The organism is Limimaricola sp., assembly GCF_016125575.1.
GTDB lineage: Bacteria > Pseudomonadota > Alphaproteobacteria > Rhodobacterales > Rhodobacteraceae > WGLM01.
Window position 1 is genome coordinate 561,334 of record NZ_WGLM01000002.1, and the last position, 55,694, is coordinate 617,027.

At 67.8% G+C, this 55,694-nt stretch carries 54 protein-coding genes (2 of these 54 only partly in view); 32 read left to right on the forward strand and 22 right to left on the reverse strand.

Annotated features, from left to right (window positions below; all coding sequences use genetic code 11):
* The 9 genes from GC146_RS04220 to GC146_RS04260 form a co-directional block, all read right to left on the reverse strand.
* Window positions 1–77, reverse strand: the beginning of a protein-coding gene (locus GC146_RS04220) for a transglutaminase family protein (protein ID WP_291834747.1). The gene continues 799 nt to the left of window position 1, outside the view; the window shows 77 of its 876 coding nt (coding positions 1–77); the start codon lies at window positions 75–77; its stop codon lies off the left edge, out of view.
* Window positions 78–107: 30 nt separating this feature from the next.
* Window positions 108–2,498, reverse strand: a complete 2,391-nt coding sequence (locus GC146_RS04225) for a circularly permuted type 2 ATP-grasp protein (RefSeq protein WP_291834750.1) — start codon at window positions 2,496–2,498, stop codon at window positions 108–110.
* Window positions 2,499–2,502: 4 nt separating this feature from the next.
* On the reverse strand, window positions 2,503–5,829 hold the full coding sequence (locus GC146_RS04230) for a transglutaminase family protein (protein WP_291834753.1): 3,327 nt from the start codon (window positions 5,827–5,829) through the stop codon (window positions 2,503–2,505).
* Window positions 5,830–5,966: 137 nt separating this feature from the next.
* The gene (locus GC146_RS04235; RefSeq protein WP_291834755.1) at window positions 5,967–6,692 is read right to left on the reverse strand and encodes an MBL fold metallo-hydrolase; all 726 of its coding nucleotides are present in this window, start codon (window positions 6,690–6,692) and stop codon (window positions 5,967–5,969) included.
* A complete protein-coding gene (locus tag GC146_RS04240) occupies window positions 6,689–7,717 on the reverse strand; it encodes an ABC transporter ATP-binding protein (protein ID WP_291834758.1) in 1,029 nt (342 codons plus the stop codon). Before GC146_RS04240 ends, GC146_RS04235 begins: the two co-directional genes overlap by 4 nt.
* Window positions 7,714–8,484: an ABC transporter permease gene (locus tag GC146_RS04245; protein WP_291834761.1), complete on the reverse strand. Its 771-nt coding sequence runs from the start codon at window positions 8,482–8,484 to the stop codon at window positions 7,714–7,716. Before GC146_RS04245 ends, GC146_RS04240 begins: the two co-directional genes overlap by 4 nt.
* Window positions 8,481–9,341 carry an ABC transporter permease gene (locus GC146_RS04250; protein WP_291834763.1) on the reverse strand — a complete coding sequence of 287 codons (861 nt, stop codon included), beginning with the start codon at window positions 9,339–9,341 and terminating at the stop codon, window positions 8,481–8,483. Before GC146_RS04250 ends, GC146_RS04245 begins: the two co-directional genes overlap by 4 nt.
* A 109-nt stretch (window positions 9,342–9,450) precedes the next feature.
* Window positions 9,451–10,506: a spermidine/putrescine ABC transporter substrate-binding protein gene (locus tag GC146_RS04255; protein ID WP_291834766.1), complete on the reverse strand. Its 1,056-nt coding sequence runs from the start codon at window positions 10,504–10,506 to the stop codon at window positions 9,451–9,453.
* 30 nt (window positions 10,507–10,536) lie between these two features.
* The gene (locus GC146_RS04260) at window positions 10,537–11,412 is read right to left on the reverse strand and encodes an arginine deiminase family protein (RefSeq protein ID WP_291834769.1); all 876 of its coding nucleotides are present in this window, start codon (window positions 11,410–11,412) and stop codon (window positions 10,537–10,539) included.
* 77 nt (window positions 11,413–11,489) lie between these two features.
* Here GC146_RS04260 and GC146_RS04265 point away from each other — a divergent pair, with 77 nt between their 5' ends.
* Entirely contained in the window at window positions 11,490–12,398 is a 909-nt protein-coding gene (locus tag GC146_RS04265; RefSeq protein WP_291834772.1) for a LysR family transcriptional regulator, read from the forward strand.
* A 96-nt stretch (window positions 12,399–12,494) separates the two neighbouring features.
* Here the strand turns inward: GC146_RS04265 and GC146_RS04270 are convergent, their stop codons facing one another.
* From GC146_RS04270 to GC146_RS04285, 4 genes are all read right to left on the reverse strand, one after another.
* On the reverse strand, window positions 12,495–13,343 hold the full coding sequence (locus GC146_RS04270) for a fumarylacetoacetate hydrolase family protein (protein ID WP_291834775.1): 849 nt from the start codon (window positions 13,341–13,343) through the stop codon (window positions 12,495–12,497).
* An 11-nt stretch (window positions 13,344–13,354) separates the two neighbouring features.
* Window positions 13,355–14,101 carry an SDR family oxidoreductase gene (locus GC146_RS04275; RefSeq protein ID WP_291834777.1) on the reverse strand — a complete coding sequence of 249 codons (747 nt, stop codon included), beginning with the start codon at window positions 14,099–14,101 and terminating at the stop codon, window positions 13,355–13,357.
* 12 nt (window positions 14,102–14,113) lie between these two features.
* Window positions 14,114–15,628: an altronate dehydratase family protein gene (locus GC146_RS04280; protein WP_291834780.1), complete on the reverse strand. Its 1,515-nt coding sequence runs from the start codon at window positions 15,626–15,628 to the stop codon at window positions 14,114–14,116.
* A 65-nt stretch (window positions 15,629–15,693) separates the two neighbouring features.
* Window positions 15,694–16,716, reverse strand: coding sequence for an aldo/keto reductase (locus GC146_RS04285; RefSeq protein ID WP_291834783.1), 1,023 nt, complete (start codon window positions 16,714–16,716; stop codon window positions 15,694–15,696).
* Window positions 16,717–16,846: 130 nt separating this feature from the next.
* On the opposite strand from GC146_RS04285, the gene GC146_RS04290 reads away from it, so the two are divergent.
* Entirely contained in the window at window positions 16,847–17,782 is a 936-nt protein-coding gene (locus GC146_RS04290) for a ribokinase (RefSeq protein WP_291834785.1), read from the forward strand.
* 3 nt (window positions 17,783–17,785) lie between these two features.
* Here the strand turns inward: GC146_RS04290 and GC146_RS04295 are convergent, their stop codons facing one another.
* Window positions 17,786–18,637 (reverse strand): IclR family transcriptional regulator, encoded by an 852-nt coding sequence (locus tag GC146_RS04295; protein WP_291834788.1) that lies wholly within the window; start codon window positions 18,635–18,637, stop codon window positions 17,786–17,788.
* Between the two features lie 193 nt (window positions 18,638–18,830).
* Between GC146_RS04295 and bhcA the strand changes: the two genes are divergently transcribed.
* From bhcA to bhcD, 4 genes are read left to right on the forward strand one after another with little or no spacing between them, the layout of a single operon-like run.
* Entirely contained in the window at window positions 18,831–20,021 is a 1,191-nt protein-coding gene (bhcA, locus tag GC146_RS04300) for an L-aspartate--glyoxylate aminotransferase BhcA (RefSeq protein ID WP_291834790.1), read from the forward strand.
* Window positions 20,018–20,980 (forward strand): beta-hydroxyaspartate dehydratase BhcB, encoded by a 963-nt coding sequence (bhcB, locus tag GC146_RS04305; RefSeq protein ID WP_291834793.1) that lies wholly within the window; start codon window positions 20,018–20,020, stop codon window positions 20,978–20,980. The genes bhcA and bhcB overlap by 4 nt, the downstream gene beginning before the upstream one ends.
* Before the next feature lie 12 nt (window positions 20,981–20,992).
* Complete coding sequence (gene bhcC, locus GC146_RS04310; RefSeq protein WP_291834796.1) at window positions 20,993–22,156, forward strand: 3-hydroxy-D-aspartate aldolase BhcC; 1,164 nt, start codon at window positions 20,993–20,995, stop codon at window positions 22,154–22,156.
* A 1-nt stretch (window position 22,157) separates the two neighbouring features.
* Window positions 22,158–23,132: an iminosuccinate reductase BhcD gene (gene bhcD / locus GC146_RS04315; RefSeq protein ID WP_291834799.1), complete on the forward strand. Its 975-nt coding sequence runs from the start codon at window positions 22,158–22,160 to the stop codon at window positions 23,130–23,132.
* Window positions 23,133–23,135: 3 nt separating this feature from the next.
* On the opposite strand, the gene GC146_RS04320 is transcribed toward bhcD, so the two are convergent.
* Together GC146_RS04320 and GC146_RS04325 are read right to left on the reverse strand one after the other, a co-directional pair.
* Window positions 23,136–23,825: a GntR family transcriptional regulator gene (locus GC146_RS04320; protein WP_291834802.1), complete on the reverse strand. Its 690-nt coding sequence runs from the start codon at window positions 23,823–23,825 to the stop codon at window positions 23,136–23,138.
* Window positions 23,822–25,186, reverse strand: a complete 1,365-nt coding sequence (locus GC146_RS04325; protein WP_291834804.1) for a formimidoylglutamate deiminase — start codon at window positions 25,184–25,186, stop codon at window positions 23,822–23,824. Before GC146_RS04325 ends, GC146_RS04320 begins: the two co-directional genes overlap by 4 nt.
* A 76-nt stretch (window positions 25,187–25,262) precedes the next feature.
* Between GC146_RS04325 and hutI the strand changes: the two genes are divergently transcribed.
* The 5 genes from hutI to ade all read left to right on the forward strand — a co-directional run bounded on the left by hutI (window position 25,263) and on the right by ade (window position 32,297).
* A complete protein-coding gene (gene hutI / locus GC146_RS04330) occupies window positions 25,263–26,450 on the forward strand; it encodes an imidazolonepropionase (protein WP_291834807.1) in 1,188 nt (395 codons plus the stop codon).
* Window positions 26,447–27,958 (forward strand): histidine ammonia-lyase, encoded by a 1,512-nt coding sequence (gene hutH, locus GC146_RS04335; protein ID WP_291834810.1) that lies wholly within the window; start codon window positions 26,447–26,449, stop codon window positions 27,956–27,958. The genes hutI and hutH overlap by 4 nt, the downstream gene beginning before the upstream one ends.
* Window positions 27,955–28,752, forward strand: a complete 798-nt coding sequence (gene hutG / locus GC146_RS04340) for an N-formylglutamate deformylase (RefSeq protein ID WP_291834813.1) — start codon at window positions 27,955–27,957, stop codon at window positions 28,750–28,752. Before hutH ends, hutG begins: the two co-directional genes overlap by 4 nt.
* Before the next feature lie 2 nt (window positions 28,753–28,754).
* Window positions 28,755–30,434, forward strand: coding sequence for a urocanate hydratase (gene hutU / locus GC146_RS04345; protein WP_291834818.1), 1,680 nt, complete (start codon window positions 28,755–28,757; stop codon window positions 30,432–30,434).
* Between the two features lie 165 nt (window positions 30,435–30,599).
* Window positions 30,600–32,297, forward strand: coding sequence for an adenine deaminase (ade, locus tag GC146_RS04350; RefSeq protein ID WP_291834821.1), 1,698 nt, complete (start codon window positions 30,600–30,602; stop codon window positions 32,295–32,297).
* Window positions 32,298–32,312: 15 nt separating this feature from the next.
* Here the strand turns inward: ade and sulP are convergent, their stop codons facing one another.
* A complete protein-coding gene (sulP, locus tag GC146_RS04355) occupies window positions 32,313–34,064 on the reverse strand; it encodes a sulfate permease (protein ID WP_291834824.1) in 1,752 nt (583 codons plus the stop codon).
* A gap of 138 nt (window positions 34,065–34,202) precedes the next feature.
* Between sulP and GC146_RS04360 the strand changes: the two genes are divergently transcribed.
* Window positions 34,203–34,901, forward strand: a complete 699-nt coding sequence (locus GC146_RS04360; RefSeq protein ID WP_291834827.1) for a fumarylacetoacetate hydrolase family protein — start codon at window positions 34,203–34,205, stop codon at window positions 34,899–34,901.
* Window positions 34,902–34,904: 3 nt separating this feature from the next.
* On the opposite strand, the gene GC146_RS04365 is transcribed toward GC146_RS04360, so the two are convergent.
* Window positions 34,905–35,993, reverse strand: a complete 1,089-nt coding sequence (locus GC146_RS04365; RefSeq protein ID WP_291834830.1) for a fatty acid desaturase family protein — start codon at window positions 35,991–35,993, stop codon at window positions 34,905–34,907.
* Between the two features lie 140 nt (window positions 35,994–36,133).
* On the opposite strand from GC146_RS04365, the gene GC146_RS04370 reads away from it, so the two are divergent.
* The 12 genes from GC146_RS04370 to iolB all read left to right on the forward strand — a co-directional run bounded on the left by GC146_RS04370 (window position 36,134) and on the right by iolB (window position 48,207).
* A complete protein-coding gene (locus GC146_RS04370; protein ID WP_291834832.1) occupies window positions 36,134–37,165 on the forward strand; it encodes a LacI family DNA-binding transcriptional regulator in 1,032 nt (343 codons plus the stop codon).
* Window positions 37,166–37,330: 165 nt separating this feature from the next.
* Window positions 37,331–38,149: a TIM barrel protein gene (locus GC146_RS04375; protein ID WP_291834835.1), complete on the forward strand. Its 819-nt coding sequence runs from the start codon at window positions 37,331–37,333 to the stop codon at window positions 38,147–38,149.
* Window positions 38,150–38,239: 90 nt separating this feature from the next.
* On the forward strand, window positions 38,240–39,181 hold the full coding sequence (locus GC146_RS04380; protein ID WP_291834839.1) for a sugar ABC transporter substrate-binding protein: 942 nt from the start codon (window positions 38,240–38,242) through the stop codon (window positions 39,179–39,181).
* Window positions 39,182–39,295: 114 nt separating this feature from the next.
* The gene (locus tag GC146_RS04385; protein WP_291834841.1) at window positions 39,296–40,423 is read left to right on the forward strand and encodes an ABC transporter permease; all 1,128 of its coding nucleotides are present in this window, start codon (window positions 39,296–39,298) and stop codon (window positions 40,421–40,423) included.
* A gap of 11 nt (window positions 40,424–40,434) precedes the next feature.
* Window positions 40,435–41,205: an ATP-binding cassette domain-containing protein gene (locus GC146_RS04390; protein WP_291834844.1), complete on the forward strand. Its 771-nt coding sequence runs from the start codon at window positions 40,435–40,437 to the stop codon at window positions 41,203–41,205.
* The gene (locus GC146_RS04395; RefSeq protein ID WP_291834847.1) at window positions 41,205–41,387 is read left to right on the forward strand and encodes a hypothetical protein; all 183 of its coding nucleotides are present in this window, start codon (window positions 41,205–41,207) and stop codon (window positions 41,385–41,387) included. Before GC146_RS04390 ends, GC146_RS04395 begins: the two co-directional genes overlap by 1 nt.
* A gap of 40 nt (window positions 41,388–41,427) precedes the next feature.
* Window positions 41,428–42,432, forward strand: a complete 1,005-nt coding sequence (gene iolG / locus GC146_RS04400; protein ID WP_291834886.1) for an inositol 2-dehydrogenase — start codon at window positions 41,428–41,430, stop codon at window positions 42,430–42,432.
* Entirely contained in the window at window positions 42,432–44,333 is a 1,902-nt protein-coding gene (gene iolC, locus GC146_RS04405; RefSeq protein WP_291834888.1) for a 5-dehydro-2-deoxygluconokinase, read from the forward strand. Before iolG ends, iolC begins: the two co-directional genes overlap by 1 nt.
* A 109-nt stretch (window positions 44,334–44,442) precedes the next feature.
* On the forward strand, window positions 44,443–46,272 hold the full coding sequence (gene iolD, locus GC146_RS04410; protein ID WP_291834891.1) for a 3D-(3,5/4)-trihydroxycyclohexane-1,2-dione acylhydrolase (decyclizing): 1,830 nt from the start codon (window positions 44,443–44,445) through the stop codon (window positions 46,270–46,272).
* A gap of 11 nt (window positions 46,273–46,283) precedes the next feature.
* Window positions 46,284–47,183, forward strand: coding sequence for a myo-inosose-2 dehydratase (gene iolE / locus GC146_RS04415; protein WP_291834894.1), 900 nt, complete (start codon window positions 46,284–46,286; stop codon window positions 47,181–47,183).
* Window positions 47,180–47,401: a hypothetical protein gene (locus GC146_RS04420; protein ID WP_291834898.1), complete on the forward strand. Its 222-nt coding sequence runs from the start codon at window positions 47,180–47,182 to the stop codon at window positions 47,399–47,401. The genes iolE and GC146_RS04420 overlap by 4 nt, the downstream gene beginning before the upstream one ends.
* Window positions 47,398–48,207 carry a 5-deoxy-glucuronate isomerase gene (iolB, locus tag GC146_RS04425; protein ID WP_291834900.1) on the forward strand — a complete coding sequence of 270 codons (810 nt, stop codon included), beginning with the start codon at window positions 47,398–47,400 and terminating at the stop codon, window positions 48,205–48,207. Before GC146_RS04420 ends, iolB begins: the two co-directional genes overlap by 4 nt.
* A gap of 6 nt (window positions 48,208–48,213) precedes the next feature.
* Here the strand turns inward: iolB and GC146_RS04430 are convergent, their stop codons facing one another.
* Both GC146_RS04430 and phnF read right to left on the reverse strand, forming a co-directional pair.
* On the reverse strand, window positions 48,214–48,420 hold the full coding sequence (locus GC146_RS04430) for a hypothetical protein (RefSeq protein ID WP_291834902.1): 207 nt from the start codon (window positions 48,418–48,420) through the stop codon (window positions 48,214–48,216).
* A gap of 81 nt (window positions 48,421–48,501) precedes the next feature.
* On the reverse strand, window positions 48,502–49,236 hold the full coding sequence (gene phnF / locus GC146_RS04435) for a phosphonate metabolism transcriptional regulator PhnF (protein ID WP_291834905.1): 735 nt from the start codon (window positions 49,234–49,236) through the stop codon (window positions 48,502–48,504).
* Window positions 49,237–49,316: 80 nt separating this feature from the next.
* On the opposite strand from phnF, the gene phnG reads away from it, so the two are divergent.
* The 3 genes from phnG to GC146_RS04450 are packed head-to-tail and all read left to right on the forward strand — an operon-like array spanning window position 49,317 to window position 51,444.
* On the forward strand, window positions 49,317–49,781 hold the full coding sequence (phnG, locus tag GC146_RS04440) for a phosphonate C-P lyase system protein PhnG (RefSeq protein ID WP_291834908.1): 465 nt from the start codon (window positions 49,317–49,319) through the stop codon (window positions 49,779–49,781).
* The gene (phnH, locus tag GC146_RS04445) at window positions 49,781–50,344 is read left to right on the forward strand and encodes a phosphonate C-P lyase system protein PhnH (protein WP_291834911.1); all 564 of its coding nucleotides are present in this window, start codon (window positions 49,781–49,783) and stop codon (window positions 50,342–50,344) included. Before phnG ends, phnH begins: the two co-directional genes overlap by 1 nt.
* Window positions 50,344–51,444 carry a carbon-phosphorus lyase complex subunit PhnI gene (locus GC146_RS04450; protein WP_291834913.1) on the forward strand — a complete coding sequence of 367 codons (1,101 nt, stop codon included), beginning with the start codon at window positions 50,344–50,346 and terminating at the stop codon, window positions 51,442–51,444. Before phnH ends, GC146_RS04450 begins: the two co-directional genes overlap by 1 nt.
* 2 nt (window positions 51,445–51,446) lie before the next feature.
* Here the strand turns inward: GC146_RS04450 and GC146_RS04455 are convergent, their stop codons facing one another.
* Window positions 51,447–51,665 (reverse strand): hypothetical protein, encoded by a 219-nt coding sequence (locus GC146_RS04455; RefSeq protein WP_291834915.1) that lies wholly within the window; start codon window positions 51,663–51,665, stop codon window positions 51,447–51,449.
* Window positions 51,666–51,697: 32 nt separating this feature from the next.
* Here GC146_RS04455 and GC146_RS04460 point away from each other — a divergent pair, with 32 nt between their 5' ends.
* The 5 genes from GC146_RS04460 to phnN are packed head-to-tail and all read left to right on the forward strand — an operon-like array spanning window position 51,698 to window position 55,495.
* The gene (locus tag GC146_RS04460; RefSeq protein WP_291834917.1) at window positions 51,698–52,549 is read left to right on the forward strand and encodes an alpha-D-ribose 1-methylphosphonate 5-phosphate C-P-lyase PhnJ; all 852 of its coding nucleotides are present in this window, start codon (window positions 51,698–51,700) and stop codon (window positions 52,547–52,549) included.
* Window positions 52,546–53,316, forward strand: a complete 771-nt coding sequence (gene phnK / locus GC146_RS04465; RefSeq protein WP_291834919.1) for a phosphonate C-P lyase system protein PhnK — start codon at window positions 52,546–52,548, stop codon at window positions 53,314–53,316. Before GC146_RS04460 ends, phnK begins: the two co-directional genes overlap by 4 nt.
* A 3-nt stretch (window positions 53,317–53,319) precedes the next feature.
* Entirely contained in the window at window positions 53,320–54,276 is a 957-nt protein-coding gene (locus tag GC146_RS04470) for a magnesium transporter CorA family protein (protein WP_291834921.1), read from the forward strand.
* Window positions 54,273–54,953 carry a phosphonate C-P lyase system protein PhnL gene (gene phnL, locus GC146_RS04475; RefSeq protein ID WP_291835751.1) on the forward strand — a complete coding sequence of 227 codons (681 nt, stop codon included), beginning with the start codon at window positions 54,273–54,275 and terminating at the stop codon, window positions 54,951–54,953. The genes GC146_RS04470 and phnL overlap by 4 nt, the downstream gene beginning before the upstream one ends.
* The gene (gene phnN / locus GC146_RS04480; RefSeq protein WP_291834924.1) at window positions 54,950–55,495 is read left to right on the forward strand and encodes a phosphonate metabolism protein/1,5-bisphosphokinase (PRPP-forming) PhnN; all 546 of its coding nucleotides are present in this window, start codon (window positions 54,950–54,952) and stop codon (window positions 55,493–55,495) included. Before phnL ends, phnN begins: the two co-directional genes overlap by 4 nt.
* Here the strand turns inward: phnN and GC146_RS04485 are convergent.
* A protein-coding gene (locus GC146_RS04485; RefSeq protein WP_291834926.1) for a DUF1045 domain-containing protein crosses the window boundary here: on the reverse strand, window positions 55,477–55,694 show its end. The gene runs 472 nt beyond the window's last position; only the last 218 of its 690 coding nucleotides appear in the window; its start codon lies off the right edge, out of view; it ends in the stop codon at window positions 55,477–55,479. The genes phnN and GC146_RS04485 overlap by 19 nt on opposite strands.

The window sequence follows — 55,694 nt, forward strand, 5'->3', positions numbered from 1 at the left end:
AGCCGCACAACGTGGCGCCCGCCGGTTGCCGGGCTGGCATAGCGATAGGTCAGGCGAAGCGCGATGTCATAAATCATCGGCGAGTCGATCTGCGGGGCTGGGCGCGGTCATTGCAGGTAGGCATCGCCGAGCAGTTCCGAAAGGGCAAGAATATCGTCGCGCACATCGCGCAGCGCGGCGGTGGTCATGGCAGAGGGCGTGGCGACGGCCAGCCGGGTTTCGGTGGTCCGCGCCTGCCGCACCAGCCCCGACATTTGCGCCTTGTGCCGACCGCCCGCGATGGCGGTAGCATGCTCGCGGATCTCGGCCAGCTGGAAATGGACCGAGCGCGGGTTCTCGGGATCAAGCGCCAGCAAGTCGACAACACTGCCGCGGCTGGGCATGACCGCGTAACGTTGGCGGTGGGTCATCACGCTGTCGGCCAGCTCGATGGCGAGGTCGAGCGCGCCGGTGGGCGCATCGGGATCGGCGAAGGCCGCCAGAAGGTCGGCCGACATCGCACCGCGTTCCAGTGCACGGCCGATCGACAGGAATTGCCAGCCGTGACCGCGATACATGTTCTCGTGCACAAGACCCGAGAAGCCCGCGATCTTGCGCAGGAAAACGCCCATCGCGGCAGCGGCATCGTCGCCGGGCCGCAGCGTGGCCGACAGCCGCTTCATGGTGCGGTCAAGGTCGCTGAGCGCGGCCCAACCATCGACCGAGAACCGGTCGCGGATCTGGCTGGCGGCCGCGACGGCACTGGCCAGCGTGGCAAATAATCCCTCCGGCATCGGCTCGGCGGCAGTCAGGCCGTAACGATCGAGCATCTCGGCAAGCGCGGCAAGCAGCGGGCCGGTGCCATCCTCGCTCAGCCGGCCGTGATAGGCGCGGGCGAGGCGGAGCACACCTTGCGTCCGCTCGACATAGCGGCCCAGCCAGAACAGGTTTTCGGCGGCGCGCGACGGCAGGGCGGGCGCTTCGGCCCGAACGAAAGGCGCGCTTTGCGGGGCAAGCAGGGTTTCGGTCGGCACGGCGGCCTCGCTCAGCACCCAGACATCGGCTGCCGAACTGCCTTGCTGCATGGCAAGTGCCGTGGCATCGGCCCGCTCGGCAATCCGGGCAAAACCGCCCGGCATCACCTGCCAGCCGTTCGGCGTGCGCGCCAGAAAGACCCGGATCGTGACCGGGCGCGGCACCAGCGCGCCGCCTGAAAGGGTTGGCGTGGTCGACAACGTCACCCGTTCCTGCGCGATCAGCTTTGGCCCCTGCGCCACGATCCATGCGTCACGCGCCGCGGCGTCCGACGGGGCTTGCATGCCTTCGGCACCGCCCAGAAACGCCACCTGCGTGGCTTGCGCCGGTCCAAAGGCCAGACGCGCCGCCTGCCGGCGCACCTCTGCCAGCGCTCTGGACTGGCCACACCACCATGTGGCGATATTGGGCAGCCGCAGGTCGCGGCCCAACGTCGCGCGTGCGATGCCGGGCAGGAATGCCAGCAATGCCTGGGTTTCCAGCACGCCCGCGCCCAGTGCGTTGACCAGTGTGACCTGCCCCGCGCGAACCGCGGCCATCAGGCCCGGCGTCCCGATATGGCTGCTCTCGTCGAATTCAAGCGGGTCGGCCCAGCCGGCATCAAGCCGACGCCACAGCACGTTGATGGGCCGCGGCCCGGCAACGGTGCGCACCATCAACGCCTCGTCCTCGACCGTCAGATCACCGCCTTCGAGCAGGCTGAGCCCCATGTAGCGCGCGATATAGGCATGCTCGTAATAAGTGTCGGTCATCGGTCCGGGCGTCAGGATGCCCGCGGCGCTGCCTGCCGCATGGGCCGCCGGGCCCTGCAGCGCAGCAAGCCCGTCGCGGAAGGCCCGAAAGAACCCGGCAAGGCGGTGAACGCGGGCGCGGGCGTAGTAATCGGCAAAAACCCGCGTGGTGGCGACGCGGTTTTCCAAGGCAAAGCCCGCGCCCGAGGGGGCCTGCGTGCGGTCGCCCAGCACCCACCAGCGCCCGTCCGGGCCCCGCCCGATCTCGAAGGCAAGGAAATGCAGGAAATGTCCGCCGCGCGGCGCCACGCCAACCATCGGACGCATCCATTCGGGACTTTCGGCGATAAGGCTGGCAGGCAGATGCCCCTCGGCCACCAGCCGGCCGGGCCCGTAAAGGTCGGCCATCACCATTTCCAGCAAGTCGGCGCGTTCGGTCAGGCCTTTCGCGATCTCCTGCCAATCGTCCTCGTGCAGGATCACCGGAACCGGGCTGAACGGCCAGTCGCGCGCGGCCTGTTCGTTCCGGCCATAGGCACGAAAGAACACGCCCGCATCGCGCAGGTATTGCTCGCCGCGCGCCACATCGGCCGCCAGGGCCTCGGGCTCGCGTCCGGTGAGATGCGCCATCAGCCCGGCCCAGTGAGGACGCATCTCGCCGTCAGGGCCGATCATCTCGTCCATGACCCCCGGAAAGGGGCGATAATTCGACACGGGCGTCGTGCTGGCCTGCGGGGTGGCGGGTGCGCTCATGGCGTTACAGCCCCGGCGCGCGGCGCAGATCGAGCGTCATCGGGAATTCGGGATGTGGCTGTTCGGGTGGCGGCACGTAGGCGCCGGGTGTGTGTCCATGCGCTTCGAACCGGGCAAGGCGGCGCGCCTCGGCCTCGTTGCCGTTGACGGGGAAGGTATCGTAGTTGCGCCCACCGGGATGGGCGACGTGATAGACGCAGCCGCCCAGCGCACGGCCCGACCACGTGTCGTAGATATCCAGTGTCAGCGGGGCATCGACGGGCAAGACGGGGTGCAGCGCCAGCGCGGGCTGCCACGCCTTGTAGCGCAGGCCGGCGACGCTGACACCGTTGGCGCCGGTGGGGGCCAGAGGCAGACGGCGACCGTTGCAGGTGACGGTGTAGCGCGCCGGGTCGGGCGCAGTCAGTTTCACCTGCAGCCGTTCGGTGGAGCTGTCGGTATAGCGCACGGTGCCGCCGATCGCGCCGGTTTCGCCCAGCACGTGCCAAGGCTCCAGCGCCTGCCGCAGCTCCAGCGTGGCGCCTTCGTAACTGGCCTCGCCGCAGAACGGAAAACGGAACTCCGCCTGCGCGGCGAACCATTCCTCGCGCATCGGGAAGCCTGCCTGTTGCAGGTCGCCCAGCACCTCGCGGAAATCCTCCCAGACGTAGTGCGGCAGCATGAAGCGGTCGTGCAGCGCGGTGCCCCAGCGGGTGAGGTTGCCGGTCATCGGCCGTGCCCAGAGCCGCGCGATGATGGCGCGCAGCAGCAGTTGCTGGGCGAGGCTCATCCGCGCGTTGGGCGGCATCTCGAATCCGCGGAACTCGACCAGCCCCAACCGGCCGGTGGGCCCGTCGGGGGAGTAGAGCTTGTCGATGCAGATCTCGGCGCGGTGGGTGTTGCCGGTGACATCGACCAGCAGGTTGCGCAGCAGCCGGTCTGTCAGCCAGGGCAGGGGCGGCGGCCCGGCCTCGGGGTGGGGGATCTGCGCCAGCGCGATCTCCAGCTCGTAAAGGCCGTCATGGCGCGCCTCGTCCACGCGGGGGGCCTGGCTGGTGGGGCCGATGAAGAGGCCCGAGAAGAGGTAGCTGAGCGAGGGGTGCCGCTGCCAGTAGAGGATCAGGCTTGCCAGCAGGTCGGGACGACGCAGGAAGGGGCTGTCCTCGGGCGTGGCACCGCCCACGACGACATGGTTGCCGCCCCCCGTTCCGGTGTGCTTGCCGTCGATCATGAACTTGTCGGCGCCAAGGCGGCACAGGCGCGCCTCTTCATACACCGCCTCGGTGGTGGCGACGCAATCGTCCCAGCTGGCGGCGGGGTGGATGTTCACCTCGATCACGCCGGGGTCGGGCGCGACGCGGATGACGTTGAGGCGCGGATCATGCGGCGGCGCGTAGCCTTCGATATGCACGGGCAGGCCTTGGGCCTTGGCCGCAGCTTCGGCCGCGGCGACGAGTTCGAGGTAATCCTCGACCCGCTCGACCGCCGGCATGAAGACGCATAGCCGCCCATCGCGCGCTTCGACTGAAATGGCGGTGCGTACGATGCCGTTGACGTCCGAAATGGTCTGTTCGACCCGGTCCTGCGTCGCCTCGGCCGCGGTAAAGCTGGAAACGGCATTGGCGCGGTCGGGATTGCCTGCGTCGTCGCCATCAAAATCCGGCAGCGGGCCGCGCGGTTCGAACGTGTCCATCGGATTGATGAACGGATAGGACGAGGCCGGCACGAAAGGCAGCGCGCCCAACGGCAGACGGTAGCCCACCGGGCTGTCGCCGGGCACAAGGAACAGATGCTTGCGCCGCAGCGCCCATTTTTCCGAGATCCAGCCCTTGCGTGCCTTGGCCTGCCAGCGCTGCACCGGCAGGACATAGCCCGACGGCTCGGTCAGCCCGCGCGAAAAGACGCGGGCGATGCGGGCGCGTTCCTCGGCATCCTTGAGTTTCGAATTCTCGGGCGTGACGTTTTCGGGCAGGTTGCCTTCCTTGATGATCCATTCGGCGGGGTCCTCGAAGGCCGGCACGACATTGTCGTCGGGCACGCCAAGTTCGGTGGCGATGGTCTTCAGCAGGGTTTCGGCCTGTTCCTTGGTGGCCTTGGCATCCTTGCCCTCGGCGGCGATGAGGTTGGCATCGGACCAGACCGGTTTCCCGTCGCCGCGCCAGTAGAGGCTGAACGTCCAGCGCGGCAGGGTCTCGCCCGGATACCATTTGCCCTGCCCGTAATGCAGGAAACCGCCCGGCGCGAAGCGGTCGCGCAGGCGGCGGATCAGCTTGTCGGCGAAGGTGCGCTTGGTCGGGCCAACGGCGTCGGCATTCCATTCGCCGGCCTCGAAATCGTCGATGCTGACGAAGGTCGGCTCGCCCCCCATCGTCAGGCGCACGTCGCCGGCCTTGAGGGCCGCGTCCACCTTGTGGCCAAGCGCGTTCAGCGCCTCCCAGCTTTCGTCGGAAAAGGGCTTGGTGATGCGCGGGTGTTCGGCCACGCGGCGCACCTGCATGTCGAAGGCGAAATCGACCTCGGCAAAGCTGGCGACGCCGCTGATCGGCGCGGCGTTGCGGTAATGCGGGGTGGCGGCCAAGGGAATGTGGCTTTCGCCGGTCAAGAGGCCGCTGGTGGGGTCAAGGCCGATCCAGCCCGCGCCGGGCAAGTAGACCTCGCACCATGCGTGCAGGTCGGTGAAATCAACCTCGGTTCCCGAGGGTCCATCTAGCGCCTTGAGGTCCGGTTTCAACTGGATCAGGTAGCCCGAGACGAAACGCGCGGCAAAGCCGAGATGTCGCAGAGCCTGCACCAGCAGCCACGAGGAATCGCGGCAGGAGCCCTTGCCGGTCTCGAAGGTTTCCTCGGGCGTCTGCACGCCGGGTTCCATGCGGATGACATAGCCCACTTCCGCCGCGATGCGCGCATTCAGGCCGACGACGAAATCGACGGTGCGCATCTTCTCGCGCGGGATGGTGTCAAGGAACGCCTGCAGGCGGGGGCCCGCGGGTTCGGGCGTGCGGTAGATGACCAGATCGGGGGCGATATCCTCGGGATAGTCGAAGGGCCATTCCTCGGCGCTGGCCTCGACGAAGAAATCGAAGGGGTTGTAGACGGTCATGTCGGCGACAAGGTCGACCTCGATCTTCAGCTCGCGGACCGGTTCGGGAAAGACGTAGCGCGCCTGCCAGTTGCCGTAGGGGTCCTGCTGGTAATTCACGAAATGCGGCTGCGGACCCACCTTGAGGCTGTGGCTGATCACCCGCGTGCGGCTGTGCGGCGCGGGACGCAGGCGGATCACCTGCGGGCCAAGCGTGACCGGGCGGTCATACCTGTAGTGGGTCAGGTGGTGGATGCTGGCAAGGATCGACATGGGGTTCCCGTGCGTGCTTTGGACCCGATTGGTTTCATATTTGCCGACGCGGCACCACAGATTAATCCCCCAGCGGCCGGGCGGGGCCGGATCGGGGGGCGATTGCACGCGTTTTGGGCAGCGGCGGCGGCCGGGTGTCAGTCGTGCGCGCGTAGCCAGTCGGTGATGATCCGGCGCAGCGCCTCGCCCGAAAAGCTGGGGAAATGGCCGCCGTGGACCACCCGCACCGGCAGCGTCAGCAGCCGCTCCATCGAGCGGCGGTAATCGGCGACGTCGGCATGGTAGGTATCCTCGATCAGCGGGCCGTCATAGACGATGTCGCCCGAGATCAGCACGCCCGTCGCCGCCTCCCACAGCGCGATGCCGCCCGGCGAATGGCCCGGGGTATGGACCACCTCGAACCGCCTGTCGCCGGTCGACAGGATATCACCATCTTCCAGAAGCTGCGTGGCGGGCGCGGGCGTCACCTCGTAGCCGGCGGATGTGTAGGGGGCAGGCGGAAGCGTGTCGAAGATGTCGTCGGTCACGTAGGGGTCGGCCAGCACGGCAGCGCGGGTCGGCGCGGCCAGTAGCGCCGCCTCGGCCCGGTGGACGGCACGCTCGGCGAATTCGTGGTGGCAGCCGATATGGTCGAAATGGGTGTGGCTGGCCACGGCCAGCGTGGCCTTCTCGCTGACCAGCGGCACCCAGGCGCGCAGCGGCACCACGCCCATGCCGCTGTCGATCAGCAGGTCACGCTCGGACCCGCGGATGTGCCAGCAATTGCAGCGATAGAAAGGCTTGATATGCGGCTCGTTGATCAGGGTGATGCCGTCACCCGCCTGCGTCACCCGCCACCAGTCCTCGGCCTTGGCGCGGTTCATTCCGGTTCCCCTGGCAGCAGCGTGACATGGGCGGTGTCGATCGCAAGGTCCACCGTGTCGCCCGGGCCGGCATCCATGCCAACGGGTAGAAGCGCCAGCAACTCCCGTTCACCCACGCGGGCACGGACGCGGCGATGGACGCCCTGAAACACGGTTTCGGTCACCGTGGACCGGCCGACGAAAAGGCCCGGACCGGGGCGCAGGTGTTCCGGGCGCACGCAAAGCGTGATCTCGCCGTCAAGGTTGGTCGGCCCGATCTCGCCGAAGGCGCAGCGCGCGGTGCCGTCGCGCGCGGTGGCGGCGATGAAGTTCATTTCGCCGAGAAAGGCCGCGGCGAAGCGGCTGGCGGGCTGGCGATAGACCCGCTCGGGCGGTCCCTGATCCTCGATCCGGCCCGCGCTCATCACCACGATGCGGTCGGCGATGGCCATCGCCTCCTCCTGGTCGTGGGTGACATGGACGAAGGTGGCGCCGACCTGCGTCTGGATCGCCTTCAGCTCTTCCTGCATGGCGCGGCGCAGGTTGAGATCCAGAGCGCCCAGCGGTTCATCCAGCAGCAGCACGTCGGGTTCCACAGCCAGCGCGCGGGCCAGCGCCACGCGCTGGCGCTGGCCGCCCGAGAGTTCCGCAGGGCGTTTAGCTTCGGCGTCGGGCAGGCCGACCAGCGCCAGCATCTCGCGCGCGCGAGCATGGCGGACGGCACGGGCCGTGCCACGCATCCGCAGGCCGAAGGCCACGTTGTCCAGAAGGCTCATGTGCGGGAATAGCGCGTAATCCTGAAAGACCGTGGTGGTGGGGCGCCGGGCGGCCGGCACGCCGACCATGTCGTGCCCGCCGATGCGCACCGTGCCCTCGCTGGGGTCGGCAAAGCCGCCGATGATGTTGAGCAGCGTGGTCTTGCCGCAGCCCGAGGGCCCCAGCAGCACGCAGTATTCGCCGGCGGCGATGCTAAGGTCCACACCTGCCAGCGCCAGCGTGTTGCCATAGCGGCGGGTCAGGCCGGCGACGTCGATCGGGGCGGTCATGCGCGTCTCCGCAAGGCAAGTTCGGCCGCCAGCACCGCGAAGGCCGAAACGAGAAAGACAAGGCTGCCGATGGCGTTGGTCTTGGGGTTGAGACCCGAGCGCAGGAGGCTCCACAACTCGACCGGCAGGGTGACATCGAAGCGCGACAGCAGGAAGGCGATGATGAACTCGTCCCAGCTGAAGGTCATCGACAGAAGGAAGGCCGCGACCAGCGCGGGCAGGATCATCGGCGCGGTGACCAGCGCCATCACCCGGATCTCGCCCGCGCCAAGGTCGCGCGCGGCGCGTTCGGCGGCCAGTTGCGGCGCGCCCATCGCGCTGGCGCAGATCGCGAAGCAAAGCGGCGCGTTGATGACGACATGGCCCAGCGTGACCGTCATCAGCGAGAGCGGCACATTGGCAAGGTTGAAGCTGGCCAGCAGGCCTAGCCCGATGACGAGGTAGCTGACCGAAAGCGGCGCGGTGATCAGCCCGCGCGCCACGCCCGCCCCGCGCAGGCGGGCATGGGCCAGCCCGCGCGCCGCGAGAAAGCCCAAGAGCAGCGAGACCGCCGAAGACAGCACCGCCACTACGAAGGAATGGCCCAGTGCCGCCATCAGATGGCCGTCGGACAGCACCGCCTGGTGCCAGCGCAGCGAAAAGCCCTTGAAGGGCGGGATGGGAAAGCGCCCGTCCTGGAACGAGAACAGGACCAGCACGTAGACCGGCAGGAAGATGAAGGCGTAGATCAGCGCCATGTAGGTGGCCGAGACGGCGAAGCGGATCATTTCCCCGGCTCCTTCATCCAGCGCGCCATGGCAAGGTAGGCCAGCGTCACCAGCGCCATCAGGACGATCGACAGTGCCGAGGCCATCGGCAGATCGGCCCGGCGGCCCACCTGCAGCATCACCAGTTGCGGCAGGGCCAGGTCCTTGCCGCCGCCAAGGATCTGCGGCGTGACATAATCGCCGATGCAAAGCGCGAAGGTCAGGAAGGCGCCCACCATCACGCCTGGCAGCGTCAGTGGCAGCACGACATGGCGGAAGATGGCGACGGGCCCTGCGCCAAGGTCTGCCGCGGCGCGGCGCAGGTTGGGCGGCAACTGCACGAGGCTGGCATAGATCGTCAGCACCAGCAGCATGGTGAAGAAATGGGTAAAGCCAATGACCACCGCGGCGCGCGAATTGGCCAGGTCCAGCAGCGGCAGGCCCCAGCCGGCCAGCCAGTCGTTGACCACGCCCTTGCGCGACAGCACCAGTGACCATGCGTAAGAGCGCACGATGTAGGAGGTCCAGAACGGGATCACCGCCAGCGTCAGCGCCAGCCGCTGGTAGCGGCGCGGCACCTCCTCGGCGATGATCCAGGCCATCGGGTAGGCCAGCAGCACCGACAAGACCGTGACCGTCACGGTGATCTCGATCGAGTTCAGCGCCGCGCCAAGATAGGCGGGGCGGGTAAAGAAGGCTGTGTAGTTGTCGAGGCTCCAAGTGCGGATCATGCCCGTCGCGGTGGCCTGCCAGAGGCTGATCGCGGCCATCAGCGCGAAGGGCAGCACGAAGAACACCAGCGTCCAGACCAGCGCGGGCGCGGTCAACAGCATGGCGCGACGGCGGTCGCGCGCCTCGATGCCGAGGGCGCGGCTCATCCGTGTCGCGCCACGGAGCGGGCGGCAGCCACTTCGCCCTCCTCGGGAGATCGCGTGGCGATCCTCCCGCGAAGCGGCCGCCGTCCTTCTTGCCTGACGGTCATCGCACTCAATGCGCCAGGAATCGCGTCCACATGTCCTGCATCGCCTGGTCCAGCGCCGCGTCGGGCGCGGGGTAAAGCTGGGCACGGGCGAGGTAGGAGGGCTGGTCATCCCAGCGCAGCGCCACCTTCTGGTCGGCCGTCAGCACGTCGCCGGCCGCCTTGTTGGTGGGCATCCCCCAGTAGCACGAGGAGGTGGCAAGCCGTGCCTGCCCCTCGGGCGACAGGATGTATTTCACGAATTCCAGCGCCATATCGGGGTGTTTGGCCCCGGCGACCACGCCGATGGACTGCGACCAGCGCACCGCGCCCTGTTCGGGCATGATCCAGTCGAGGTTGGGGTTCTCGGCGTGCAGGCCTGCCGTCACCCATTCGCCGCCGCCGAAGAGGATGTCGACCGCGCCGGTCGCCAGCGCCGTCTGCGAGGACACGACCTCGCCCACCGACGCTGCCGAATCCTTCAGCTTCATCAGCGCGTCCTCGATCTTGGGCAGGTCGGCCAGTGTCAGGTCGGCGGTCTTCATGCCAAGGCCCATTGCGACCATGCCGATCACCGGCAGGTAGTAGTCGTAGACGGCGATCCGGCCCTTGAAGTCGCCCGACCACAGTTTGGTCATGTCGGCCATGTCGGTGGCCTTGACCGTGTCGGAGTTGAACGAGACCGTGTTGTAGCCGAACTTTTCCGAAATCGCGTAGGTCTTGCCGTCGATCACCTGCTGGTCGGCCATCACCATTTCGGGGAACATCGTGTCATAGGGCAACTGGTCGGTCGGCAGGGGGGCAAGGATGTTGGCCTCGACCGCGCGGCGCACGTCGATGCCGTCGATCACCAGCACGTCCCAGTCGCCCGGCTTCGATTGCGCGAGGATCGACAGCGCCTGACCGGTGCCTTCGTATTCCTTGAGGTTGACCTTGACGTTGTGCGCCTCCTCGAAGGGCTTGATCAGCGCGTCGTCGGTATGGTCGCACCAGACCAGCGCGTTCAACTCGTCCTGCGCCAGTGCGGCGGTGGTCCAGAAGGTGGTGCCGGCAAGGGCCGCCAGCAGGGTAAGGGTCTTTTTCATCGTGACGTCTCCCTGTTGATTATCGAGGTGTCAGAGCGGCAGGCGAGCCAGCGGCATCGTCATGCAATGCGCGCTGCCGCCACCGTGGGCGAAAAGCCGAAGGTCGGGGTCGTAAACGGTGATGCCCTCGGCACGCAGGGCCGCGTTGACCTTGGCCGAGTGGTGGGGCGACAGCACCCTGTCGTCGCCGAGGCTAAGAAGGTTGCAGGCCATGTCGGCCATCGCGTCGCGGTAGCCTACATTGATATGGGCGATGCCGTGGGCCGCCAGCCAGTCTAGGAACTCGGGCGGCAGGGCATCTTCGCAGGCCAGCGCGAGGCGGTCGGTGACCATGCAGAAGATCACGTCGAGATGCAGGAAATGGTCATCGAAGGGGACCAGCAGCACCTCCCACCCGGCCTCGCGCAGCCAGCCGGCATATTGTTCGGCGCCCGCCTCGCTGGTGCGGCCGCCGGAATGGCCGATGGCGCACAGGCCGGGGCGGATGACGTGGATGTCGCCGCCCTCGATCGTGCCGGCGGTGGCCATGTGCCAGAAGCGCGGCCCGTAGAAATCGAGGATCGCGGCATATTCGCCGCGCCGCTGCGGCATCGCCAGCATGGTCAGCACCGGCCCGCCGGGCGACACCTGGCTGCTGTCGCGGGTATAGACCTGGTAGGGCAGGCCGGGCGCGGGGGTGACATGGTGCAGCCGCACGCCCGCCTCGGACAGCGCGGCCTCGAACTCGGCATATTCGGCCATCAGCGCGGCGCGGTCCATCGGCCGGCCCTCGGCCAGCGTGGCGCGCGCGATCGCGTTGGTGGGGATCCACGCGTAATGGTCGGGACGGCAGAGCAGCACGTCGGTCAGACGGCCGGTTTCCGAGGTCAGGGTCCAGAGCGGGGAATCGGGGTGCGCGGTATCCATGCACGAGATTGTGAGGGCAAAGCTACTGCGGTAAAATAGGAATGATCCGAAGTTCACTTTGACAAGGTCAAACCGAAATGGTCCAGAAAAGCATCGACAGCGTCGATTTCCGCCTCTTGCAGGTCTTTGTCGCGGTGGTCGAGGCGGGCGGCTTTGCCGCGGCCGAGGTTACGCTGAACCTTGGCCTGTCGACGATCTCGGCGCATATGAAGGCGCTGGAGACGCGGCTGGGCCTGACGCTGTGCCAGCGTGGGCGGGCGGGGTTTGCCCTGACCGAGCCGGGGGCTGCCGTCTATGCCGAGGCGCGGCAGCTGATCTCGGCGGGCGAGGGGTTTGCCGCGCGGGTGGCGGGCCTGCGGTCGCGCCTTGCGGGGCCGGTGCGGCTGGGGCTGCTCGACGCCATCATCGGCGATCCGGCGGCGCGCATCACCGAGGGGCTGGCCGTCTTTGCCCGCGCCGCGCCCGAGGCCGAGATCAGGCTGATCCGCCGCCCGCCCGACGAATTGCTGCGCGACGTGGCGGGCCGCGCGCTCGACATCGCGGTGGGCAGTTTCCCGCGGGTGGCGGTGGGGCTGGATTACATCGATCTCTACCAGGAGCGGCATGCCTTCTACTGCGGCAAGGGCCATCCGCTTCACGACCTGCCCGATGCCGAGATCACCCCCGACACGATCCGCCGGCACCGGCTGATCGGGCGCAGCTACTGGGCCGCGCGCGACCTGTCGGCCTTCGCGGGCGAGCGGGTGGGGGCGGTGGTGGCCGACATGGAAAGCGCCGCGTTGCTGATCCTGACCGGCGCCTTCCTTGGCTACCTGCCCGAGCATTACGCGGCCCCCTACGTGGCGGCGGGGCGGATGCGGGCGCTGGCGCCCGACCGCTTCGGCTATGTCGCGCAGTTCCAGCTGGCCTACCTGCAGGACCGGCTGGAGGTGCCCCGCATCGCCGCGCTGGTCGAGGCGCTGCGCCGGGCGCATGGGCGGGGTTAGGTGACAAGGGCAGGGGCGAGGGATCTCGGTGCGCCCGGCGGAAACGCCGGGCAGCCCCCGACCGCCCCCCCGGGCGGGGGCTGCCCTCGGCGTCCCTCAGCCCTCCCAGCCGCGGACCTTCTGGCTCTGTTCGCCCAGGCCCTCGACACCGAGGCGCATTTCCTGCCCCGGGCGCAGGTAGACCTGCGGCTTCTGCCCCATGCCCACGCCCGGCGGCGTGCCGGTCGAGATGATGTCGCCGGGCTGCAGCGACATGAACTGGCTGACATAGCTGACCAGATGCGCCACGCCGAAGATCATCGTCGCGGTCGAGCCGTCCTGCCGCCGCTTGCCGTCAAGGTCCAGCCAGAGGTGCAGCGCCTGCGGGTCCGGCACCTCGTCGCGCGTTACCAGCCAAGGGCCGATGGGGCCGAAGGTATCGGCCGACTTGCCCTTCACCCATTGCCCACCGCGCTCCATCTGGAAGGCGCGTTCGGACAGGTCGTTGACCACGCAATAGCCCGCGACATGGTTCAGCGCCTCGGCCTCGGAGACATAGCGCGCCTCGGTCCCGATCACGACGCCAAGCTCCACCTCCCAGTCGGTCTTTTCCGAACCCTTGGGGATGATCACGTCGTCGTTCGGCCCGATGATGGCGCTGGTCGCCTTGAAGAAGATGATCGGCTCGGAAGGCGGGGTCGCGCCCGTCTCGGCGGCATGGTCGGAATAGTTCAGGCCGATGCAGACGAACTTGCCCACGTTGCCCACGCAGGGGCCGATGCGCGGGTCACCTTCGACCACCGGCAGATCCTCGAGGTCGAGCGCGCGCAGCCGGTCGAGATGCACGTCGTTCAAGGTGCCGCCGGTGATGTCGCCCAGGTGTTCGGACAGGTCGCGGATGCGGCCCTCGGCATCGAGAAGGCCGGGTTTCTCGGCGCCGCTGGGGCCGAAGCGAAGCAGTTTCATGGTCTTTCTCCTCAGGTGTTGGTCCAGCCACCATCGATGGCGATGGCCTGGCCGGTGACGAAGGCGCTTTCATCGCTGGCAAGATAGACGGCCAGCGCGGCAATCTCGGAGGGTTGCCCGATCCGGCCCATCGGCTGGCGGGCAATGAAGGCGGCGCGCGCGGCCTCGACATCGCCCGAGGCGCGGCCCGCGGCCTCGACCCGCGCGTGCCAGCTGGGGCTTTCCACCGTGCCGGGGCAGATCGCGTTGGCGCGGATGCCGCGTGTGACGAAATCGGCGGCGACGGATTTGACCATGCCGATGATCGCGGCCTTGGTCGCGCCGTAGATAAAGCGGTTGGGCGCGGCGATCATCGACGACACCGCGGAGGCAATGGTGACGATCGAACCGCCCCCGGCGTCGAGCATGCCGGGCAGAAAAGCGCGGGTGACCTGGTAGGTGCCGCGAAAGTTGATCGCCACGGAGCGTTCGAACTGCGCGGCATCGCAATCGAAGATGGTGCCGTGCGCAACAAAACCAGCGCAATTGAACAGTACATCGACGGTGCCGACCGCCCCGGCCATCGCCTGCACCGCGTCATTGTCGGTGACGTCAAGGACATGGGTTTCCATCCCGTCGGCCTTCAGGTCATCCAGTAATTCGGCGTTGATATCGGTCGCGATCACCCGCGCGCCCTCGGCCAGAAAGGCCCGCGCCGTTGCCTGCCCGATGCCCGCGCCCGCCGCCGTCACGAACGCCGTCTTTCCTGCCAGCCGCATGGCCGCCCCTCCCTACATCACCGCGCCGATTTGCCATGGCACGAACTCGGCCCCGCCAAAGCCCAATGCCTCGCTCTTGGTGGCCTCTCCCGAGGCGACGCGCAACATCAGATCGAGGATTTCGGCGCCCTTGGTGGCGATCGGCACACCCGCGTCAAGGATGTCGCCGCAGCCGATATCCATGTCTTCGGCCATCCGGTTGTGCATCTGGGTATTGGTCGAAAGCTTGATGCAGGGCACCGGCTTGAACCCGGAGACGGAACCGCGGCCGGTGGTAAAGGCGATCAGGTTGGCGCCACTGGCGATTTGGCCGGTGACCGAGCATGGATCGTAGCCCGGACTGTCCATGTAGACGAACCCCGGCGTGGTCGCGGGCTCTGCGTATTTGTAGACGGCGCGCAGCGGTGCCGTGCCGCCCTTGGCGACCGCGCCCAGCGACTTTTCAAGGATCGTGGTCAGGCCGCCCTTCTTGTTGCCGGGGCTGGGGTTGTTGTCCATCTGGCCACCGTTGCGGGCGGTGTAGTCCTCCCACCAGCGGATACGGTCGATCAGCGCCTCGCCCACCTCGGGGCTGACGGCGCGACGTGTCAGCAGGTGTTCGGCCCCGTAGATCTCGGGCGTTTCCGACAGGATCGTCGTGCCGCCCATCGCCACCAGCAGGTCCGAGGCGGCGCCGAGTGCGGGGTTGGCGGTGATGCCGGAATAGCCGTCCGACCCGCCGCATTGCAGTCCGATCGTCAGGGCAGAGGCCGGCGCGGGCGCGCGGGTGGCTCGGCCTGCGTCCTGCGCCATTTCGCGCAGCATGGCCACGCCGCGTTCAACGGTGGCGCGGGTGCCGCCGGTTTGCTGGATGGTCATGTAGCGGAAGGCGCCATCGGCGCGCAGGCGGCCCTGACCCACAAGGTCTGGCACCTGCATCACCTCGCAGCCAAGGCCCACAAGCAGGATCGCGCCGAAATTGGGGTTGCGTGCCCAGCCCTGCAGCGTGCGGTAGAGCGTGGCATAGCCCTCGTCATCAGCGGCAAGGCCGCAGCCCGTGCCATGGACGATGGGCACTACGCCGTCGATGCCGGGCATCGCGCGCAGCCAGTCGGACTGCTCGGCCGCCTCGGCGATGAACCGGGCGACCGAACCGGCGCAGTTCACCGAGGTCAGGATGCCAAGGTAGTTGCGCGTACCGACCCGCCCGTCGGCGCGGTGATAGCCCATGAACTCGCGCAAAGGGCCCGGATCTGGCAAGGTGCGCAGGTCGGTGCCGAATGCGAAATCTGCGGCATGATCGCCCATGCCAAGGTTGTGGGTATGCACATGGGCCCCGGGCACGATGGCCTCGGTCGCCTGCCCGATGGTCTGGCCGTAGCGCAGAACCCGTTCGCCCGGCGCGATGGCCCGCGCGGCCAGCTTGTGCGCGCGCGGCACCGGGCCGGGCAGGGTGAGGCCGTCGATCCGGGTGCCCGTGGGCAGGTCGGCCAGTGCGATCAGCACGTTGTCGTCTGGATGCAGGCGAAGCGTTTGGCGGGACACCATGAAGGCTCTTTCGGTCAAGGGGGCAGCGGACATGCTAGGGGGCGGGCGCCCCGGCGCGCAAGGGGTCAGGGTGCATCGGGATGCATGAGCCCGGCGGCCTTCAGATCGGCCCAGAGGGCGGCGGGAATGGTGGCGGTAGCGGCGCGCAGGTTCCCTTCCATCTCGGCCAGTCCCTGCCCGCCGGGCACGACGGACACAACCGCCGGGTGGCGCAGTGGAAACTGCAGGGCCGCGCCGACCAGCGGCACGCCGTGATCGCGGCAGATCGCGTCGATCCGCGCGACGCGGGCAAGGATCTCGGGCGGGGCCGGGTCGTAATTGTAGAAGGCGCCGGGGCGCGGCCCGGTGGCGAGGATGCCCGAATTGTAGGGCCCGCCGATGATCACGCCGATGCCGCGCGCGGTGCAAAGCGGCAGGAAGGTATCGAGCGCCTCCTGTTCCAGCAGCGTGTATCGGCCGGCCAGCAGGAAGATGTCGAAATCGCCCCGTTCGGCCAGCCATTGCGCGCCGCGCCAGTCGTTGATGCCCGCGCCGAAGGCCCGGATCACGCCCTGCTCGCGCAGTGAAATCAACGCCTTGTAGCCGCTCGCCATCAAGTCGGCGCGCTTTTCCTCCACCCGCGCCTCGGAGCCAAGATCGAAGGCATCGAGGCTGTGGACGTAAAGGATATCAACCCTGTCGACGCCCAGACGCTCCAGCGAAAACTCAAGGCTGCGCAGGATGCCGTCGTAGGTATAGTCCAGCACCTCGGTCCGCGCAGGTACGTCGAACCACTTGTCCTGCCCGTCGCGGCCTTCGGGCGTGGTGGGGCCCAGCAGCCGGCCGACCTTGGTGGACAGCACGTAATCCGCGCGCGGCTTGCCCCGCAGGAACCGGTTGAGCCGTGTTTCGGCCAGGCCCAGCCCGTAAAGCGGCGCGGTGTCGAAATGGCGCACGCCGCCCGCCCAGGCCCGTTCCATTACCGCCTGTGCGTCGTCGTCCGAGACCGCACGGTAAAGGTTGCCCAGCGGCGCCGTGCCAAGTCCCAGTTCGGTGAACCGCAGCGCGCCCCGGCCGCCCCTGTCCCAGACCCGTGTCGCCAGTGCCATTGCCGCCCTCCATTGCCTGCCGCCAGACTAGGGGCAAAGCGCGGCCGCGTCAGCCGTCCTGCGCATGGCCGCTGGCGGGCCCGTGCGGGCGCGGCTAGTCTTGGCCTGCGTTGCAGACAGGAGAGTGCCGATGACCACCCATGCCCCGATCGTGATCCTTGGCATCTTCGTGGCCGATACCGCGTTTCGCGCCACGCGCATGCCGCGCATGGGCGAGACGCTACTGGGTCAGTCCTTTGCCCTCGGGCCGGGCGGCAAGGGATCAAACCAGGCGGTGGCGGCGGCGCGCGCGGGAGGTCAGGCACATGTGCTGACCCGGCTGGGCCGCGACGCCTTTGCCCAGATGGCGCGTGACATCTGGGCCGAGGCCGGGGTGACGCCCGAGGTCATCGAAGATGCACAAAGCTACACCGGCGCGGCCTTCATCTTTGTCGATGCGGCAACCGGCGACAACGCGATCATCGTCAGCCCCGGTGCGGCGGCGCGCATCTCGGCCGCCGATGTCGAGGCGCATGCGGCGCTGATCGGGGGTGCCAAGGTGTTTGTCACCCAACTGGAACAGCCGATGGAGGCGGCGCTGCGTGCGTTGCAGATCGCGCGCGCCGGAGGTGCCCTGACCATCCTGAACCCGGCCCCGGCCGCCGCCCTGCCCGAGGGGATGCTGGCGCTGGCCGACATCGTTACCCCGAACGAGACCGAGGCCGAGGGGCTGACAGGCCTGCCCGTCACCACGATGCCCGAGGCCGAAACGGCGGCGCGTGCCCTGCGGGCCAAGGGCGCCGGCGCGGTAGTGATCACGCTGGGCGAGAAGGGCGCACTTTACCACGACGCGGAGCACATGGTGCATGTGCCGGCCTTTCACGCCGGCCCGGTCGTCGAAACAACGGGGGCGGGCGATGCCTTCAACGGCGCGATGGCCGTGGCGCTGGCCGAAGGGGCGGAGCCGGTGCGCGCGGTGCGGTTTGGCTGTGCCGCGGCAGCAATTTCTGTCACCCGGGGCGGGGCGGCCGCGTCGATGGCGACGCGCACCGAGATCGACACGCTGATCGCGCGTCACGCGATGTAGGTCTCAGTCGGCGGAAATCATGCTGCCGCCGATCCCTTCGGTGATCGTCCGGGCCGCATCGCGCACGGCCTCGCCGAATCCCGCAATTCGGGTCGGGTCGAACCGGCTGGTCGGCCCGGAGATCGAGATGCCGGCCACAGCCTCGCCCCGCGCATCGAAGATGGCCGCGCCGATGCAGCACATGCCGAGATAGCGCTCTTCGCGGTCAAACGACCAGCCGCGCGCGCGGGTCTCTGCCATGTCGGCGAAGAAGGCCGCAGGCTCGGTCAGGGTGGCGGGGGTGAAGCGGGGCAGGCCCGCGCGTTCCAGCATCCGGCGGACGCGGGCCTCGTCGAGGGTGGCCAGAATCGCCTTGCCGGTGCCGGAGGCATGCATCGCTGTGCGGGTGCCGGGGGCAAAAAAGGCGCGGATCGGGTTCGGCGTCTCGACCTGCCCCACGAACACCACCTCGGCCCCGGTGCCCGAAGTATCCGGTACGGCGAGGTTGGCGGTCTCACCCGTCGCCTCCATCAGGCGGCGCATCACCGGGCGGCCCACCTCCTGCAGGCTGGTGCGCGCAAGGTAGGCCGTGCCGGTCCGATAGGCCTCAAGCCCGACCATCCAGTGCTGCGTGGCCTCGTCGAAGGCAGCATAGCCTTGTTTCTGCAGGGTGGTCAGGATGCGGTGCGTGGTGGGTGCGGGCACGCCCACGGCCAGCGACAGGTCCGTCAGGCTGGCATGGCCCGCGCGGGCCAGCGCGCTGAGCACAATCAAGGCCCGGTCCAGCGCCTGCATCGTCCCGGCTGAGGATTCGGAGAAGGTCAGGCGCGGACGGCCGCGCGGCTTTTTCGGAGTTTGGGCCATGACGAGCAGCATAGCAGCCGCGAGGCAGAGGAGAACATGGTTTTGAAAATATTTTTTGATTTGGTGAGACTGAGGCGCAGGTGAAATTAGGATAATTTATGTATTTCAGTGTGTTGTATACGTCTATCAGCTTTTGGAAAAGCGTTTCGAAAAAATTGCGCCCCGTTCCTTCGCCTGCGATGATGCGGGACAAGGAGGAACCCCCATGTCCGATCAGAACCCGGTCTTCATTCCCGGCCCCACCAACATTCCCGACCGGCTGCGCCTTGCCATGCAGATGCAGACCCGCGACCACCGCGCGCCCGATTTCGTCGATACGCTGCTGCCGGTACTGGAAGGTGCCAAGCGCGTGTTCGGCACCAGCGACGGCAAGGTGATCCTGTTTCCGGCATCTGGCACGGGCGGTTGGGAGGCCGCGGTCAGCAACACGCTGTCGCCCGGCGACACGGTTCTGGTGGCGCGTTACGGCATGTTCTCGCACAAGTGGATCGACCTTTGCCAGCGGCACGGGCTGGACGTGCAGGTGATCGACTGCGCCTGGGGCAGCGGCGCGCCGGCCGACCGGTTCGAGGCGGCGCTGAGCGCCGACAAGGCGCACAAGATCAAGGCCGTGCTGGTCACGCATAACGAGACCGCCACCGGCGTGACATCGGACATCGCGGGCGTGCGCGCGGCAATGGATGCCGCCAGCCACCCGGCGCTGCTGATGGTCGACGCAGTGTCGTCGCTGGCCTCGATGCCGTTCGAAATGGATGCCTGGGGCGTCGATATCTGCGTTTCGGGCTCGCAGAAGGGGTTCATGCTGACGACCGGCATGGCGATCGTTGCGGTCTCGCCCAAGGCGCTGGCGGCGATGGAAACGGCGAAACTGCCGCGCACCTTCTTCAGCTTCGCCGACATGCTGGCGCTGAACCCGACCGGCGGTTACCCCTACACGCCGCCGCTGCAACTGATCTATGGGTTGCGCGAAAGCCTGAAGATGCTGGAGGAAGAGGGGCTGGAAAACGTCTATGCCCGCCATTCCCGTCTGGCCACCGGCGTGCGCAAGGCGGTGGCGGGCTGGGGGTTGCGGCTGGTCGCGGAGGCGCCGGCGCTCTACTCCGACACGGTCAGCGCCATCTACGTGCCCGACGGCTTTGACAGCGACGAGCTGACCAACCACATCTTCCATGAATACGGCGTCAGCTTCGGCGTGGGGCTGGGGCAGATGAAGGGCCGGGCCTTCCGCATCGGGCACCTTGGCATGCTGACCGACGTGATGGTGCTGTCGGGCCTCGCCACGGTGGAAATGGCGATGGCCGACCTGGGATACCCGGTCGCACTCGGGTCGGGCGTCACAGCGGCGCAGGAGTATTTTCGAACATCAAGGCCGCAGAAACTGAGGAAGGCAGCATGAATTCTGATACTTTTCCAACATGGTCCGATGTTGTGCAGGCCCATGCGCGGATCGTCCGGTACATCCACCGAACGCCGGTGCTGACGTCGTCCTACCTCAATGAACGCACCGGGGCAGAGCTGTTCTTCAAGTGCGAGAACTTCCAGAAGGCAGGCGCCTTCAAGGTGCGCGGCGCCTGCAACGCGGTGTTTGGCCTGCCCGAAGAAAAGCTGGCGAAGGGCGTTGCCACCCATTCCAGCGGCAACCACGCGCTAAGCCTCAGCTATGCCGCCGGGCGGCGCGGCATCCCCTGTACCGTCGTCATGCCCCGCACCGCGCCCGAGGCCAAGAAGGCCGCCGTGCGGGGTTATGGCGGCAAGATCGTGGAATGCGAGCCCTCGACCAGCAGCCGCGAGGCCGTCTTTGCCGAGGTCGTGGCCGAGACGGGGGCGGAATTCGTCCACCCTTACAACGATTTGCGGGTCATCACCGGGCAGGCGACGTGCAGTCGCGAATTGTTCGAACAAGTGCCCGAGCTTGACGCCGTGATCGCCCCCATCGGTGGGGGCGGCATGATCTCGGGCACCTGCCTGACGGTGTCCGAGACCCAACCGGGCGTCAAGGTTTATGCCGCCGAGCCGGAACAGGCCGACGATGCCTATCGCAGCTTCAAGGCGGGTCACATCATTGCCGACGACGCGCCGGTCACGGTGGCCGACGGGCTGAAGGTGCCGCTGAAGGAAAACACCTGGCACTACGTGTCGAACTACGTCTCCGACATCTTCACCGCCACCGAGGAAGAGATCATCGCCGCGATGCGTCTGACATGGGAGCGGATGAAGATCGTGATCGAGCCAAGCTGCGCCGTGCCGCTGGCGGCGATCTGGAAAAACCCGGAGGTGTTCCGGGGCAAGCGCGTCGGCGTCATCATCACCGGCGGCAACGTGGACTTGGGCAAGCTGCCCTGGATGAAGGGCTGAAAGGAGCGCGCGATGACCAAGCATATGAACCTGTCCGACCTAGAGGTCGGCTATGACATTCCCGCGCTGCCGGGCACGGACGAGGCGGACATCCAGACGCCCTGCCTTGTGCTGGACCTCGACGCGCTGGAGCGCAACATCACCAAGATGGGCGACATCGCCAAGGCGATGGGCGTGCGCCACCGCGTGCATGGCAAGATGCACAAGTCGGTCGACGTGGCCTTGCTGCAGGAGCGGCTGGGCGGGTCCTGCGGCGTCTGCTGCCAGAAGGTGAGCGAGGCCGAGGTCTTTGCCCGTGGCGGCATCAAGGATGTGCTGGTGTCGAACCAGGTGCGCGACCCTGCCAAGATCGACCGTCTGGCGCGGCTGCCGAAACTGGGCGCGCGCACTATCGTTTGCGTCGATGACCTGGCCAACGTGGCCGACCTGTCGGCGGCGGCGCAAAAGCATGGAACGCAGATCGAATGCCTTGTCGAGATTGATTGCGGCGCGGGCCGTTGCGGCGTGACCACGACGCCCGAAGTGGTGGAGATTGCGCGCGCGATCGACGCGGCGCCGGGACTGAAGTTTGCCGGTATTCAAGCCTATCAGGGCGCGATGCAGCACCTCGACAAATACGAAGACCGCAAGGCCAAGATCGACCTTGCCGTGGCGCAGGTGGCCGATGCTGTGGCTGGGCTGAAAGAGGTGGGGCTGGAGTGTGACATCGTCGGCGGCGGTGGCACCGGCAGCTATTACTTCGAGGGAACCTCTGGCGTTTACAACGAGTTGCAGGCGGGCAGTTATGCCTTCATGGATGCCGATTACGGCCGCATCCTTGACAAGGACGGCCACCGCATCGACCAGGGCGAATGGGAGAATGCGCTGTTCATCCTCACCTCGGTGATGAGCCACGCCAAGCCCGGCAAGGCGATCTGCGACGCGGGACTGAAGGCGCAATCGGTCGACAGCGGCCTGCCGGTGATCTTTGGCCGGACGGACGTGAAATACGTCAAATGCTCGGATGAGCATGGCGTGATCGAGGACCCCGATGGCCACCTGAAGGTCAACGACAAGCTGCGGCTGGTGCCGGGCCACTGCGACCCGACCTGCAATGTGCATGACTGGTACGTCGGCGTGCGGAACGGCAAGGTCGAGGTGGTCTGGCCGGTTTCGGCGCGCGGCAAGGCGTTCTGAGATGGCCGAGATCGTGATCGTCCCCGAGGCGGCCTGCGCCAGGGCTGTCTCCGAAGCCGATGCCTTTACCGCGGTCGAGGCCGTCTTTGCGGCGATGGCCAGGGGCGAGGCGCGCAATTTTCCGGTGATCCGCGAGGCGCTGGGCCATGCCGATGCGCTTTACGGATTCAAGTCGGGGTTCGACCGGGCGGGGCTGGCGCTGGGCGTGAAATCGGGCGGGTTCTGGCCGCATAACGCGGAGATCGGGCTGACTAATCACCAGTCCACGATCTTCCTCTTCGACCCCGATACCGGGCAATTGCGCGCGCTGGTCGGCGGCAATTACCTGACGGCGGTGCGCACGGCGGCGGCAGCGGCCGTGTCTGTCGCACATCTGGCGCGGCCGGATGCACAGGTGCTGGGGATGATCGGCGCGGGTCATCAGGCGGCGTTTCAGCTATCTGCGGTGCTGCGCCAGCGCAAGTTCACCCGCGTCGTGGCGTGGAACCGCGATCCGGCCAAGCTCGACCGGCTTGCTGCGGTTGCGGAAAAGGCCGGCGTGGGATTCGAGGCGGCAGAGCCGCAGGCGGTCTGCGCGGCGGCCGACGTGATCGTGACCATCACCAGTTCCTTCGCGCCGCTCCTGAAGGATGGCTGGGTCCGGCCCGGCACACATCTGGCATGTATGGGCACCGACACGGCGGGCAAGCAGGAGGTGGCAGCCGGGATTGTGGGCGCGGCCAGCGTCTTTACCGATGAGGTCGCGCAATCCGTGACGATTGGCGAGGCACAACATGCGGTGAAAGCGGGGCAGCTGTCGGCCGAGGCGATCATCCCGCTGGGCGCGGTGATCAACGGGGCGCATCCGGGCCGCCAGTCGGGCGACGAGATCACGCTGTTCGACGGCACCGGTGTGGGCTTGCAGGACCTTGCGGTGGCGCAGGTGGCGATGCGGGTGGCGGCCGAACAGGGGCTGGCGCAGACCGTCAGCCTTTGACGCCTAGAGCGCCGTTTTCATCGCGTAGCCAGGCCCGTAGGCCAGCCGCACCCACGTGATCGGCTGCGCGCCCGCCCATGTCGTGCGGGTGACGGTGAAAAGCGCGGCCCCCGGCGCGCAAGCAAGCAGGGCGGCTTCCTCCACCGTCGCAGGCGCCGCGGCCAGCGCAATATCGCCGTGGCTGAAGGGCGCGTTGACGATCAGCCATTCATTGGCGCTTTGCGCCGCGAAATCGGCCTCGCGGATACCGGGCGCGGCGGCGGGGTTCACCCAGCGATCCTCGATCACGAAGGGCCGTTTATCCGCGGTATGAACGGCGCTGAGGTGCAGCAGCGGCCCCGTCAGGCCAAGGGCGGCGGCGACGGGGGCCGGGGGCTGCGCCATCTCCTGCCGCAGCAGGCGGTAGCCGGGCACATGCCCCGCGCCCTCGATCTCGGCGCGGATGATCGGGATCGACAGCGTCGCGCGGCGTACCGGGTGCAGCGCCACGCGGGTGCCCGCGCGGCGGCGCCGGTCCAGCCAGCCGGCCTCGGCCAGGGCCTGCAACGCGCGGTTGACGGTCGCGCGGGCCACGCCGAAGTCGCGCGCCAAGTCGGCCTCGTTGGGAATCGCGCTGCCCGGCGGCCAGCGCCGGTCGCGGATGCGGGCCAGCACCTCGTCCTGAACCTCCTGCCATCCCTTCGGGCCGCTCATGCCGCCTCGCGCAAGCGGCGCAGCGTGGCGCGGTAGCGATCGGTGATGGCGTCATGCCCGCGGTGCCGCCCCGCCTGCACCACGTGGCGGCCCGCGGCCCAGAGATCGGCCACCCGGCCGGGACTGGCAAAGATCCAGGCGTCAAGCGTGGTATCGCCCATCGTGCCATCAAGGTCGGCCTCGTCGCGGTCGAGAGCGACCAGATCGGCCCAAAGGCCCGGCGCGATGGCGCCGGAGGGCCGGCCCGCGGCCTGCGCGCCGCCTCTTGCCGCGCCGTCCCACAACATCCGCCCGGTCGAGCGGCCGGGCGTGGCCAACGCGGCGCGGCTGTGATCGCGCAGGCGCTGGGAATGGTCGAGCTGGCGCAGTTCCTCAGCCAGCGAGATGCGCAGGTTGCTGTCCGAGCCGATGCCCCAGCGCCCGTCCGCGCCGTGCCACCGCACGCCGTCGAAGATGCCGTCGCCAAGGTTCGCCTCGGTGATCGGGCACAGGCCCGCGACCGCGCCGGTGGCCGCAAGACCCAGCGTTTCCTCCGCCGTCATCCGGGTGCAGTGGATCAGGCACCAGCGCGCGTCCGGCGGGGCCGTGTCGAGAAGCCAGCGCACCGGGCGCGCGCCGTGGGCGGCCAGCACCTCGTCCACCTCGGCCTGTTGTTCGGCCAGGTGCATGTGCAGCGGACCGCCCGTCAGCGCGGCAAGGCGGGGCAGGTCGTCGGGCGCGACGGCGCGCAGCGAATGGGGCGCGGCACCCAGCACGGCATCGGCGGGCAGGGCGCGCAAGGCGCGGGCCGCGCCCTGATGCAGGCGGGCGAAGCTGTCGGGCGTCGTGCCGAAGCGTACCTGACCAGGACCAAGCGCGCGGCCATCGCAGCCGCCGAAGCGGTAAAGCACGGGCAGCAGCGTCAGGCCGATGCCGGTGGCCGCGGCGGCGGCGGCGATGCGGGCCGACATCTCGGCCGGGTCGTCATAGGGGCCGCCGCCGGGGCGATGGTGCAGGTAGTGAAACTCGACATTCGTCGCGAATCCGGCCTCGAGCATCTGCATCTGCACGAAGGCGGCGATTGCCTCGACATCGTCGGGCGTCAGCCGGTCGAGGAAGCGGAACATCAGTTGCCGCCATGTCCAGAAACTGTCGCGCGGGTCGGGGCCGCGCGCCTCTGTCAGGCCGGCCATCGCGCGTTGGAAGGCATGGGAATGCAGGTTGGCGGGGGCAGGCAGCAGCGTGTCGACGGCCTGCGCCCCCGGCGGGGCCGGTGCGCCTTCCGTCACCGCCGCGATGCGCCCGTCGGCGCCGATCGTCACCGTCACGTCGCTGGCCCAGCCCTGCGGCAGTAGCGCCTGCCGCGCCCGGATCTCCGCCATCTGCATCCCCTTGACAGGTTAATATGTCTATACATAATAGCCGCCATCCCGCGCCGATCAAGAGGGTTTCGCGCCGATGATCCTGACCCATGCCACGCTAGCCACCATGACCGGGCCCGCGCCCTACGGGCTGGTGCGCGACGGGGCCGTGGTGGTGGATGAGGGGCGCATCGCCTGGGCCGGGCCGATGGCGCAACTGCCGGCCGCCTCGGGCGAAGTAGTGGATTGCGGCGGGCGGTTGCTGACGCCCGCGCTGATCGATTGCCACACCCATGTCGTCTTTGCCGGCGACCGCGCGGCCGAGTTCGAGATGCGGCTGAATGGGGCCAGCTACGCCGATGTGGCGCGCGCCGGCGGCGGCATCCTGTCAACCGTGCGCGCGACGCGGGCGGCGGACGAGGCGGCGTTGCTGGCCGCCGCCCTGCCGCGCGTCGATGCGCTGATCGCCGAGGGCGTGGCGGTGATCGAGATCAAGTCGGGCTATGGCCTTGATACCGAGACCGAGCTGCGGATGCTGCGCGTCGCGCGCCGGATCGGGCTGGTGCGTCCGGTGCGGGTGGTGACCAGCTTTCTTGGCGCCCACGCCGTGCCCCCTGAATTCGCGGGCCGGGCGGGCGATTACCTGTCGGAGGTTTGCCTTCCCACCCTACGCGCGGCCCATGCCGGGGGGCTGGTCGACGCGGTGGACGGGTTTTGCGAGGGCATCGCCTTTGGCGTGGACGAGATCGCGCAAGTGTTTGCCGTGGCCCGAGAATTGGGATTGCCGGTCAAGCTGCATGCCGAGCAGCTGACACAGAGCGGTGGTACCGCGCTGGCCGCGCAGGCGGGCGCGCTGTCGGCCGATCACGTCGAATATGCCACCGCCGGGGATGCCGCGATGATGGCGGCCGCCGGCACGGTGGCGGTGCTGTTGCCGGGCGCCTTCTACACCTTGCGCGAAACGCAGGCGCCCCCCGTGGCCGCCTTTCGCGCGGCGGGCGTGCCGATGGCGCTGGCGACCGATTGCAACCCCGGCTCTTCGCCCATGACATCGCTTCTGCTGGCGATGAACATGGGCTGCACGCTGTTCCGCCTGACGCCCGAAGAGGCGCTGGCAGGCGTGACGCGCCACGCCGCCCGCGCGCTGGGCCTGACCGATTGTGGGCGAATCGCGCCGGGATTGCGCGCCGATCTCTGCCTGTGGGACGCCGAGCATCCTGCGGAACTGGCCTATCGCATCGGCTTCAACCCGCTTTCACGGCGCATGATCGGAGGTGCCCTGTGACGCTGACCCTGACCCCCGGCGCGGCGACGCTGGTCGATCTTGAAACCCTGTGGCGCAGGGGCGTGGCGGCGCGGCTGGACCCTGCGGCGCGGGCGGGCGTCACGGCGGCCGCTGCGCTGGTGGCTCAGGCGGCGGCGGGCGAGGCGGCGGTTTACGGGGTCAATACCGGGTTCGGCAAGCTGGCCTCGGTCAAGATCGCGGCAAAGGACACCGCGACGTTGCAGCGCAACCTGATCCTGTCGCATTGCTGTGGCGTGGGCGAGGCGCTGGAAGAAAACACCACCCGTCTGATGATGGCGTTGAAGCTGTTGTCGCTGGGCCGGGGCGCCTCGGGCGTGCGCTGGGAGTTGATCGCGCTGATCGAGGGGATGCTGGCCGCGGGGGTGACGCCGATGATCCCGGTTCAGGGATCGGTCGGGGCTTCCGGTGATCTTGCCCCGCTGGCGCACATGGCCGCGGTGATGATCGGCGCGGGCGAGGCGCGGGTGGATGGCCGCGTGATGCCGGGCGGCGAGGCGCTGGCGCAGGCCGGGCTGACCCCCGTGGTGCTGGGCGCGAAAGAGGGGCTGGCGCTGATCAACGGCACGCAGTTTTCCACCGCCTGTGCGCTGGCCGGCCTTTTCGCCGCCTGCCGCGCGGCCCAAGCGGCGGTGATCGTCAGTGCGCTGTCAACGGATGCGATCATGGGATCGACCGCGCCGCTGGAACCCGCGATCCACACCTTGCGCGGCCATCCGGGGCAGATCGCCGTCGCCGCGCGGATGCGCGAGCTGATGGCTGGATCGGAGATTCGCGAAAGCCATCGCGCCGGCGACACGCGCGTGCAGGATCCCTACTGCATCCGCTGCCAGCCTCAGGTAACCGGGGCCGCGATGGACGTTTTGTCGTTTGCAGCCAATACACTGGAGATTGAAGCGAATGCAGTCACCGACAACCCGCTGGTGCTGGTGGACGAGGGTCTGATCGTCTCGGGCGGAAATTTCCATGCCGAGCCGGTGGCCTTCGCCGCCGACCAGATCGCCATCGCCGTGGCCGAGATCGGGGCCATCGCGCAGCGCCGTGTCGCGCTGATGGTGGACCCGACGCTGAACCACGACCTGCCGCCGTTCCTCACGCCCGATCCCGGCCTGAACTCCGGCCTGATGATCGCTGAGGTCACGACGGCGGCGCTGATGAGCGAGAACAAGCACCTCGCCAACCCCTGTTCGACCGACAGCACGCCGACCTCCGCCAATCAGGAGGACCATGTCAGCATGGCCGCCCACGGCGCGCGGCGGCTGAAGCGGATGGTCCAGAACCTCGAGGTGATCCTTGGGGTCGAGATGATCTGCGCCGCGCAAGGTATTGATTTTCGCGCGCCCTTGCAGACCAGCCCGGCACTGCGGCGGGCCATGACGGCGATCCGTGCCCGGGTGCCCGCCATCGCGCAGGACCGGGCACTTGCCGCCGACATGACGGCGGCGGCCGACCTTGTGCGCGCCGGCACGCTGGCCGAGGCGGTGGCATGACCGCGCCGGTCGAGGTGATCCGCGGCGACGGGCCGCTGGTGCTGGGCATGCCCCATACCGGGACGTATCTGCCGCCCGAGATCGCCGCGCAGCTGAACGCGCGGGGCCGCGGCCTTGATGACACCGATTGGCATATCGAACGTCTTTACAATGACTTGGTCCCCGATGTTACAATCGTCGGGGCCACGTTCCACCGCTACGTGATCGACGCCAACCGCGACCCGTCCGGCGCCAGCCTCTATCCCGGCCAGAACACCACCGGCCTTGTTCCGCTGACCGATTTCGACGGCAACCCGATCTGGGATATACCCCCGACCGAGGCCGACACCGCCGCACGGCTCGCCGCCTTCCACGCGCCCTATCACGCCGCGCTGGAGGCCGAGATGGCGCGCGTCCAGGCCAGCCACGGCGTGGCGATCCTTTACGATTGCCATTCGATCCGCGCGCGCATCCCGTTTCTCTTCGACGGCACCTTGCCCGACCTGAACATCGGCACCAATTCGGGTGCCTCCTGCGCGCCCGAGGTCGCGGCGGCGATCATGGAAATTGCCGCCAAGGCAGAAGGTTACACGGCAATCCTCAACGGCCGCTTCAAGGGCGGCTGGACCACGCGCCATTATGGCCGTCCCGCTGCGGGCTGGCATGCGGTGCAGATGGAACTGGCCCAGTCGGCCTATCTGTCCGCCGAAGCCGCGCCCTGGGCCTATGACCCGGCCCGCGCCGACCGGCTGCGCCCGGTGCTGGCGCGCATCCTTTCCCGCCTGGCCGAGATGGCCCCCAATTTGCGAGGCTGACCATGACCAATCCCCGCCACAACCTGCGCGACATCTTCCCGCCCACCGGCACCGAGATCAGCGCCAAAAGCTGGCAGACCGAGGCCGCGCTTCGGATGCTCATGAACAACCTGCATCCCGACGTGGCCGAAAACCCGCACGAACTGGTCGTTTACGGCGGCATCGGCCGCGCCGCCCGCACCTGGGAGGATTTCGATCGCATCTGCGCCGCGCTGCGCGATCTGGAAGAGGACGAGACCCTGCTGGTGCAATCGGGCAAGCCGGTGGGCATCTTCCGCACCCATGCCGACGCCCCCCGCGTGCTGATTGCCAATTCCAACCTCGTGCCGCACTGGGCCACGTGGGAGCATTTCAACGCGCTCGATCGCAAGGGGCTGATGATGTACGGCCAGATGACGGCCGGGTCATGGATCTACATCGGCACGCAGGGCATCGTGCAAGGCACCTACGAAACCTTCGCCGAGGCCGGGCGCCAGCATTACGACGGCAACCTGACCGGTCGCTGGATCCTCACCGGGGGCCTGGGCGGCATGGGCGGCGCGCAGCCGCTGGCCGCGGTCATGGCCGGGGCCTGCTGCCTGGCGGTCGAGGTCGATGAGACGCGGATCGATTTCCGCATCCGCACCCGCTACCTCGACGCCAAGGCGCGCACGCTGGACGAGGCGCTGGCGATGATCGCGGACTGGACCGCGCGGGGCGAGGCGAAATCGGTGGGCCTTCTGGGCAACGCCGCCGAGGTTTTCCCCGAACTGGTGGCCCGGATGCGCGCGGGCGGCCCGCGCCCCGACATCGTGACCGACCAGACCTCGGCGCATGACCCGCTGCACGGCTATTGCCCCGCCGGCTGGTCGGTCGCCGGCTGGCGCGCGCGGCAAGAGAGCGACCCACAGGCGGTGGAACACGCCGCGCGGGCCAGCATGAAGGCCCATGTCGCCGCGATGGTGGAGTTCTGGAACGCGGGCGTGCCCACGCTCGATTACGGCAACAACATCCGGCAGGTGGCGCAGGACGAAGGGCTGAAGAACGCCTTTGCCTTCCCCGGCTTCGTGCCGGCCTACATCCGCCCGCTGTTCTGCCGCGGCATCGGGCCGTTCCGCTGGTGCGCGCTGTCGGGCGATCCGGCCGACATCCACGCGACCGATGCCGCGATGAAGCGGCTCTTCCCTGACAACACCCACCTGCACCGCTGGCTCGACATGGCGGCCGAACGCATCGCCTTTCAGGGTCTGCCCGCCCGGATCTGCTGGATCGGCCTCGGCGACCGTCACCGCGCCGGCCTGATGTTCAACGAGATGGTGGCGTCGGGCGAACTCAAGGCCCCCATCGTGATCGGCCGCGACCACCTTGATTCCGGCTCGGTCGCCAGCCCCAACCGCGAGACCGAGGCGATGGCCGATGGCTCGGACGCGGTCAGCGACTGGCCGCTTCTCAACGCACTTCTCAACACCGCCAGCGGCGCCACCTGGGTCAGCCTGCACCACGGCGGCGGCGTCGGCATGGGCTTCTCGCAGCATGCCGGCATGGTCATCGTCGCCGATGGCACGCCCGAGGCCGCGCGGCGCCTCGAACGGGTCCTCTGGAACGATCCGGCCACCGGCGTGATGCGCCACGCCGATGCGGGCTACCAGATTGCCCGCGACTGCGCCAAGGACCACGGGCTGCGCCTGCCCGGCATCCTCTAAGCCCTTCTTCTGGCCCCAAATACTCTCGGGGGGAGGCCCGGAACGGGCCCGGGGGGCAGACAGCCCCCCGCCACCGCCGGCGACAGCCGGCCATCGCCGGTGCCTGCGGGGGCTGGACCTCGCCGCGGCTTTGGCTTCTCCTGCGCCCAGACCGGAGGACGCCGCATGGATCAGCTTGAAACCCGCATCGCCCAGGGCCGCGGTGACCTGCCGGCAGATCTTGTCCTGCGGGGCGGGCAGGTCGTTGACGTGGTCACGGGCGACCTGATCCCCGGCGACGTGGCGATCTGCGGCGACTTGATCGTCGGCATCGGCGCCAGCTACGAGGGCACGGAGATCGTCGATGTCACCGGCCTCACGCTGGTGCCCGGTTTCATCGACACGCACCTGCACATCGAATCCTCGCTGATCACGCCCTTCGAGTTTGACCGATGCGTCACCCCGCGCGGCATCACCACCGCGATCTGCGATCCGCACGAGATTGCCAACGTGCTGGGCGTGCCCGGCATCCGCTATTTCCTCGACGCCGCGCCGCACCTGCTGATGGACCTGCGGGTCAACCTTTCTTCCTGCGTGCCCTCGACGCAGATGGAAACGGCAGGCGCCGAAATCCTTGCCGCCGACCTTGTGCCGCTGATGGACCATCCGCAGGTCATCGGGCTGGCCGAGTTCATGAATTACCCCGGCGTGATCCACCGCGAAGGGCAGGCGATGGACAAGTTGCGCGCCTTTGCCGGGCGCCACATCGATGGCCACGCGCCGATGCTGTCGGGCCGCGACCTGAACGCCTATCTCGCCGCCGGCATCCGGACCGAGCACGAGGCGACGACCGCGGCGGAGGCGCGCGAGAAGCTGCAGAAGGGCATGCGCGTGCTGATCCGCGAAGGCTCGGTCAGCAAGGACCTTGATGCGCTGCTGCCACTGCTTACCGAGGCCACCAGCGCCTACCTGTGTTTGTGCACAGACGACCGCAATCCGCTCGATATCGGCGAGCATGGCCATCTGGACTACATGATCCGCCATGCCATCGCCTGCGGGGTCAGCCCGCTGGCCGCCTACCGCGCGGCCAGCCTCAGCGCGGCCGAGGCGTTCGGGCTGAAGGACCGCGGCCAGATCGCGCCGGGGCGGCGGGCCGATATCGTGGCGGTGGGCAGCCTTGCGGCCTGCGACGCGCGCATGGTCTGGGCTGGGGGGCAGCGGGTGGATGACGCGGCCTTTGCCGCGCGCGAGACGATCGCGCCGATCGGGCGCAACTCGGTCCGGGCGCCGCGGGTGGCGGCCGCGCATTTTCGCACCGCCTCGAACCGGGTGGCGACAGACGTGATCGGCGTCATCCCCGGCAAGATCATCACCGAGCATCTGCACGAGGAGATCCCCGTCATCGACGGCGACAAGCGGCCCGATCCCGCGCGCGACCTCGTCCGCATCACGGTGATCGAACGGCACGGCAAGAACGGCAACATCGCCAACGGCTTTGTCCGTGGCTTTGGCTTGAGGCGCGGGGCCATCGCCTCGACCGTCTGCCATGACCACCACAACATCGCCGTGGTGGGGCTGGATTACGCCGACATGGCGCTGGCCGCCAACCGCCTGTCCGAGATCGAGGGCGGGTTCGTGGTGACCGAAGGCGGCCGCGTGCTGGCCGAACTGGCGCTGCCGGTGGCTGGCCTGATGAGCCTGATGAGCTTCGAGGAGGTGCGCGCGGCGCTCGTCGCCCTGCGTGCCGCCGCACGCGATCTTGGCGTGACGCTGGAGGAGCCGTTCCTGCAGCTGGCTTTCCTGGCCCTGCCGGTGATCCCGATGCTCAAGATCACCGACCGCGGGCTGGTCGATGTCCTGAAGTTCGAGATCATTCCGGGCTGAAACCGGCGCAGGGGGCTATTCCGCTGCCTGCGCCTGCGCCGCGCGCACCAGCAGGGGAGCAAGCGCCCGCACCGCGTCATACTGGCTGAGAAACACCTCGCCCGTCAGGTCGCGCAGCAGGTGCGTGCCCTTGAGCCGGTCCATCACCGGCCCCTTCACCTCCGAGAGGTGGAACCGCAGCCCCATCTCGTGCAGGCGGCCGTTGATCGCCTCGAGGCTTTCCAGCGCGCTCAGGTCGATCTCGTTGATGGCCGAACACATCAGCACCACGTCGCGGATGCGCGGGTCGGCCTGCACGCGGTCGGCGATCAGGTCCTCCAGGAAGCGGGCATTGGCGAAATAGAGGCTTTCATCGACGCGCAGCGACAGCAGGCTGGGCTGGGTCAGGACGTCGTAGCGTTTGACGTTGCGGAAATGCTGGGTGCCGGGCAGTAGGCCCACCTCGGCCACGTGGGGGCGCGAGGTCTTGTAGAGGTAAAGCAGCACCGACAGTGCCACGCCCGCGGTCACGCCCGCCGAGACGCCCATTGTCAGGGTCAGCAAAATCGTGGCGGTGACGGCGGCGAAATCGGCCCGGGAATAGGACCAGGCGCGCTTGAGGATGCCGAAATCGACAAGGCTGAGAACGGCCACGATGATGGTGGCGGCCAGCGTCGCCTTGGGCAGGTCGTGGATGTAGGGCGTCAGCGCCAGCGCCGCGATGGCAAGGCCGATGGCGGTAAAGGCACCCGCAGCGGGCGTTTCGGCCCCCGCATCGTAATTGACGACCGAGCGGGAAAAGCCGCCCGTCACCGGGTAGCCGCCGGTAAAGGCCGCGCCGATATTGGCCGCGCCCAGCCCGATCAGTTCCTGGTCCGAGATCACCCGCTGGCGCTTCTTGGCGGCAAGCGTTTGCGCCACCGAGATCGATTCGACGAAACCGATGATCGAGATCAGCACCGCGGGCAGCGCCAGTTGCGCGATGAGGTCGAGCGAGAAATTGGGCAGGGTGAAGGGCGGCAGCGCCTGCGGCACGTCGCCCACCACCTTTACCCCCAGCGCATCGAGGCCCAGCACCCAGACCGCCGCCGTGCTGACCGCGACGGCCGCCACGGGCCCGGCCTTGGTGGCGATATCGGCGCCGCGCGGGCCCATCCCGGCCTTGCGCAGCAGCGGTTTCAGCCCCTTTCTGACCCAGAACAGGAAGGCCGTCGCGCTGATCCCGATGACCAGCGTGGGGGCGTTGGCATTGCCGACATGGCCGATGATCGAGGCGACGAGGCCGGTCAGCGTCTCGCCCTCGGCCTTGATGCCCATGATGTTGCCGACCTGGCTGGCCGCGATGATCAGCCCCGAGGCGGTGATGAACCCCGCGATCACCGGGTGCGACAGGAAATTGGCGAGAAAACCCAGCCGCAGGAACCCCAGCGCCATCAGGAACAGGCCCGAAAGCAGCGCCAGCGTCAGCGCGGCGGTGGCATAATCGGCGGTGCCCACTTGCGCGACCTCGCCCACCGCGGCCGCCGTCATCAGCGAAACCACCGCGACCGGCCCCACGGCCAGCGCGCGGCTGGTGCCGAAGACGGCATAAAGCAGGATCGGCACGATCGAGGCGTAAAGCCCCGCCTCGGGCGGCAGGCCCGCCAGCAGCGCATAGGCCAGCGATTGCGGGATCAGCATGATCGTCACGATCACCGCCGCGATCAGGTCATTGGCAAAGGCGGAGCGGTCATAGCGGCGGCCCCAGTCGAGAACGGGAAGGTAACGGGCAAGGCGGGCGGCGGTCATGGCGGGAACTCTCGGGCACGGGGATAATACATTATAATAATAAAATGTATTGCGAATGCAAGGCGGCGACATGCGGCGGGGCTGTGCGCGGGGCGGGGGGCGGCTATAACCGGGCAGAAGCCCCAAGCGAGGACCGAGATGAGCCACTACCTTTTCCCGCCGCCCCCCGTCGCGTCGCTGCCCGTCACGGGCGAGGATGCGCTGTTCCCGGTCGCGCGGATCTTTTGCGTAGGGCGCAACTATGCCGCCCATGCCGCCGAGATGGGCAACGAGGTGGACCGCGAGGCGCCGTTCTACTTCACCAAGTCGCCGGCGGCGCTGACCCGGTCTGGCGCGGTGGTGCCCTATGCGCCCGGCACCGCGGACCTGCACCACGAGGTGGAACTGGTCGTGGCGATCGGCGCGCCGGCGTTTCGCATCTCGGCCGCCGCGGCCCCGGCGGTGGTCTGGGGCTATGCCTGCGGCCTCGACATGACACGGCGCGACCTGCAGGGGCAGGCCAAGGACAAGCGGCGGCCTTGGGACACCGGCAAGGATTTTGAACAATCCGCGGTGATCGCTGCGCTGACGCCCGCACGGGCCTGGGGCGCGCCGGATGCCCGCCCGATCCGGCTGACGGTGAACGGTGCGACGCGGCAAGAGGCCCCGCTCTCCGACATGGTCTGGTCGGTGACCGAAATCATCGCGCACCTCTCCACGCTCTACCACCTCGGGCCGGGCGACCTGATCATGACGGGCACGCCCGCGGGTGTCGGGCCTGTCGTGGCGGGCGACCGGCTGGAGGGCACGGTCGAGGGGCTGGCGCCGGTCATCCTGACGATCGGCCCGGCCGAATAGCGGCTATTCCGCCGCCGCCACCGGCCGGCCGTCGAGGTGAAGCCCGTGAAACTCGGTCCGGTAGGGCCGGGCGCTGGGGGGCAGGATGCGCTGGACGAAGTAATCCTCGTTGGCCAACTGCCGCCGCAGCGCGGGCCACATCTCGCGAAACCCTGCTGCGATCGAGGGGCAGGGCGCGGGCAGGTCATGCTTGATGCGGTCGTGCAGCGCGGGCAGGCGGTGATAGGGCACCATCGGGAACATGTGGTGTTCGACGTGGTAATTCATGTTCCAGTAGATGAACCGGCTGACCGGGTTCATGTAGACGGTGCGGCTGTTGAGCCGGTGGTCGATCACGTTGTCGGCCAGCCCGCCATGCTGCAGGATGCCGGTCATCACGTGATGCCACGCGCCATAAAGGCGCGGCAAGCCGATGACCATGAAGGGCAAGATGCTGCCCGTCCAGAGCGCCAGCGCGGCCGTTGCGGCATAGATGCCGACCCAGATGCGCGCCACGCGGATCACCTTGGGCTGCTCGCTTTTGGGGATGAACGTGGCCTCTTCTGGGTCGAGGCGGCCGCTGGCGTTCTTCACCATCAGCACCAACCCGTCCCAGGCGCCGAAGATGCCGACGAAATTGGCGATGAGCTTGAAGAAGACGGGCGGGCGCATCAGCGCAATCTCGGGGTCGCGGCCGACGATGATGGTATCGGTGTGGTGGCGCGCATGGCTCCACCGCCAGGTGACCGGGTTGCGGATCATGCAGAAGCTGGCGACCTGGTAGACCACGTCGTTCATCCAGCCGGTCTTGAACGCGGTGCCGTGCCCGCATTCGTGCCAGCGGCTGTCCATCGCCGAGCCGTAGAGCACGCCGTAGGCCAGCCAGAACGTAGCTGACCACCACGACGGCCATAGTACGACGCCAAGCCCGGCAAAGACGATCATGCAGCCGAACAGACGGGCCGTGTCGCGGATCGCGGGCTGGTCGGCGCGTTGCATCAGCGCCTTCATCTCCTTGCGGGGGATGTCGGTGTGATACCACTCGGCGGCGGCAAGGCCGGTTTCGACCGCGCGGGCGGCATCGGGGCCAAGAAGGCTGTAGTTGCGGTGCATGGCGGGTTTCCCTGCTGATGGTTGCGCGCAGATTAGGGGGGATTCGCGGGATGGCGAAGAAATGCTGTTGGCATTTCGTCAAGAACCATCATGATGCCGAGGCAATTTGATGAAAAAACATCAAGGACCTCAGGAGTATCATGGCCGGACGTCCCACGATCAGCGATGTCGCCCGCGCGGCAGGCGTCAGCACTGCCACCGTCGACCGAGTGCTCAATGGGCGGGAGAACGTGCGCGAGGATACCACACGCAAAGTCTATGATGCGGCGCGCAAGATAGGTTACCACGCCGCGCCTCTGATTGCTCGGCGGCTGCAGCCCGACATGCCCGAGATGCGCTTCGGCTTCGTCATGCACAAGGAAAAGCAGGCCTTCTGGCAATCCTTCGCGCGCGAGATCGAACGCGCGGTCGCGCTGGCGCCCAACATCCGCGGGCGTGCGGTGATCGAGTTTGTCTCGTCGCAGTCGCCGGCTGATTTCGCGCGGCTGATGCTGGGCATGCGCGGCCGCGTGGATGCGATTGCCGCCAGCGCCGTGACGCATCACGAAATTACCGATGTCGTGGCCCAGCTGAAGGCCGAGGGGATACCCACCTTCGCATTGCTTAACGACTACGCCCAAGGTGTTCGGCAGACCTATGTTGGCCTGAACAATGTAAAAGTTGGCCGGATCGCCGCGTCGATCATCGCGATGGCGGCGCATCGGCCGGGCAAGATCGGGGTGTTCGTGGGGGGCTATCGCTGGCACGGGCACGAGCTGCGGGAAACCGGATTTCGCAGCTATATCCGCGAATTCGCGCCGCAGTTCACGGTGCTTGATACGCTGGTCAACCTGGAAACGCGGCAACTGACCTACGAGGCGACGCTGGACCTGTTGCAGCGCCATCCGGACCTGCGCGGGATCTACTGCGCGGGCGGCGGCATGGAAGGCGCGATTGCCGCCATCCGCGAGGCGCGCGGGCCGGGCGAGGTGGCGCTGGTGGTCAACGAGGTGACGCCGGAATCGCGCGCGGCGCTCACAGACCGCTACGTTACGATGGTCATCGCCACCCCGCTGGAGACGCTCTGCCGCGAGTTGATGGGGCTGATGTCCGAGGCGGTGTTGAAGGGCGTCAGCGACGCCACGGGGCAACATTTCCTGCAACCGGTCCTAGTCTTGCCGGAATCCGTCTGATGATGAAAAACCATCATCTTGTGATGTTCATTACATCAGTAATGAGGTAATCGGACCCGAATCGTATTGACGGGTTTGCTTCCAATTGCGCAGGCTTGCCTAGCAAAGTGGCAATTTGTGAAAGCCGCCACGCCCCGAAAACGGGGCTCTTGGGAGGAAGCCTGAATGGTGCCAGCGGCACTCAACCACATGACAGTGGCGCGGATGAGCTATGCCGAGCTGGTGTTAACTGCCGCGACGCTGGGCTGTATCGGCATCGAGGTGCGCAACGATCTGCCGCAACCGCTATTCGACGGGATGGCGCCCGAGGCCGCGGGCGAGAGGGCGCGCGCCGCGGGTTTGCGCATCCTTGCCCTTGCCGAAGTCAAACGGTTCAACGACTGGTCTGCCGACAAGGCCGCCGAGGCTCGCGCGCTGATGCGGATCGCGGTGGCGAGCGGCGCCGAGGCGGTCAGCCTGATTCCGCGCAATGACAATCAGGGCATGGGGAATGGCGAACGGCAGGCCAAGCTGCGCATCGCGCTGCGCGAGCTGAAACCGATGCTGGAAGATCACGGGCTAGTGGGATTGGTGGAGCCGTTGGGCTTTGCCAGCTGCGCGCTGCGGTTCAAATCCGAAGCGGTCGAGGCCATCGAGGCGCTGGATGCGACAGGCCGGTTCCGGCTGGTCCACGATACGTTTCATCATCATCTTGCCGGCGGCGGGCCGCTATTTGCCGCCCATACCGGCATTATCCATGTCTCCGGGGTGACAGAACCCTCGATCTCGACCGCCGAGATGACGGATGCGCATCGCATGCTGGTCGACGGGGCCGACAGGCTGGGCAACGTGGCGCAGGTCCGTGCCTTGATTGATGCAGGTTATGCCGGGCCCGTCTCGTTCGAGGCATTCTCGCCCGAAGTTCATTCGCTTTCCGATCCGGCGACGGCGATCGCCGGGTCACTTGCTTTCATCCGTGACCAGGTCGCCAGGGCGGCGGCCTGAACACGGGCGAAAAGACGGGTCACCCGCGTATCGGGGACCCTCCGGCTGACGTTCCGGGTGCGCCGGACACCTGAATTGGGAGGAATACAAATGAAAAAATTCGTAATGGCCGCCGGCTTCGCGATGCTGATGGGCACCACGGCCATGGCCCAGTCGATCGGCGTGACGATGGCGCGTTTCGACGACAACTTCCTGACCGTGCTGCGTAACGGGATCCAGGCGCAGGCCGACGCGCAGGGGCTGCAGGTGCAGATCGAGGATGCCAAGGACGACGTGTCCAAGCAGCTCGACCAGATCAACAACTTCATCGCCTCGGGTGTTGATGCGATCATCGTTAACCCGGTCGATACCTCGGCCACGCAAGCGATGACCGATGCCGCCGAGAAGGCCGGTGTGCCGCTGGTCTACGTCAACCGCCAGCCGATCAACCTTGACACGCTGCCCGACAACCAAGCCTTCGTCGCCTCAAACGAGGCCGATTCCGGCACGCTCGAGACCAAGGCGCTGTGCGCCAACTGGAAGGCCGAGGGCAAGTCCGAGGTCAACGTCTACGTGATGCAGGGCCAGCTGTCGAACCAGGCCGCCGTGATGCGGACCAAGGACGTGCATGACGTCATTAACGGCCCCGACTGTGGCGTGAAGGTCAACATCATCGACGAGCAGACCGCCAACTGGTCGCGCGACGAGGCCCAGACCCTGATGACCAACTGGTTGTCGACGGGCAAGGCGTTTGACGGCGTGATCGCCAACAACGACGAGATGGCGATCGGCGCGATCCAGGCGATGAAGGCCGCCGGCATCGATATGAAGTCGGTGCAGGTGGGCGGCGTTGACGCCACCCAGGACGCGCTGGCAGCGATGCAGGCGGGCGATCTTGACGTGACCGTGTTCCAGAATGCGGCCGCCCAAGGTTCGGGCGCGCTGGATGCGGCGGTCAAACTGTCCAATGGCGAGGCCGTGGACAACGCCGTCTGGGTGCCGTTCGAACTGGTGACGCCGGACAACATGGCCAACTACATGTCCAAGAACTAAGGCCGCCGGCCTGAAACCTCGTGGGGGGCGGCGACAAGTTGCCCCCCGCTTGCGCAGCCGGGACCACCCGCGTCGCGCGCCATTTTCGCTACGCATCCGGGGAGAGATCGCACAATGGCAAGTCCGGCCCAAGGCGCGGGTAACCGCAAACCCGACTCCGCCCGGCGCAGTCGCGCGCCGGAGTGGAACGTGTTCCTCGCACTCGTGGTAATGGTCGTCGTGTTCGAGGTGCTCAACCGCCTCAACGGCACCTCGTTCCTGTTCAACATGCGTCACAACCTCGACGCCGTCTTCAACCAGCAGCGCATTGCCATCATCCTGCTGCAGGTCGCGGTGACGGGGATCATCGCGCTGGGCGTGACGCAGGTCATCATCATCGGCGGGATCGACCTGAGCTCTGGCTCGGTGGTCGGCATGGTGGCGATGGTCACGATGAGTTTCGCGCAGACGCTGACCGTCAACGGCAATCCCAACCCCAAGGGGTACTGGGACTATGAGACGATGAAGTACATGTACGATCTGCCGGTGATCGTGCCGATCGTCGTTTCGCTGGCGCTGGGCCTGGTCGCGGGGATGATCAACGGTGCGCTGATCGCCTACAACCGCATCCCGCCCTTCATTGCCACGCTGGGCATGATGGTGTCGGCGCGCGGCGTCTCGACATGGTACACCAATGGCGACCCGATCTCGTTCCCCTCGGTCGCTTACGGGCAGTTGTCCAATGGTGATCTGCTGGGCCAGTTGACCTTTGGCCTGATCCATTGGGAGGGCCAGAACCCCGCGCTGATCTTCGGCGCGCTGGCGGTCCTGTTTCACCTGATCATGACCTACACGCTTTACGGCAAGCATTCCTACGCCATCGGCTCGAACGAGGCAGCGGCGCGGATGTCGGGGATCAACGTCAACCGTCACAAGGTAATGGTCTATGCCATCGCAGGCATGCTGGCGGGGGTCGCGGCGCTGCTTCTGACCTCGAAGAACCTGACCGCGCAGTCCGGCATGGGCATGGGGTATGAACTCGATGCCATCGCCATGGCCGTTATCGGCGGCGTCAGCCTGTCGGGCGGGCGCGGTTCGATCGTCGGGACCGTATTGGGCGCGCTGATCTTCTCGGTGATCATCTCGGGTTTCACCTCGATCCGACTTGGCGCCTACTATCAGGACATGGTCAAGGGCGTGATCATCGTGGGTGCAGTCGCACTCGACCAGTGGCGACAACGCCGCAGCGCGGACCGGATTTGAGGAGGACGACGATGAGCAACATCGTTCTGAAGACCGAAGGCCTGACCAAGCACTACGGCGGCGTGCATGCGCTGGAGAATGCTGACTTCGAGCTTCTCGAGGGCGAGCACGTCGCCATCGTGGGCGACAACGGCGCGGGCAAGTCCACTTTCGTGCGACAGATCACCGGGGTGGAAACGCGCACCCGCGGAAAGATATCGTTCGACGGGCGGGAAGTGGAGTTTGCAGGGCCGCTGGATGCGCGCGAGGCGGGGATGGAATGCGTGTTCCAGAACCTTGCGCTTGCCGACGATCTCGACGTGCCCTCCAACCTTTTCCTCGGGCGCGAGAAGATCCGCTTCAACCTTGGCCCGTTCTCGGTGCTGGACCGCCGCGCGATGCGGCAGGCGACCGAAGAGGGGCTGAAGCGCACCGGGGTGAAGATCCCCAACCTCGACAACCCGATCCGCAACATGTCGGGCGGCCAGCGCCAATGCGTGGCGATCGCCCGGTCCGCGAGTTTCGCCCGGAAGCTGATCATCATGGACGAGCCGACAGCGGCGCTGGGGGTGCAGGAAACGGCGCAGGTCGAAGAGATCATTCGCACGCTGAAGGCGCAGAACATCCCGCTGATCCTGGTCAGCCACAACCTGCGGCAGGTCTTTGACCTTGTCGACCGGATCGTCGTGTTCCGGAGGGGCCACATCGTGGCCTCGCTGAAACGCGAAGAGACCGACGGCAATGACATCGTGTCCTACATCACCGGCGTGAAGACGCAGAACGAGGCGGCGGCCTACATCTGATGCATGCCGTCCACGAACACAGAGTCGCGGTCGTCCCCGACGGCGCGCACGGCCGTGGCCGGCCGCTGGCCGCCCGGCAGATGGGCAAGCCGGTCAGCGACATGCGGTCGGAGACCTCCGGCGTGATGACCGGCGCGGTTGTCGATTTCGATCAGAACAACGCCGGGGCATCTGGCGAATAACCACCAACGGCGGCCCCCGGGGCTGCGAAAAGAGGATGAGATGACGGTCAAGTTCGGGCTTCTGGGGGCAGGGCGCATTGGCAAGGTGCACGCGCGCGCGATCACCGGCGATCCGGCGGCGCAACTGGTAGCCGTTACCGATGCGCTGCCCGCCGCGGCGCAGGCGCTGGCCGAAACCTATGGCTGCGCGATCCGGACTACGGACGAAATCATGGATGCCGCCGACATCGACGCGGTGGTGATTTGCACGCCCACCGACACCCATGCCGATCTGATCGAGCGGGCGGTCCGCGCGGGCAAGGCGGTGTTCTGCGAAAAACCGATCGACCTCAGCATCGCCCGCGTGCAGGCCTGCCTGAATGTCGTGGCCGAGGCCAAGGGCACGCTGATGGTGGGCTTCAACCGCCGGTTCGATCCCGATTTCATGGCCGTAAAGGCCGCCATCGACGCCGGCCACGTCGGCAAGGTCGAGATGGTGACGATCACCAGCCGCGATCCCGGCCCGCCGCCGGCCGATTACATCACCCGTTCGGGCGGCATCTTCCGCGATATGACGATCCACGACTTCGACATGGCGCGCTGGCTGCTGGGCGAGGAACCCGAAACCGTGCTGGCCGCCGCTTCTGTCCTGACCGACCCCGAGATCGGCCGCCTGGGCGACTACGACAGCGTCAACGTGATCCTGCGCACCGCCAGCGGGCGGCAGGCGATCATCACCAATACGCGGCGCGCCAGTTACGGCTACGACCAGCGGATCGAGGTGCTGGGCGCCGAAGGCTCCGTCGCCGCCGAGAACATGCGCGAGGCCAATATCGAGATCGCCAACGCCAAGGGCTTCACCCGCCCGCCGCTCTTGAACTTCTTCATGACCCGCTACGTCGCCGCCTATGCCAATGAAATCGCCTCGTTCATCGCCGCGGTGACAGAGGGCGCGCCAACCCCCACGACAGGCGAGGATGGGCTGCGCGCGCTGGCGCTGGCCGAGGCGGCGCTGAAATCGGTGGCCGAGGGGCACGTGGTGAACGTGTCGGACGTGCTGGGCTGATGAAACCGCTCGATGTCATCACCATCGGCCGGTCCTCGGTCGATCTTTACGGCACGCAGGTCGGCGGGCGGCTGGAGGACATGGGCTCTTTCGCCAAGTATGTCGGCGGCTCGCCCACCAACATGGCGACCGGCACCGCGCGCCTCGGCCTGAAATCGGCGCTGATCACCCGCGTTGGCGACGAACACATGGGCCGCTTCCTGCGTGAGGAACTGGCGCGCGAAGGCGTCGACGTGCGCGGCGTGGTCACCGACCCCGAACGCCTGACCGCGCTGGTGATCCTCGGCATCCGCGACCAGGACCGCTTTCCGCTGATCTTCTACCGCGAGAATTGCGCCGACATGGCGCTCTGCGAAGACGATATCGATCCCGCCTTCATCGCCGAGGCGCGCGCGGTGGTGGCGACCGGCACCCATCTCAGCCATCCGCGCACGGAGGCCGCGGTGCTCAAGGCGCTGCGGCTGGCGCGCGAAAGCGGCGCGCAGACCGCGCTCGACATCGACTATCGCCCCAACCTCTGGGGGCTGGCGGGCCATGGCGCGGGCGAAAGCCGGTTCATCGAAAGTGCCGCTGTCACGGCGAAGTTGCAGGCGCACCTGCCGCTGTTCGACCTGATCGTCGGCACCGAGGAAGAGTTCCACATCGCCGGCGGCACGACCGACACCATCGCCGCGCTGCGCGCGGTGCGCGCGCTGACCGCCGCCACGCTGGTCTGCAAGCGCGGGCCGATGGGCGCCGCCGCCTTTACCGGCGCGATCCCCGACAGCCTCGACGACGGCGAAAGCGGCCCGGGCTTTCCCATCGAGGTTTTCAACGTGCTGGGCGCGGGCGACGGTTTCATGTCGGGGCTCCTGAAGGGCTGGCTCGATGGCGAGGACTGGCCCACCGCGCTGACCTATGCCAATGCCTGCGGCGCCTTCGCGGTCAGCCGCCACGGCTGCACGCCCGCCTATCCCAGCTGGGAAGAGCTGCAGTTCTTCCTCAAGCGCGGCATCGTCCGGACCGACCTTCGGAACGACGCCGCGCTGGAGCAGGTCCACTGGTCCACCAACCGCCATGGCGATTGGTCCAACGCACGGATCTTCGCCTTCGACCACCGCGCGCAGATCGAGGCGATCGAAGGCTACACGCCTGCGAAAGGCGCGGCCTTCAAGGACCTCTGCCTGCGCACGGCGCTTCAGGTGCAGGATGGCCGCCCCGGCTACGGCATCCTCTGCGACAACCGGATCGGCCGGCGCGCGCTGCAGACTGCTGCGGAAACCGGCCTCTGGATCGGCCGGCCGGTCGAATGGCCCGGATCGCGCCCGCTGATGTGCGAGCCCGAGATCGGGCCCGATTTCGGCGGCCTGTCGGAATGGCCGCTCTCCCATGTCGTCAAGGCGCTGTGCTTCTGCCACCCCGATGACGATGCCGCGACCTGGGCCGCGCAGGAGGAAACCGTGCTGCGGCTTTTCACCGCCGCGCGCCGCAACCGGCTGGAATTCCTTCTGGAAATCATTCCTTCCAAGGTTGGTCCCGTGGACGACCTGACCACCGCCACGATCATCCGCCGCTTCTACGATATCGGTGTCTTCCCCGACTGGTGGAAGCTTGAATCCCAGCCGACCGAGGCCGCGTGGAATGCCGCCGCCGCGGCGATTACCGAGAACGACGCGCATGTGCGCGGCATCCTCGTTCTCGGCCTTGATGCGCCCCGCGCCGCGCTCGATGCGGCCTTCGCTCATGCCGCGCGCCAGCCGCTGGTCAAGGGCTTTGCCGTGGGCCGCACGATCTTTGGCGCCCCCGCGCGCGACTGGTTCGCGGGCCGCATCGACGATGCCACGGCCGTGGCGCAGATGGCCGAAACCTACGCCGCGCTCTGCGCCGCATGGGATCGCGCCCGGGACGGGGCCGGCAGATGAGCCATCCCCCCCAAACCCCCTTCTTCTGGCCCCAAATACTCTCGGGGGGAGGCGAAGCCGGGGGGCAGACAGCCCCCCTCCGCCGCCCATCCCGTCACGGAGGTTTCCAATGACAACGATCCGCCTGACCGCCGCGCAAGCCATGGTGCGCTACCTTGCTGCCCAACTCACCCCCTCCGGCGTCCCCTTCATCGCCGGCTGCTGGGGCATCTTCGGCCATGGCAACGTGGTGGGGCTGGGCGAGGCGCTTTATGGCGTGCGCGACCAGCTGCCCACCTACCGGGGCCAGAACGAACAGACCATGGCCCATGCCGCCATCGCCTATGCCAAGCAGTTGGGGCGCGACCGGGCGATGATGGTTACCTCCTCGATCGGGCCGGGTGCGCTCAACATGGTCACGGCGGCGGGCGTGGCGCATGTCAACCGCCTGCCGGTGCTGATCGTGCCGGGTGACGTGTTCGCCCATCGCGGCCCCGACCCGGTGTTGCAGCAGACCGAGGTCTGGGCCGACGGCACGGTCAGCGCGAACGACTGCTTCCGCCCGGTCAGCCGCTTTTTTGACCGGATCATCCGCCCCGAACAGCTGTTGACGGCGCTTCCCCGCGCGATGCGCGTGATGACCGACCCCGCCGAATGCGGCCCGGTGACACTGGCCTTTTGTCAGGACGTGCAGGGCGAAGCGTTTGACTGGCCCGAGGAGTTCTTCACGCCCCGCGTCTGGCGTCGCCGCATCGTCCAGCCTGACCCGGTCGAGGTGGAGAGCGTCGCCGCCCTGCTGAAAGGGGCGAAAGCGCCGGTCATCGTCGCGGGCGGCGGGGTGCATTATGCCCATGCCACAGACGATCTGCGCCGCTTCGCCGAGGCGCACCAGATTCCCGTGGTCGAGACGCAGGCGGGCAAGTCCGCGCTGCCCTGGGACCATCCGCTCAACCTCGGCCCCATCGGTGTGACTGGCGCGGCCAGCGCCAATTCCCGCTGTGCCGAGGCTGACATGGTGCTGGGCGTGGGCACACGGTTTCAGGATTTCACCACCGGCTCGTGGTCGCTCTTCTCCGCGCCGGGCCGCAATCTCGCCAGCCTCAACGTGCTGGCCTATGACGCGATGAAACATGGGGCCGCGCCGCTGTGCTGCGATGCCGCGGCCGGGCTTGCCGCGCTCTCCGATGCGCTGGGCGACAGCCGCTTTGCCGCGCCCGATCCCGCGCTCAAGGCCGACTGGTTCGCCGCCGTCGATCCGCTGACCGCGCCGCCGGGCGAGGGCAATGCCCTGCCCACCGACATGCAGGTCGTGGGGGCCGTGCAGCGCGCGGCAGGCCCCGACACGGTGGTGATGTGCGCTGCCGGCACCATGCCGGGCGAGTTGCACAAGCTGTGGAAGGCCACGCGCCCGATGTCCTATCACATGGAATACGGGTTTTCCTGCATGGGCTACGAGATTGCCGGCGCGATGGGCATCAAGATGGCCGAGCCCGACCGCGACGTGGTCTGCATGCTGGGCGACGGCAGCTACATGATGGCCAATTCCGAGCTTGCCACCGCCTGCATGATGGGGATCAAGATCACCGTCGTGATCACCGACAACCGCGGGTTCGGCTGCATCAACCGGCTGCAGATCGGCACCGGCGGGGCCGAGTTCAACAACCTGCTCGACAAGTCCTACCACGTGAACCCCGCGGCCATCGACTTTGCCGCCCATGCCCGCGCGATGGGGGCGGAGGCGGTGCATGTCGGCTCGATCGCCGAGCTTGAGGCCGCGCTGGCGCAGGCCAAGGCGGCGACCGGCCCCTTCGTCGTGGTCATCGACACTGATCCCTATCCCAGCACGCCCCATGGCGGCACGTGGTGGGAGGTCGGCGTGCCCGAGGTCAGCGAAAGGGCCGAGGTGCGCGCCGCGCGCAAGACATTCGAAACCCGGCGCAAGCAACAACGCGCCCTTTGAGGACCCCGAAGATGAGCGTCAAGATCGGCATTTCGCCCATTGCCTGGCAGAACGACGACCTGCCCGACCTGACCCGCGCCTACACGATGGAGCAGGCCCTGCGCGAGGCGCGCGAGATCGGCTATACAGGGGTCGAGCGTGGCCAGCGGATGCCGCATGACACCGCGGGCCTGCGCGCCTATCTCGAGGCCGCCGATATCGCGCTTTGCGGCGGCTGGTGCTCGGGCGCAAGCCTGGTCAACGACCTGGAGGCCGAGAAGGCCGCGGTGCGCCAGCAGGTCGAACAGTTCGTCGCCCTGGGTGCGCCCTGCATCGTCTATGCGGAATGCTCCAACACCGTGCAGGGCAACATCGCCGTGCCGGTCAACGCCCGCCCGAAGCTGAGCCGTGACGAGGTGCTGGCCTATGCCGCCCGGATCAGCGAACTTGCCAAGTGGATGGCGGGGCAGGGGATGCCGATGGCCTATCACCACCACATGGGCTCGATCATCGAGAGCGAGGACGACGTGAACTGGCTGATGGAGGGTTCCACCCCCGATCTGCACCTGTGCTTCGATACCGGGCACTTGCTGTTCGGTGGCGGCGACGTGCTGCGCACGCTCGATCGTTGGGGCGACCGTGTGCATCATGTTCATTTCAAGGATATCCGCCCCGCCATCGTCGCCGACGTGCGCGAGAACGACCGCAGTTTCCTCGACGCCGTCATCACGGGAGCGTTTACCGTGCCGGGCGACGGCTGCATCGATTTCCAGGCGGTGGCGGACCGGCTGAAGGCGCTGGATTATGCCGGCTGGATCGTGGTCGAGGCCGAGCAGGACCCGGCCAAGGCTGATCCCTACACCTATTCCAAGGTGGGCTATGACCACATCCTCAAGGTCTGCGCGCAGGCCGGACTGGAGATCTCGGCGTGAGTGAACCGCGCCGCAGCTTCTGGTCGGTCGCGCATCCGTTCTTTCGTCCGGCCTGGCGCCGGGCGGTGGCGGTGATCATCGTGCTGGGGCAGGCGGCGCTGGAGTTTTCGCACAAGGCGGGGTTCTGGGGGGTCATCTTTCTGGCTGCGGGACTTTACCTGCTCTGGGCCTTCTTCCTGGCCTTCGATCCCGCCGATTATGAGAGGAAAGAGGAATGACCAGCCCGCTGCTGCGCCACCCGCAATCCGGCACCCCCAAGGTGCATGACATCACGCCCCGGGACGCGGGCTGGCGCTACGTGGGGTTCGGCCTTTACGATCTGCAGCCGGGGCAGGATGCGGCCGAGGCCACGGGCGGGCACGAGGCGATCCTGGTGCTGGTCGAGGGCAAGGCGCGGATCAGTGCCGCGGGGCAGGATTTCGGCGAGATGGGCGAACGGATGAGCCCCTTCGAACGCACGCCGCCGCATTGCCTTTACGTCCCCGGCGGGGCTGACTGGCGCGCGGTGGCGACTACGCCCTGCAAGCTGGCGGTCTGCACCGCGCCGGCCACCGGCGGACATGCGGCGCAAAGGCTGGGCCCCGAGGGGATCGAACTGACGCCGCGGGGCAAGGGCGCCAATACCCGCTACATCAACAACATCGCGATGGAAGGCCGCGACGTGGCCGACCACCTGCTGGTGACCGAGGTGTTCACGCCCGCCGGCAACTGGTCGTCCTATCCCAGCCACCGCCATGACGAGGACGATTTTCCGCGAATCACCTATCTTGAAGAGACGTATTACCACCGGCTCAACCCCTCAGACGGCTTCGGGCTGCAGCGCGTCTACACAGACGATGGCGACCTCGACGAGGCGATGGCGGTGCGCGATGGTGACGTGGTGCTGGTGCCGCGCGGGCATCATCCCTGCGGCGCGCCCTACGGGTTCGAGATGTATTACCTCAACGTCATGGCCGGGCCGCTGCGCAAATGGCGCTTTGTCCCGGCTCCCGAGGTCGAGTGGATCATGCAGCGCGACGGCTGAGCCGCGTCAGATGAACCCGATGCGATGCAGCGCGTTCTCGGCACGTTGACGGCGGGCGACATCGGACGACAGCGTGTCCCGGTTGAGCGTCCGGACAATCCGCGTCAGGCGTCGTTCACGGATGTGGCGCGTGACGAAGGCGGCGACATCGTCGACCTCCAGCGCCTCGATCGCGGTGACGATTGTCACCGAATCCTGCAACTCATGCGGCATGGCAGCCCCCCAAGGCGCGGTGATTCCCGTGGCGAATGGTAACGCGGGACGCGCCTTTCGTCGCGCTTAATCGGCACCGTTTCAGCGATCGGCGGATTCGAGCGTGAGGCTGACGCGCTCGCCGGCGAACCATGTCAGCCCGTATTCCACCGGACGGCCCCCTGCATCGGTGTTGAGCGCCTCGGTCCTGAGCAGCGGCGCGCCGGCGGCAAGGTGCAGTTGCGCGGCCTGAACGGGCGTGGCGAGGGCGGCCGATATCCGGGTGCGGGCGCGCAAATGGTCGGTCACGCCGCAGGCGGCCAGTGCCGCGGTGATCGAGCGGTCGGCGCGCAGGGCCTCGGGCAGGCCGGGCAGGGCCGAGGCGGGAAAGACGCTGAGAAACAACGCGATGGGTTCGGCATCGGCCAGCGAGACCCCGCCATAGGCATGCACCATATCTCCCGGCGCAAGGCCAAGGGCCGCGGCCTCTGTTGCGTTGGCGCGGCGGGTTTCCAGCGCCAGCAGCTGCCGCCCGGGGATGCGCCCGGTCGCGGCGATGTTGCGATGAAAGCGCACGCGCCGACCCAGCGCGTAATCAGCGGGGCGGGCGGCCACGAACACGCCCGCGCCACGGCGGCTGTGAACCAGTCCACCTTCTGCCAATTTTGCCATGGCCCGGCGCAGCGTATGACGATGCACGCCAAAGCGGCGGGCAAGGTCCGCCTCCGAAGGCAGCCGGTCGCCCGGGCGGTACTGGCCGCTTGCGATTTCGGCGGTCAGCGTCTCGGCGATGGAGTGCCAGAGGGCGGCCGGCGCGAGCTTGTCGGGCGTTGTCATGAAGACTTCACAGTTCGGGGGCTTGTCGGAGAGAAGGTCACGGCGTATGAGTTGTCTAGTTGTATAAGGCAACCCGCGCCATGACAAGCACCGCCGCCCTGACATCCGAACAAGAAGACCGTCGCGCATGGCTGGGCCTGATGGCCAGCGCGCCCGCCGGGCGGTTGGCCGCACTTTGCACGTCGGCGGGGCTGGACTGGCCCGCCGATTGGCTGCGCCCGCCCGAGGTCGGCGCGGTGATGGTGCGCGGGCGGGCAGGCGGCACCGGTGCGCCGTTCAACCTGGGCGAGATGACGGTCACCCGCGCCTCGGTCCGGCTGCCCTCGGGCGAGGTGGGCCACGGCACCGTGCAGGGGCGCGACAAGGTGGCGGCAGGCTGGGCCGCGCAGGTGGATGCGCTGATGCAGACGGGCGCGGCCGACGCGGTGCGCGCGGCGGTGCTGGCGCCGCTGGCTGCCGAGGCCGACGCACGGCGCGGGGCCCGCGCGGCCAAGGCGGCGGCAACGAAGGTCGAGTTCTTCACGTTGGTGAGGGGAGAGGATTGATGCAGGCCGAAACGCTGACTGGCGGCTTTGCCGATGCTCCGCACGATGCGGCCCACGCCTTTCGCGCGATCATGGAGGCGATGGCCCGGCCCGGCACCATTCACCGCATCGCAGGCGCGCAGCCGCCCGCGCCGCTGTCGGTCGCGGCGGGCGCCGTGCTGCTGACGCTGTGCGATCCCGAAACTGCGCTGCACCTAGCCGGGTCCGCCGACACGGGCGCCGTGCGCGACTGGGTGACGTTTCATTGCGGTGCGCCGCTGGCCGGGCGCGGGCAGGCGGCCTTTGCCCTTGGGGCGTGGCCGGCGCTGCTGCCGCTTGGCGACTATGCCATCGGCACGCCCGAATATCCCGACCGCTCGGCGACGCTGATCGTCGAGGTGCCGGTGCTGGAGGCCAGCGGCGCTCGGCTGACCGGCCCCGGCATCGCCACGGAGGCGGCGCTTTCTCTGCCCGAAACGGCGGCGTTCCAGGCCAATGCGCGGGCCTTTCCGCTGGGGCTTGATTTCATCTTCACCTGCGGCGACCGGCTGGCCGCGCTGCCGCGTTCGACGAGGATCGGCTGATGTATGTCGCTGTCAAGGGAGGGGCGCGGGCGATTGAGAACGCCCATGCCTGGCTAGCCGAGGAACGGCGGGGCGATACCGGCGTGGCCGAACTTTCGGTTGCGCAGATCCGCGAACAGCTGGCGCTGGCGGTCAACCGGGTGATGGCCGAGGGCTCTCTCTACGATCCTGATCTGGCCGCGCTGGCGATCAAGCAGGCGCGCGGCGACCTGATCGAGGCGATCTTCCTGATCCGCGCCTACCGCACCACGCTGCCCCGCTTTGGCGCGACCCGGCCCGTCGAGACCGGCGCGATGGCCTGCGACCGGCGCATCAGCGCCACGTTCAAGGACCTGCCGGGCGGGCAGGTTCTGGGCCCGACCTTCGATTACACGCACCGGCTGCTGGATTTCAAACTGGCCGCCGAGGGTGCGGTGCCGCCCGCGCCCGAGGGCACCCCCGCGCCCGGCCCGGTGCCGCATGTCACCGGCTTTCTCAATCGTGAGGGGCTGATCCAGCAGGAGGTGGCGGACGAAACGCCGCCGCCCGACCTGACGCGCGAACCGCTGGAATTGCCCGCCGACAGGGCGCTGCGGCTTCAGGCGCTAAGCCGGGGCGACGAGGGGTTCATCCTTGGCATGGCCTATTCCACCCAGCGCGGCTATGCGCGCAACCACGCCTTCGTGGGCGAATTGCGCATCGGCGCCTGCACAGTCGAGATGGACATTCCCGAACTGGGCTTTGCCATCGAGATCGGCGAGGTGGTGCTGACCGAATGCGAAACCGTCAACCAGTTCGCCGGGTCAAAGACCGAGCCGCCGCAATTCACCCGCGGCTATGGCCTGGTCTTTGGCCAGACCGAGCGCAAGGCGATCTCGATGGCGCTGGTCGACCGGGCACTGAGGTGGCGCGAACTGGGCGAGGACGACCAGGGCGCGCCCGCGCAAGACGAGGAATTCGTCCTCTACCACTGCGACAATATCCAGGCGACGGGGTTTCTGGAGCATATCAAGCTGCCCCATTACGTCGACTTCCAGTCCGAATTGGAGCTGGTGCGCAAGCTGCGGCGCGAGGCGATGGCGGCCGGTTCGGCCCCAGGTCAGGCGGAGGCGGCGGAATGAGCCTAGCTGTCGCCGTCCGCATCCCCTTCGCCGTCCCCGGTCCCGTCGGCCTCGTCCTCGGCCTGTCCTTCAGGGCGCTGGCCCTTGGCGAGGTCCACCGTCAGGACATGCGGCGGCGGCGCCTCTTCGCCTTCGGGCGGCGGCCCGCGCAGGTAGCCTGCCGCGCGGGCCATGATGACCAGCACGACCAGCAGGATCAGGGCGCCAAGGCCGAAACTCATCGCCGGGTCCTTGTTTCCTCGGGGGTTACAGCATGACAGAGCATTACAACTTTGCCTACCTCGACGAGCAGACCAAGCGGATGATCCGCCGCGCGCTGTTGAAGGCGCTGGCGGTCCCCGGCTACCAGGTGCCGTTCGCCAGCCGCGAAATGCCCATGCCCTATGGCTGGGGTACGGGCGGCGTGCAGGTGACGGCCGCCGTGCTGGTGCCCGAGGATCGGCTGAAGGTGATCGACCAGGGGGCCGACGACACGACCAACGCCGTCAGCATCCGCGCCTTCTTTGCCCGCACCGCCGGGGTGGCGACGACCGAGGCGACAGCGGAGGCGACCGTGATCCAGACCCGCCACCGCATCCCCGAGGTGACGCTGCGCGAGGGCCAGATCCTGGTCTACCAGGTGCCGATCCCCGAACCCTTGCGGTTCCTCGAACCCTCCGAGGTGGAAACGCGGCGGATGCACGCGCTGGAGGATTACGGGCTGATGCATGTGAAGCTATACGAGGACATCAGCCGGCACGGCCACATCGCCACCGCCTATGCCTACCCTGTCAGGGTGGCCGGGCGTTACGTGATGGACCCCTCGCCGATCCCCAAGTTCGACAATCCCAAGATGGAGATGGCGGCGATCCAGCTTTTCGGCGCGGGGCGCGAGCAGCGCATCTACGCGCTGCCGCCGCACACGCCCGTCGTCAGCCTCGATTTCGAGGATCACCCGTTCGAGGCGTCAAAAGCTGATCATGCCTGCGGCCTTTGCGGTGCGACAGACAGCTACCTTGACGAGGTGATCGTCGATGACGCCGGCGGGCGGATGTTCGTCTGTTCCGACACCGATTATTGCGGCAGCCGGCAGGCCGCCGGGCACAAGGGAAAGGATGCGGCATGACCCCGCTTCTGTCCGTCCGTCACCTGACGAAAACCTATGGCCGCCACATCGGCTGCGCGGACGTGTCCTTCGACCTTTATCCCGGCGAGGTGATGGGCATCGTCGGCGAAAGCGGCTCTGGCAAGTCCACCCTGCTCAACTGCATGGCCGGGCACATGGCCCCTGACAGCGGCGCGGTCATCTTCGACACCCGCGCCGAGGGGCCGAAGGATACCGTTTCCATGTCCGAGCCCGAGCGGCGGATGCTGGGCCGCACGGACTGGGCCTTCGTCCACCAGCACGCCCGCGATGGGCTGCGGATGGGTGTCAGCGCGGGCGGCAACGTGGGCGAGCGGCTGATGGCCGTGGGCGCGCGCAACTACGCCCAGATCCGCGAGACTGCGACCGACTGGCTGGGCCGGGTGGAGATTGACACGGGCCGGATCGACGACCGGCCCTCCACCTTTTCGGGCGGGATGCAGCAGCGGCTGCAGATCGCGCGCAACCTGGTGACCGGGCCGCGCCTTGTCTTCATGGACGAACCGACCGGGGGCCTCGACGTCAGCGTGCAGGCGCGGCTGCTGGATCTTTTGCGCGGGCTGGTGCGGCAGATGGGCCTTTCGGCGGTGATCGTCACGCATGACCTGGCCGTTGTGCGCCTGCTGGCCGACCGGCTGATGGTGATGAAGGATGGCCGGGTGGTGGAAACCGGCCTGACCGATCAGGTCTTGGACGATCCCCAGCACGGGTATACCCAGCTTCTGGTATCCTCCGTGTTGCAGGTCTGACCTATGCTTTACGCCTATCGCCTTGAGGCCGGCGCGTTGCGCCTGATGCCGCCCGATGCCGACATCGCTGATGCGATCTGGATCGACCTTTACAGGCCTGATCCAGCCGAGGCAGCGCAGGTCGAGGTGCTGGGCGTGCAGGTGCCGAGCCTCGCCGACATGGAAGAGATCGAGATTTCCAACCGCCTTTACCGGCAGGACGAGGCCGATTTCATGACCGTGGTGATCCCCGGCCAGACCCCTGCGGGCGAACAGGTATCGGGCCCCGTCACATTCATCCTGACGCCGGCCCGGCTGATCAGCGTGCGCCACCACGACCCGCGGCCGTTCCGCACTTTTCCTGACCGGGCCGATCGCAGCAGCGCGGGCTGCAGCAGCCCGCTACGGCTGTATCTGGGAATGGTGGAAGAGATCGTCGCGCGGCTTGCCGACCACCTGGAGGGCTGCGGGCGCAGCCTCGATGACATTGCCAAGACCGTGTACAAAGGCGACGCCTCCAGTCAGCCCGACATGCTGGAAGACGCGCTGGAGGTGATCGGCCAGCAGGGCGAGGTTCTGGCCCGCGTGCGTCTGGGCCTTTTGACGATGGAGCGGATGCTGGCGACGTTCTCCGTCTGGCTTGGCAACCGCAAGGATGGCGCGCTGCGCAACTTCGTGAAGGCCGAACTGCGCGATCTTTCGGCGCTGGAAGTGCACGCAGATTTTCTTGGCAACCGCGTCAGCCTGATTTCCGACACCACGCTGGGTATGATCAATCTTGCGCAGAATGCCACCGTGCGGATCGTCTCGGTTGTGGCGGCCCTCTTTCTGCCGCCGACGCTGATCGCCTCGGTCTATGGCATGAACTTTGTCAACATGGGCGTCCTGCACGACCCGTGGGGATATCCCAAGGCGATCGTGCTGATGCTTGCCTCGGCGGGGGTCACCTACCTCTATTTCAAGTGGAAGAAATGGCTATGATTTCCGTCTCGGGCCTTGCCAAGACCTTTACCCTGCACAATCAGGGCGGCGCCGTGATCGAGGTGATGCGCGATGCCGCCCTCGATGTCGCGCCCGGCGAATGCGTCGGGCTGACCGGGCCGTCGGGCGCGGGCAAGTCCACGCTGATGCGGATGATCTGGGGCAATTACTTGGCCGCGGCGGGCCGGATCGAGGTGGCGGGCCTGGACGTGGCCCGTGCCGCCCCGCGCGAGATTATCGCGCTGCGCCGCGCCACGCTGGGCTATGTCAGCCAGTTCCTGCGCGTGGTGCCCCGCGTGCCGACGCTGGACGTGGTGGCCGAACCGCTGATGGTGCTGGGCGTGGACGAGGCCGCCGCGCATGACCGCGCGCGCGCGCTGCTGGCGCGGCTCAACATTCCCCAGACGCTGTGGTCGCTTTCGCCCACGACATTCTCGGGCGGCGAGCAGCAGCGCGTGAACATCGCGCGCGGCTTTGCCCATGAATACCCGGTGATGCTGCTGGACGAGCCCACGGCCAGCCTCGATGCCGCCAACCGCGAGGTGGTGCTGGAGCTGATCGAGGAGGCCAAGGCGCGCGGGGCGGCGATCCTCGGGATCTTCCACGATGTCGCGGCGCGCGAGCGGGTCTGCGACCGCACCGTCGATGTTGCCGCTTTCACGCCGGAGCCGGCATGAGCACTGGCCGGCTGATTGCCGTTGTCGGCCCTTCGGGCGTGGGCAAGGACAGCGTGATGGCGGGTCTTGCCGCCGCGCGCCCCGGCCTGCGCGTGGTGCGCCGCGCCATCACCCGCCCCGCCGAGGCGGGGGGCGAGGACCACGAGCCGGTGACGCTGGACGAATTTGCGCGCGCCCGCGACGCGGGCGCATACGCGCTGAGCTGGGGCGCGCATGACCTGTTCTACGGCATTCCCGCCGATGTCGATGCCGACCTTGCCGCTGGCCATGACGTGCTGGCGAACCTGTCGCGCGGCGCGCTGTCGGCGGCCGCCGCGCGGTTTGCGGGGCTGTTCGTGCTGGGCCTGACGGCGCGGCCGGAAACGCTGGCCGCCCGGCTGGCCGCGCGCGGGCGCGAGGATGCCGGCCAGATCGCCCGGCGACTGGACCGGCAGGTGCCGCCGCCGCCCGCGGGGGTGCCGGGCGCGGTCATCTCGAACGACGGGCCGCTGGAGACGACCGTCGCCGTGGCGCTGGCCGCGCTTTACCCCGAAAGCGCGTAGCGATGGACCGTCTCGAAATGCCCGTCGGCGCGTTCGCCTGCCAGCACGACCTCGTCCAGCAAGAAGGGGCGCGGCAGGACAGCGGCAAGGTGCGGGGCAAGGGCCGCGCGTGTGGCACTGCCCGTGTCCGGGTCGAGCGGGCCGGTCAGCGTCATGTGAAAGCGGAACTCCTCCATAACGTAGGGGTAGCCCCAGCGGA

Coding starts and splice junctions, on each gene's coding strand:
- GC146_RS04320 (WP_291834802.1), bottom strand. CDS start 23,825: ATGAGCGGCCCGAAGGGATGGCAGGAGGTTCAGGACGAGGTGCTGGCC.
- GC146_RS04390 (WP_291834844.1), top strand. CDS start 40,435: ATGAGCAACATCGTTCTGAAGACCGAAGGCCTGACCAAGCACTACGGC.
- hutU (WP_291834818.1), top strand. CDS start 28,755: ATGACCAATCCCCGCCACAACCTGCGCGACATCTTCCCGCCCACCGGC.
- GC146_RS04280 (WP_291834780.1), bottom strand. CDS start 15,628: ATGGTGTCCCGCCAAACGCTTCGCCTGCATCCAGACGACAACGTGCTG.
- iolE (WP_291834894.1), top strand. CDS start 46,284: ATGAGCGTCAAGATCGGCATTTCGCCCATTGCCTGGCAGAACGACGAC.
- GC146_RS04295 (WP_291834788.1), bottom strand. CDS start 18,637: ATGCTGCTCGTCATGGCCCAAACTCCGAAAAAGCCGCGCGGCCGTCCG.
- phnN (WP_291834924.1), top strand. CDS start 54,950: ATGAGCACTGGCCGGCTGATTGCCGTTGTCGGCCCTTCGGGCGTGGGC.
- GC146_RS04275 (WP_291834777.1), bottom strand. CDS start 14,101: ATGCGGCTGGCAGGAAAGACGGCGTTCGTGACGGCGGCGGGCGCGGGC.
- phnH (WP_291834911.1), top strand. CDS start 49,781: ATGCAGGCCGAAACGCTGACTGGCGGCTTTGCCGATGCTCCGCACGAT.
- bhcB (WP_291834793.1), top strand. CDS start 20,018: ATGAATTCTGATACTTTTCCAACATGGTCCGATGTTGTGCAGGCCCAT.
- phnK (WP_291834919.1), top strand. CDS start 52,546: ATGACCCCGCTTCTGTCCGTCCGTCACCTGACGAAAACCTATGGCCGC.
- phnF (WP_291834905.1), bottom strand. CDS start 49,236: ATGACAACGCCCGACAAGCTCGCGCCGGCCGCCCTCTGGCACTCCATC.
- GC146_RS04430 (WP_291834902.1), bottom strand. CDS start 48,420: ATGCCGCATGAGTTGCAGGATTCGGTGACAATCGTCACCGCGATCGAG.
- GC146_RS04230 (WP_291834753.1), bottom strand. CDS start 5,829: ATGTCGATCCTTGCCAGCATCCACCACCTGACCCACTACAGGTATGAC.
- GC146_RS04370 (WP_291834832.1), top strand. CDS start 36,134: ATGGCCGGACGTCCCACGATCAGCGATGTCGCCCGCGCGGCAGGCGTC.
- GC146_RS04450 (WP_291834913.1), top strand. CDS start 50,344: ATGTATGTCGCTGTCAAGGGAGGGGCGCGGGCGATTGAGAACGCCCAT.
- GC146_RS04365 (WP_291834830.1), bottom strand. CDS start 35,993: ATGCACCGCAACTACAGCCTTCTTGGCCCCGATGCCGCCCGCGCGGTC.
- GC146_RS04360 (WP_291834827.1), top strand. CDS start 34,203: ATGAGCCACTACCTTTTCCCGCCGCCCCCCGTCGCGTCGCTGCCCGTC.
- GC146_RS04270 (WP_291834775.1), bottom strand. CDS start 13,343: ATGAAACTGCTTCGCTTCGGCCCCAGCGGCGCCGAGAAACCCGGCCTT.
- GC146_RS04460 (WP_291834917.1), top strand. CDS start 51,698: ATGACAGAGCATTACAACTTTGCCTACCTCGACGAGCAGACCAAGCGG.
- GC146_RS04290 (WP_291834785.1), top strand. CDS start 16,847: ATGACCACCCATGCCCCGATCGTGATCCTTGGCATCTTCGTGGCCGAT.
- hutI (WP_291834807.1), top strand. CDS start 25,263: ATGATCCTGACCCATGCCACGCTAGCCACCATGACCGGGCCCGCGCCC.
- bhcC (WP_291834796.1), top strand. CDS start 20,993: ATGACCAAGCATATGAACCTGTCCGACCTAGAGGTCGGCTATGACATT.
- iolG (WP_291834886.1), top strand. CDS start 41,428: ATGACGGTCAAGTTCGGGCTTCTGGGGGCAGGGCGCATTGGCAAGGTG.
- GC146_RS04225 (WP_291834750.1), bottom strand. CDS start 2,498: ATGAGCGCACCCGCCACCCCGCAGGCCAGCACGACGCCCGTGTCGAAT.
- iolD (WP_291834891.1), top strand. CDS start 44,443: ATGACAACGATCCGCCTGACCGCCGCGCAAGCCATGGTGCGCTACCTT.
- GC146_RS04395 (WP_291834847.1), top strand. CDS start 41,205: ATGCATGCCGTCCACGAACACAGAGTCGCGGTCGTCCCCGACGGCGCG.
- GC146_RS04325 (WP_291834804.1), bottom strand. CDS start 25,186: ATGGCGGAGATCCGGGCGCGGCAGGCGCTACTGCCGCAGGGCTGGGCC.
- GC146_RS04380 (WP_291834839.1), top strand. CDS start 38,240: ATGAAAAAATTCGTAATGGCCGCCGGCTTCGCGATGCTGATGGGCACC.
- GC146_RS04470 (WP_291834921.1), top strand. CDS start 53,320: ATGCTTTACGCCTATCGCCTTGAGGCCGGCGCGTTGCGCCTGATGCCG.
- GC146_RS04240 (WP_291834758.1), bottom strand. CDS start 7,717: ATGACCGCCCCGATCGACGTCGCCGGCCTGACCCGCCGCTATGGCAAC.
- GC146_RS04260 (WP_291834769.1), bottom strand. CDS start 11,412: ATGGATACCGCGCACCCCGATTCCCCGCTCTGGACCCTGACCTCGGAA.
- iolB (WP_291834900.1), top strand. CDS start 47,398: ATGACCAGCCCGCTGCTGCGCCACCCGCAATCCGGCACCCCCAAGGTG.
- GC146_RS04385 (WP_291834841.1), top strand. CDS start 39,296: ATGGCAAGTCCGGCCCAAGGCGCGGGTAACCGCAAACCCGACTCCGCC.
- GC146_RS04245 (WP_291834761.1), bottom strand. CDS start 8,484: ATGATCCGCTTCGCCGTCTCGGCCACCTACATGGCGCTGATCTACGCC.
- hutG (WP_291834813.1), top strand. CDS start 27,955: ATGACCGCGCCGGTCGAGGTGATCCGCGGCGACGGGCCGCTGGTGCTG.
- bhcD (WP_291834799.1), top strand. CDS start 22,158: ATGGCCGAGATCGTGATCGTCCCCGAGGCGGCCTGCGCCAGGGCTGTC.
- sulP (WP_291834824.1), bottom strand. CDS start 34,064: ATGACCGCCGCCCGCCTTGCCCGTTACCTTCCCGTTCTCGACTGGGGC.
- GC146_RS04235 (WP_291834755.1), bottom strand. CDS start 6,692: ATGAACCGCGCCAAGGCCGAGGACTGGTGGCGGGTGACGCAGGCGGGT.
- GC146_RS04255 (WP_291834766.1), bottom strand. CDS start 10,506: ATGAAAAAGACCCTTACCCTGCTGGCGGCCCTTGCCGGCACCACCTTC.
- phnL (WP_291835751.1), top strand. CDS start 54,273: ATGATTTCCGTCTCGGGCCTTGCCAAGACCTTTACCCTGCACAATCAG.
- ade (WP_291834821.1), top strand. CDS start 30,600: ATGGATCAGCTTGAAACCCGCATCGCCCAGGGCCGCGGTGACCTGCCG.
- iolC (WP_291834888.1), top strand. CDS start 42,432: ATGAAACCGCTCGATGTCATCACCATCGGCCGGTCCTCGGTCGATCTT.
- GC146_RS04265 (WP_291834772.1), top strand. CDS start 11,490: ATGGTCCAGAAAAGCATCGACAGCGTCGATTTCCGCCTCTTGCAGGTC.
- GC146_RS04375 (WP_291834835.1), top strand. CDS start 37,331: ATGGTGCCAGCGGCACTCAACCACATGACAGTGGCGCGGATGAGCTAT.
- GC146_RS04285 (WP_291834783.1), bottom strand. CDS start 16,716: ATGGCACTGGCGACACGGGTCTGGGACAGGGGCGGCCGGGGCGCGCTG.
- GC146_RS04455 (WP_291834915.1), bottom strand. CDS start 51,665: ATGAGTTTCGGCCTTGGCGCCCTGATCCTGCTGGTCGTGCTGGTCATC.
- GC146_RS04250 (WP_291834763.1), bottom strand. CDS start 9,341: ATGAGCCGCGCCCTCGGCATCGAGGCGCGCGACCGCCGTCGCGCCATG.
- bhcA (WP_291834790.1), top strand. CDS start 18,831: ATGTCCGATCAGAACCCGGTCTTCATTCCCGGCCCCACCAACATTCCC.
- phnG (WP_291834908.1), top strand. CDS start 49,317: ATGACAAGCACCGCCGCCCTGACATCCGAACAAGAAGACCGTCGCGCA.